The sequence below is a fragment of the Achromobacter xylosoxidans genome (genome assembly GCF_002192695.1).
GTDB classification, from domain to species: Bacteria; Pseudomonadota; Gammaproteobacteria; order Burkholderiales; family Burkholderiaceae_B; genus Achromobacter; species Achromobacter xylosoxidans_C.
The window spans coordinates 1-56196 of the sequence record NZ_MTLG01000073.1; the positions used below are offsets into that span (position 1 = coordinate 1).

General features: G+C 65.9%; 53 protein-coding genes and 1 pseudogene (1 of these 54 only partly in view). 19 read left to right on the forward strand and 35 right to left on the reverse strand.

The window, feature by feature from the left end; translation table 11 throughout:
- The 5 genes from BRO63_RS13260 to BRO63_RS13280 form a co-directional block, all read left to right on the forward strand.
- Positions 1–956 (forward strand): ABC transporter ATP-binding protein (locus tag BRO63_RS13260; protein ID WP_088140246.1); only part of this gene is annotated, 956 nt, incomplete at its 5' end.
- A gap of 28 nt (positions 957–984) precedes the next feature.
- The gene (locus BRO63_RS13265; RefSeq protein WP_088140247.1) at positions 985–2640 is read left to right on the forward strand and encodes an amidohydrolase; all 1656 of its coding nucleotides are present in this window, start codon (positions 985–987) and stop codon (positions 2638–2640) included.
- Between the two features lies 1 nt (position 2641).
- On the forward strand, positions 2642–3613 hold the full coding sequence (locus tag BRO63_RS13270; protein ID WP_088140248.1) for a CobW family GTP-binding protein: 972 nt from the start codon (positions 2642–2644) through the stop codon (positions 3611–3613).
- Positions 3614–3737: 124 nt separating this feature from the next.
- On the forward strand, positions 3738–4130 hold the full coding sequence (locus BRO63_RS13275) for a nuclear transport factor 2 family protein (RefSeq protein ID WP_088140249.1): 393 nt from the start codon (positions 3738–3740) through the stop codon (positions 4128–4130).
- 46 nt (positions 4131–4176) lie between these two features.
- Positions 4177–5580: an NAD(P)/FAD-dependent oxidoreductase gene (locus BRO63_RS13280; RefSeq protein WP_218824094.1), complete on the forward strand. Its 1404-nt coding sequence runs from the start codon at positions 4177–4179 to the stop codon at positions 5578–5580.
- Here BRO63_RS13280 and pdxR read toward each other — a convergent pair.
- From pdxR to BRO63_RS13315, 7 genes are all read right to left on the reverse strand, one after another.
- Entirely contained in the window at positions 5560–7140 is a 1581-nt protein-coding gene (gene pdxR, locus BRO63_RS13285) for a MocR-like pyridoxine biosynthesis transcription factor PdxR (protein ID WP_088140251.1), read from the reverse strand. The two genes, BRO63_RS13280 and pdxR, sit on opposite strands and share 21 nt — an antisense overlap.
- 107 nt (positions 7141–7247) lie before the next feature.
- Positions 7248–8075 carry an ABC transporter permease subunit gene (locus BRO63_RS13290; RefSeq protein ID WP_088140252.1) on the reverse strand — a complete coding sequence of 276 codons (828 nt, stop codon included), beginning with the start codon at positions 8073–8075 and terminating at the stop codon, positions 7248–7250.
- The gene (locus BRO63_RS13295) at positions 8068–8901 is read right to left on the reverse strand and encodes a taurine ABC transporter ATP-binding protein (RefSeq protein ID WP_088140253.1); all 834 of its coding nucleotides are present in this window, start codon (positions 8899–8901) and stop codon (positions 8068–8070) included. The genes BRO63_RS13290 and BRO63_RS13295 overlap by 8 nt, the downstream gene beginning before the upstream one ends.
- A gap of 92 nt (positions 8902–8993) precedes the next feature.
- Positions 8994–10022 carry a taurine ABC transporter substrate-binding protein gene (gene tauA, locus BRO63_RS13300; RefSeq protein ID WP_088140254.1) on the reverse strand — a complete coding sequence of 343 codons (1029 nt, stop codon included), beginning with the start codon at positions 10020–10022 and terminating at the stop codon, positions 8994–8996.
- A 225-nt stretch (positions 10023–10247) separates the two neighbouring features.
- Positions 10248–10793, reverse strand: coding sequence for a GTP cyclohydrolase I FolE (folE, locus tag BRO63_RS13305; protein ID WP_088140255.1), 546 nt, complete (start codon positions 10791–10793; stop codon positions 10248–10250).
- Positions 10794–10906: 113 nt separating this feature from the next.
- The gene (locus BRO63_RS13310) at positions 10907–11554 is read right to left on the reverse strand and encodes a response regulator (RefSeq protein WP_088140256.1); all 648 of its coding nucleotides are present in this window, start codon (positions 11552–11554) and stop codon (positions 10907–10909) included.
- Positions 11551–12969, reverse strand: a complete 1419-nt coding sequence (locus tag BRO63_RS13315; RefSeq protein ID WP_088140257.1) for a cache domain-containing protein — start codon at positions 12967–12969, stop codon at positions 11551–11553. Before BRO63_RS13315 ends, BRO63_RS13310 begins: the two co-directional genes overlap by 4 nt.
- A gap of 315 nt (positions 12970–13284) precedes the next feature.
- Here BRO63_RS13315 and BRO63_RS13320 point away from each other — a divergent pair, with 315 nt between their 5' ends.
- From BRO63_RS13320 to BRO63_RS13330, 3 genes are all read left to right on the forward strand, one after another.
- Positions 13285–15366, forward strand: coding sequence for a carbon starvation CstA family protein (locus BRO63_RS13320; protein WP_088140258.1), 2082 nt, complete (start codon positions 13285–13287; stop codon positions 15364–15366).
- Between the two features lie 20 nt (positions 15367–15386).
- Entirely contained in the window at positions 15387–15599 is a 213-nt protein-coding gene (locus BRO63_RS13325; protein WP_088140259.1) for a YbdD/YjiX family protein, read from the forward strand.
- A gap of 390 nt (positions 15600–15989) precedes the next feature.
- Positions 15990–16910, forward strand: a complete 921-nt coding sequence (locus BRO63_RS13330; RefSeq protein ID WP_088140260.1) for a LysR family transcriptional regulator — start codon at positions 15990–15992, stop codon at positions 16908–16910.
- Here BRO63_RS13330 and BRO63_RS13335 read toward each other — a convergent pair.
- The 5 genes from BRO63_RS13335 to BRO63_RS13355 are packed head-to-tail and all read right to left on the reverse strand — an operon-like array spanning position 16894 to position 20465.
- A complete protein-coding gene (locus BRO63_RS13335) occupies positions 16894–17265 on the reverse strand; it encodes a 4a-hydroxytetrahydrobiopterin dehydratase (RefSeq protein ID WP_088140261.1) in 372 nt (123 codons plus the stop codon). The two genes, BRO63_RS13330 and BRO63_RS13335, sit on opposite strands and share 17 nt — an antisense overlap.
- Complete coding sequence (locus BRO63_RS13340; protein ID WP_306425676.1) at positions 17262–18188, reverse strand: DMT family transporter; 927 nt, start codon at positions 18186–18188, stop codon at positions 17262–17264. Before BRO63_RS13340 ends, BRO63_RS13335 begins: the two co-directional genes overlap by 4 nt.
- Positions 18189–18193: 5 nt before the next feature.
- On the reverse strand, positions 18194–19138 hold the full coding sequence (locus tag BRO63_RS13345; RefSeq protein ID WP_088140263.1) for a diiron oxygenase: 945 nt from the start codon (positions 19136–19138) through the stop codon (positions 18194–18196).
- A complete protein-coding gene (locus tag BRO63_RS13350) occupies positions 19135–19866 on the reverse strand; it encodes a 2OG-Fe dioxygenase family protein (RefSeq protein WP_088140264.1) in 732 nt (243 codons plus the stop codon). Before BRO63_RS13350 ends, BRO63_RS13345 begins: the two co-directional genes overlap by 4 nt.
- Before the next feature lie 11 nt (positions 19867–19877).
- Positions 19878–20465, reverse strand: coding sequence for a hypothetical protein (locus BRO63_RS13355; protein ID WP_143219472.1), 588 nt, complete (start codon positions 20463–20465; stop codon positions 19878–19880).
- A 189-nt stretch (positions 20466–20654) separates the two neighbouring features.
- Between BRO63_RS13355 and BRO63_RS13360 the strand changes: the two genes are divergently transcribed.
- Positions 20655–21893, forward strand: a complete 1239-nt coding sequence (locus BRO63_RS13360) for a cystathionine gamma-synthase family protein (RefSeq protein WP_088140266.1) — start codon at positions 20655–20657, stop codon at positions 21891–21893.
- A gap of 72 nt (positions 21894–21965) precedes the next feature.
- Here BRO63_RS13360 and BRO63_RS13365 read toward each other — a convergent pair whose 3' ends face one another.
- Positions 21966–23141 carry an MFS transporter gene (locus tag BRO63_RS13365; RefSeq protein ID WP_088140267.1) on the reverse strand — a complete coding sequence of 392 codons (1176 nt, stop codon included), beginning with the start codon at positions 23139–23141 and terminating at the stop codon, positions 21966–21968.
- 187 nt (positions 23142–23328) lie between these two features.
- On the opposite strand from BRO63_RS13365, the gene BRO63_RS13370 reads away from it, so the two are divergent.
- Positions 23329–23880: a Dps family protein gene (locus BRO63_RS13370; protein WP_013393536.1), complete on the forward strand. Its 552-nt coding sequence runs from the start codon at positions 23329–23331 to the stop codon at positions 23878–23880.
- 52 nt (positions 23881–23932) lie between these two features.
- On the opposite strand, the gene BRO63_RS13375 is transcribed toward BRO63_RS13370, so the two are convergent.
- The gene (locus tag BRO63_RS13375; protein ID WP_373557775.1) at positions 23933–26104 is read right to left on the reverse strand and encodes a TonB-dependent siderophore receptor; all 2172 of its coding nucleotides are present in this window, start codon (positions 26102–26104) and stop codon (positions 23933–23935) included.
- Positions 26105–26436: 332 nt separating this feature from the next.
- Between BRO63_RS13375 and BRO63_RS13380 the strand changes: the two genes are divergently transcribed.
- Entirely contained in the window at positions 26437–27333 is an 897-nt protein-coding gene (locus BRO63_RS13380; RefSeq protein WP_256943298.1) for a helix-turn-helix domain-containing protein, read from the forward strand.
- A 27-nt stretch (positions 27334–27360) separates the two neighbouring features.
- On the opposite strand, the gene BRO63_RS13385 is transcribed toward BRO63_RS13380, so the two are convergent.
- Positions 27361–27861, reverse strand: coding sequence for a hypothetical protein (locus tag BRO63_RS13385; RefSeq protein WP_088140268.1), 501 nt, complete (start codon positions 27859–27861; stop codon positions 27361–27363).
- A gap of 252 nt (positions 27862–28113) precedes the next feature.
- Here BRO63_RS13385 and BRO63_RS34470 point away from each other — a divergent pair.
- Positions 28114–28269 (forward strand): annotated as a pseudogene (locus BRO63_RS34470) (nitrilase-related carbon-nitrogen hydrolase); the annotation flags it as partial.
- Between the two features lie 273 nt (positions 28270–28542).
- Complete coding sequence (locus BRO63_RS34190; RefSeq protein ID WP_179215091.1) at positions 28543–28713, forward strand: hypothetical protein; 171 nt, start codon at positions 28543–28545, stop codon at positions 28711–28713.
- A gap of 73 nt (positions 28714–28786) precedes the next feature.
- Here BRO63_RS34190 and msrA read toward each other — a convergent pair whose 3' ends face one another.
- Genes msrA through BRO63_RS13415 form a run of 5 tightly spaced genes read right to left on the reverse strand, consistent with a single transcriptional unit; the run spans position 28787 to position 31867 of the window.
- Entirely contained in the window at positions 28787–29479 is a 693-nt protein-coding gene (gene msrA / locus BRO63_RS13395; RefSeq protein WP_088140270.1) for a peptide-methionine (S)-S-oxide reductase MsrA, read from the reverse strand.
- 31 nt (positions 29480–29510) lie between these two features.
- The gene (gene msrB / locus BRO63_RS13400; protein ID WP_088140271.1) at positions 29511–30011 is read right to left on the reverse strand and encodes a peptide-methionine (R)-S-oxide reductase MsrB; all 501 of its coding nucleotides are present in this window, start codon (positions 30009–30011) and stop codon (positions 29511–29513) included.
- Positions 30012–30046: 35 nt separating this feature from the next.
- Entirely contained in the window at positions 30047–30391 is a 345-nt protein-coding gene (locus BRO63_RS13405) for a pentapeptide MXKDX repeat protein (protein WP_088140272.1), read from the reverse strand.
- Between the two features lie 41 nt (positions 30392–30432).
- Positions 30433–31224 carry a molybdopterin-binding protein gene (locus BRO63_RS13410; RefSeq protein ID WP_088140273.1) on the reverse strand — a complete coding sequence of 264 codons (792 nt, stop codon included), beginning with the start codon at positions 31222–31224 and terminating at the stop codon, positions 30433–30435.
- A 10-nt stretch (positions 31225–31234) separates the two neighbouring features.
- Complete coding sequence (locus BRO63_RS13415; RefSeq protein ID WP_088140274.1) at positions 31235–31867, reverse strand: cytochrome b/b6 domain-containing protein; 633 nt, start codon at positions 31865–31867, stop codon at positions 31235–31237.
- Positions 31868–32013: 146 nt separating this feature from the next.
- On the opposite strand from BRO63_RS13415, the gene BRO63_RS13420 reads away from it, so the two are divergent.
- Both BRO63_RS13420 and BRO63_RS13425 read left to right on the forward strand, forming a co-directional pair.
- Positions 32014–32742, forward strand: coding sequence for a response regulator transcription factor (locus BRO63_RS13420; protein ID WP_088140275.1), 729 nt, complete (start codon positions 32014–32016; stop codon positions 32740–32742).
- The gene (locus BRO63_RS13425) at positions 32739–34211 is read left to right on the forward strand and encodes a sensor histidine kinase (RefSeq protein ID WP_088140276.1); all 1473 of its coding nucleotides are present in this window, start codon (positions 32739–32741) and stop codon (positions 34209–34211) included. The genes BRO63_RS13420 and BRO63_RS13425 overlap by 4 nt, the downstream gene beginning before the upstream one ends.
- 7 nt (positions 34212–34218) lie before the next feature.
- Here BRO63_RS13425 and BRO63_RS13430 read toward each other — a convergent pair whose 3' ends face one another.
- The 8 genes from BRO63_RS13430 to BRO63_RS13465 form a co-directional block, all read right to left on the reverse strand.
- The gene (locus tag BRO63_RS13430; RefSeq protein WP_088140277.1) at positions 34219–36792 is read right to left on the reverse strand and encodes a PEP/pyruvate-binding domain-containing protein; all 2574 of its coding nucleotides are present in this window, start codon (positions 36790–36792) and stop codon (positions 34219–34221) included.
- Complete coding sequence (locus BRO63_RS13435; protein WP_088140278.1) at positions 36789–37439, reverse strand: TetR/AcrR family transcriptional regulator; 651 nt, start codon at positions 37437–37439, stop codon at positions 36789–36791. Before BRO63_RS13435 ends, BRO63_RS13430 begins: the two co-directional genes overlap by 4 nt.
- Before the next feature lie 82 nt (positions 37440–37521).
- Positions 37522–38679, reverse strand: a complete 1158-nt coding sequence (locus BRO63_RS13440) for an NAD(P)H-dependent flavin oxidoreductase (RefSeq protein WP_088140279.1) — start codon at positions 38677–38679, stop codon at positions 37522–37524.
- Positions 38680–38768: 89 nt separating this feature from the next.
- Positions 38769–39581 carry an anaerobic ribonucleoside-triphosphate reductase activating protein gene (locus BRO63_RS13445; protein ID WP_179215092.1) on the reverse strand — a complete coding sequence of 271 codons (813 nt, stop codon included), beginning with the start codon at positions 39579–39581 and terminating at the stop codon, positions 38769–38771.
- Positions 39547–39729 (reverse strand): anaerobic ribonucleoside-triphosphate reductase, encoded by a 183-nt coding sequence (nrdD, locus tag BRO63_RS13450; RefSeq protein WP_088140280.1) that lies wholly within the window; start codon positions 39727–39729, stop codon positions 39547–39549. Before nrdD ends, BRO63_RS13445 begins: the two co-directional genes overlap by 35 nt.
- A 70-nt stretch (positions 39730–39799) precedes the next feature.
- On the reverse strand, positions 39800–41794 hold the full coding sequence (locus BRO63_RS13455; RefSeq protein WP_088140299.1) for a ribonucleoside triphosphate reductase: 1995 nt from the start codon (positions 41792–41794) through the stop codon (positions 39800–39802).
- 111 nt (positions 41795–41905) lie between these two features.
- Positions 41906–42256 (reverse strand): DUF3325 domain-containing protein, encoded by a 351-nt coding sequence (locus BRO63_RS13460; RefSeq protein ID WP_088140281.1) that lies wholly within the window; start codon positions 42254–42256, stop codon positions 41906–41908.
- Complete coding sequence (locus BRO63_RS13465; RefSeq protein ID WP_088140282.1) at positions 42253–43860, reverse strand: PepSY-associated TM helix domain-containing protein; 1608 nt, start codon at positions 43858–43860, stop codon at positions 42253–42255. Before BRO63_RS13465 ends, BRO63_RS13460 begins: the two co-directional genes overlap by 4 nt.
- Before the next feature lie 283 nt (positions 43861–44143).
- Between BRO63_RS13465 and BRO63_RS13470 the strand changes: the two genes are divergently transcribed.
- The 3 genes from BRO63_RS13470 (at position 44144) to BRO63_RS13480 (ending at position 47864) form a co-directional block, all read left to right on the forward strand.
- Complete coding sequence (locus tag BRO63_RS13470; RefSeq protein WP_088140283.1) at positions 44144–44758, forward strand: ferritin-like domain-containing protein; 615 nt, start codon at positions 44144–44146, stop codon at positions 44756–44758.
- A gap of 9 nt (positions 44759–44767) precedes the next feature.
- On the forward strand, positions 44768–47161 hold the full coding sequence (locus tag BRO63_RS13475) for a catalase (protein WP_088140284.1): 2394 nt from the start codon (positions 44768–44770) through the stop codon (positions 47159–47161).
- Between the two features lie 187 nt (positions 47162–47348).
- Positions 47349–47864 (forward strand): lipid-binding SYLF domain-containing protein, encoded by a 516-nt coding sequence (locus BRO63_RS13480; RefSeq protein WP_306425677.1) that lies wholly within the window; start codon positions 47349–47351, stop codon positions 47862–47864.
- A gap of 23 nt (positions 47865–47887) precedes the next feature.
- Here BRO63_RS13480 and BRO63_RS13485 read toward each other — a convergent pair whose 3' ends face one another.
- Together BRO63_RS13485 and BRO63_RS13490 are read right to left on the reverse strand one after the other, a co-directional pair.
- On the reverse strand, positions 47888–48868 hold the full coding sequence (locus BRO63_RS13485; protein WP_088140286.1) for a Bug family tripartite tricarboxylate transporter substrate binding protein: 981 nt from the start codon (positions 48866–48868) through the stop codon (positions 47888–47890).
- Between the two features lie 14 nt (positions 48869–48882).
- Positions 48883–50304, reverse strand: coding sequence for a M20 family metallopeptidase (locus BRO63_RS13490; RefSeq protein ID WP_088140287.1), 1422 nt, complete (start codon positions 50302–50304; stop codon positions 48883–48885).
- Between the two features lie 114 nt (positions 50305–50418).
- Here BRO63_RS13490 and BRO63_RS13495 point away from each other — a divergent pair, with 114 nt between their 5' ends.
- Positions 50419–51330 (forward strand): LysR family transcriptional regulator, encoded by a 912-nt coding sequence (locus BRO63_RS13495; protein WP_088140288.1) that lies wholly within the window; start codon positions 50419–50421, stop codon positions 51328–51330.
- 34 nt (positions 51331–51364) lie between these two features.
- Here the strand turns inward: BRO63_RS13495 and BRO63_RS13500 are convergent, their stop codons facing one another.
- From BRO63_RS13500 to BRO63_RS13520, 5 genes are all read right to left on the reverse strand, one after another.
- Entirely contained in the window at positions 51365–52339 is a 975-nt protein-coding gene (locus BRO63_RS13500; protein WP_088140289.1) for a Bug family tripartite tricarboxylate transporter substrate binding protein, read from the reverse strand.
- A gap of 114 nt (positions 52340–52453) precedes the next feature.
- On the reverse strand, positions 52454–53602 hold the full coding sequence (locus tag BRO63_RS13505; RefSeq protein WP_088140290.1) for an FAD-dependent monooxygenase: 1149 nt from the start codon (positions 53600–53602) through the stop codon (positions 52454–52456).
- Positions 53599–54075 (reverse strand): acyl-CoA thioesterase, encoded by a 477-nt coding sequence (locus BRO63_RS13510; protein ID WP_088140291.1) that lies wholly within the window; start codon positions 54073–54075, stop codon positions 53599–53601. Before BRO63_RS13510 ends, BRO63_RS13505 begins: the two co-directional genes overlap by 4 nt.
- A complete protein-coding gene (locus BRO63_RS13515) occupies positions 54062–55750 on the reverse strand; it encodes an AMP-binding protein (RefSeq protein ID WP_088140292.1) in 1689 nt (562 codons plus the stop codon). The genes BRO63_RS13510 and BRO63_RS13515 overlap by 14 nt, the downstream gene beginning before the upstream one ends.
- 24 nt (positions 55751–55774) lie before the next feature.
- Positions 55775–56196, reverse strand: partial view of a VOC family protein gene (locus tag BRO63_RS13520; protein ID WP_088140293.1) — the end only. It continues 478 nt past the right edge of the window; 422 of the gene's 900 nt are visible here — the last part of the coding sequence; its start codon lies beyond the right edge, outside the window — the gene reads right to left on this strand; it ends in the stop codon at positions 55775–55777.

Below are 56196 nucleotides of genomic sequence, written 5' to 3' on the forward strand. Positions count from 1 at the left end.
GGCGCGGCCGCGACGGCAAGCCGGTGGTCGTGAAGGCCGTGGACGGCGTGTCCTTCGAGCTGCAGCGCGGCCGCACCCTGGCGATCGTGGGCGAGTCGGGTTCGGGCAAGACCACCACGGCCTTGTCCGTGCTGCGGCTGGCGGACCCGACCGCGGGCTCCATCCACTTCGACGGTACGGACATGACGGCGCTGAGCGGCTCGGCCCTGCGCCGCATGCGCCGCCGCGTGCAGTTGGTGTTCCAGGATCCGTATTCCTCGCTCAATCCGCGCCAGCGGGCGGGCGACATCGTGCGTGCGCCGCTGGACCTGATGGGCATCGATCCGCCCGGCGGACGCGAGGCGCGCGTGGCCCGCATGTTCGAGCTGGTGGGCCTGCGGCCGGAACAGCGGCAGCTGTTTCCGCACCAGTTTTCCGGCGGACAGCGGCAGCGGCTGAACGTGGCCCGGGCCCTGGCCAGCGCGCCGGACCTGATCGTCTGCGACGAGCCGGTGTCGGCCCTGGATATCGCGATCCGCGCGCAGATCCTGAACCTGCTGCGGCGCATCCAGCGCGAGCAGGGGCAGTCGTTCCTGTTCATTTCGCACGACATGGCGGTGGTCGAGCACATCTGCGACGACATCGCCGTCATGTACCTGGGAAAGATCATCGAACAGGCCTCGCGCAATGCCTTCTTCACGCGTCCGCTGCATCCCTACAGCGTCGCCCTGATGTCGGCGGTGCCGACCGTGAAGGGCGGGCGCGAGCTGGCCGCACGCCGCGTGCGGCTGGCGGGCGATCCGCCCAGTCCGGTCGATCCGCCGCCGGGCTGCCGTTTTGCCGGACGCTGCCCGGCCGCGCAGCCGCTCTGCGCCACGCGCGAGCCGGCCTTGCGCGAGGTCGCGCCAGGCCACCGTGTGGCCTGCCATTTCGTCGAGTCCCGCGACGGCGTCCTGGTGTCGCCGTTGCAGGGATGAATCCACTCTCCGATAGAAGGACAGACCGATGACCCAGACCCGCGCCCGAACCACGATCTATGCCGCGCGCAGCATCCTGACCATGAATCCGATGCAGCCCCGCGCCACGCATGTGGCGGTGCGCGAGGGCCGCATCCTGGGCGTGGGCAACCGCGACGAGCTGGCGGGCTGGGGCCCCGCCGATCTCGACGAGCGCTATGCCGACAAAGTGCTCATGCCGGGCCTGGTCGAAGGGCATTGCCATCTGCCGGAGGGCGGCATGTGGAAGTTCGTGTACGTGGGCTTCTATGACCGGCGCGGACCCGATGGCCGCTTGTGGGAAGGCTTGAAGAGCTTCGATGCAGTGGCCGCTCGGCTGCGCGAGGCCGAGCGCGTCCTGGCGCCCGGCGAGACGCTGATAGGCTGGGGCTTCGATCCGATTTTCTTCGACGGCGCGCGCATGCGCGTACAGGACCTGGACGCGGTATCCGCCGAGCGGCCCGTGGTGGTCATGCATGCCAGCATGCACCTGATGAACGTGAACACGCCCATGCTGGCGCGCGCCGGCATAGACCGCGACACCGACATCGAGGGCGTGACGCGCATGGAGGACGGGCGCCCCAGCGGCGAGCTCTGCGAGTTCGCGGCCATGTTCCCCGTCATGCGCCTGATCGGCAGCCCGTTCCGCACGGTGGGCGTATCGGAAGAAGGCCTGCGCATGTTCGGCAAGGTGGCGCAGTGGGCGGGCGTCACCACCGCCACCGACCTGGTCAACGAGCTGGGCGACGAGGGCCTGGCGACGCTGGCCCGCATCACCGCCGAGCCGGACTATCCGGTGCGCATCGTGCCGGCCGCCTCCGCTTTGACCTACGCCGGCGATCCCGCGCGCTGCCTGGCCAAGCTGGCCGAGGCCCGGCGCCTGAACAACGACAAGCTGCATCTGGGCATGGTCAAGCTGGTGGTGGACGGTTCGATCCAGGGCTTTACCGCCCGGCTGCGCTGGCCGGGCTATTACAACGGCGCGCCCAACGGCATCTGGGTGATTGCGCCGGCGGAGCTGGACGCGATGGTGCAGACCTACCACGACGCCGGGGTGCAGCTGCACATCCATACCAATGGCGACGAAGCCACCGAGCTCGCCATCGACGCGGTGGATCGCGCCTTGCGCCGCAGCCCGCGGCGCGATCACCGGCACACCTTGCAGCACTGCCAGATGGCCGACGCGGCGCAGTTCCGGCGCATGGCCAGCCTGGGCATGTGCGCCAATCTCTTCGCCAACCACATCTTCTACTGGGGCGATGCGCACCATGCCCTGACCATGGGGCCGGACCGGGCCAAGCGCATGGACGCCTGCGCATCCGCCGCGCGCGCCGGCGTGCCGTTCTCCATCCATTCGGACGCGCCCATCACGCCGCTGGCGCCGCTGTTCACGGCCTGGTGCGCCGTCAACCGCCAGACCTCGTCGGGCAAGGTGCTGGGGGAGTCCGAGCGCATCGGCGTGGAAGCGGCCTTGCATGCCGTCACGCTGGGCGCGGCCTACACCTTGCACCTGGATCACCTGGTCGGCTCCATCGAGATCGGCAAGCATGCGGATTTCTGTGTGCTGCAGGACGATCCGCTGGAGGTGGCGCCGGAACAGCTGAAGGACGTGCGCGTGCTGGGCACGGTCATCGGCGGCCGGCCCTTGCCGCTGCGGGAGGCCTGAGATGGCGCCGCAGGGCGCACCGCGCATCGCGCTGACCGTGGTGGGCGGGTTCTTGGGCGCCGGCAAGACCAGCCTGCTCAATCACGTGTTGTCCCGTAGCCGGCGCCGCGCGGCGGTCCTGGTCAATGACTTCGGTCCGATCGATATCGACGCCGGACTGATCGCGCAACGCAGCGACCAGGTGATCAGGCTGGCAAACGGCTGCGTCTGCTGTTCGATGGCGGGCGGCCTGGACGACGCCCTGGCGCGCGTGCTGGCGCTGGATCCCTTGCCCGAATGGATCGTGATCGAGGCCAGCGGCGTGTCGGATCCGGGGCGCATCGCGCAGGTCGGCATGTCCGATCCCCTGCTGCAGTTGGAGGGCGTGGTGGTGCTGGCCGATGCCGCGAATGTGCGCGCGCTGGCGGCGGACCCCTTGCTGGCCGATACCTTGGACCGCCAGTTCAAGGCGGCCGATCTGCTGGTGCTGAACAAGACCGATCTGGTTCCTGCCGAGGAACTGCCGTCGCTGCGCCTGTGGCTGCACGCGGCGACGCGCGGGGCCGCGATGATCGAGACGCGCGAAGGGCGCGTGGACCTGCGCCATCTGCTGGGCGAAGGCGGGTCTTGCAGCCTCGCGCATGAATGCGCCAGCGGCGCTTGCAGCCATGCGGGCCACGTCCACGCCGCGACGCCCGATGACCCCGATCATCCGTTCCAGAGCTGGCTGTGGCGCGCGCCCGCGCTGCTCGACGCCGACCAGCTCGCCAGCCGGCTGCGCGACGCGCCCAGGCAACTGCTGCGCGCCAAGGGCTGGGTGCGCACCGACCGGCATGGCCTGGTGCTGGTGCAACTGGCGGGCCGGCGCGTGCGCTACGACACGCAGGCCAGGCCGCCCGCGGATCTGGACGAGCCAGCGCTGGTGCTGATAGGCATGCGTGGCGCTGTCGATCCCGACTGCATGGACGCCTGGTTGGCGCCGGCCGCTGTTTGATGGTCGAGCAAGCTTCTGGTGCAAGCGATTTCCCGCTTCTGGTTCTAGACCCTGCCTGGGGGCTCACTTACCTTAGGTCCTGAATGCTGGCGCGCGTTGCGCTCGCGTCTACCGGAGGTATGCGATGCAGAAGACCGTCACCGCGGACATGCTGGCCGAATTCGCGGCGGCCTGGAACCGCCACGATATCGACGCCCTGATGTCCTTCATGAGCGACGACTGCGTGTTCGAGACCGTGGCCGGCCCCGAGCGGTGGGGCGCGCGGCACGAAGGCCGCGAGGCAGTGCGTGCCGCCTTCGCCGCGGCCTGGGCGAATTTTCCCGACGCGCAGTGGCAGAACGGCACGCATTGGGTCGCTGGCGACCGCGGCGTATCCGAATCGACCTTTACCGGCACCGCCGCCGACGGCTCCCGCGTGGAGGCGGACATGGTGGACGTCTTCACCTTCCAGGACGGCAAGATCCGCGTGAAGAACGCCTACCGCAAGCAGCGCCCGGCCTTGCCGGCCCGCGGTTGAGGACGCCTCCCGCCCCCTGCAACCGGAACGCCGCATGGATACTCAAATGTCCTTCCAACCTGTAGGTCCGGCCCCCGCTGGCCGGACGGCGATCAGCGCCTACAACCCGGCCTACGATCCGCTGGTGTCCCCGCCCGGCCGCGGGCAAGACTACGCGCCGACCTACTGGGTCGCGACCGCCGGCGAGCCGCCCGAGGACGACGGTCCCGTCAACGGCGACATCGACGCCGACGTGGTGATCGTGGGCTCGGGTTTTACCGGCCTGTCGGCCGCGCTGACGCTGGCGCGCGATTTCGGCGTGAAGGCCGTGGTGCTGGAAGCCAACCGCGCGGTGTGGGGCTGCACCAGCCGCAACGGCGGGCAAGGCCAGAACGCGTCCGGCCGCCTGTACCGCTCGCAATGGATAGCGCGCTGGGGCCTGGCGACGGCCAAGCGCCTGGACGCGGAAATCCGCGAAGGCTTCGAATATTGGAAGAGCCTGGTGGCCCAGGTCGATTGCGACGCGCAGCCGGGCGGCCACCTGTACACGGCGCACCGCCAGAAGAAGATGGCGTTCCTGGAAAACGAAGCCCGCGTGATGCGCGAGGTGTTCGGCTATGACGCCAGGATGCTGAGCCGGGAGGAACTGCGCGAGCGCTACGTGTACGACCGCGAGGCAGTCGGCGCGATGCACGAGCCGGACGGCGTGGGCGTGCATCCGCTGAAGCTTGCCTACGGCTATATGCGGCAGGCGCGGGCGCTCGGCGTGCGTATCCATCCAGGCAGCCCGGTGCTGGGCTGGCGCGCCGAGAACGGCGGCGTGCGGCTGCAGACGCCCAACGGCTACGTGCGCGCGCGGCGCGTGGCGTTCGCCACTGGCGGCTATACCGCGCAAGGCGTCAACCGCCTGCTGGACAACCGCATCATGCCCGTGCTGTCGAACTCGCTGGTGACGCGGGTGCTGACGCCGGCGGAACGCGACGCTGCGGGCCTCAAGAGCACGGTGTTCATCACCGACACGCGGACCCTGCGCTTCTACTACCGCCTGCTGCCCGACGGCCGCATGCAGATCGGCAGCCGCAGCGCCTTGCGCGGCGCAGACGCGCAGCATCCGCGCCACTTGGCGCTGCTGCGCGAAGGCCTGGCGCGCAAGTTCCCCACGCTGGCGGGTGTGGATGTGGATTATTCCTGGTGGGGTTGGGTGGACGTGAGCCACGACATGATGCCGCGCGTGACGCAACCCGACCCGGCGCAGCCGGTCTATTACGCCTTCGGCTACGGCGGCAATGGGGTGGCGTTCTCGGCCCACGCCGGCAAACGCCTGGCGCAGCGCATGATGGGCAAGGACGGCGTGTCCTGGGACCTGCCGATCTATGACTCGCCCTTGCCGGGGCATATGTTCGCGCCGTTCCGCAGGCTGGGCCAGGGCCTGCTGTACCGCTGGTACTACCTAAGAGACGAAGTGCTCTAGCGCGTGCAAGTCCGGGCCCTGCGGGGCCTGCTTGCCGTCGGCGGCGCGGTCGCGGTAGCGGTCGACCACCTTGGCCAGCCTGGCGATCCCCGGCTCGATGTGTTCTGGCCGGATCGAGGTGAAGCCGACCCGCAGGAAGTTGCGCGGCGCGTCGGCGCCGTTCATGAAGAAGACGTCGCCGGGCTCCACCACCACGCCTTCGGCCAGCGCCGCCTCGGATAGCTCGCAGGCGTTGAGCCAGGGCGGCCCTTGCAGCCAGCAGGACGAGGACCCGGTAATGGGGATGACCTTGAAATCGGGCAGATGCCGCGCCAGCGCGCGGGCCAGCTCGGTGCCGCGTTCCTGGTAGGCCTGGGATTGCCGGCGCAGCAGCGAATGGTGGTGGCCCAGCGAAATGAAGAGCGAAAACGCCCGCTGGATGTAGGCCGAAGGATGCCGCAGCATCAGGCGGCGCAGGGCGCGCAGTTCCGCGGTGAGTTCGCGCGGCGCCACGATGTAGCCGATGCGCAGGCCCGGGGCGAAGGACTTGGCCAGGCTGCCCACATAGATCACGCGGCCGTCGCGGTCCAGGCTCTTCAAGGCGGGAATCGCGCCTTCGCCCCAGCGGCTCTCGCTTTCGAAGTCGTCCTCGATGATCAGGCTGTCGGCCTGGCGCGCCAGCGTCAGCAGGTTCTGGCGGCGCTCCGGCGATAGTGTCACCGTGGTGGGGCACTGGTGCCCGGGCGTGACGAAGATGTAGTCGCAGCCCAGCAGATGGGTGCCGGTGCACAGCCCTTGTTCGTCCACCGGCAGGGGCAGCAGGTTGCGCGTATGGCTGGCGAAGATGTTGCGGGCGTCAGGGTAGCCGGGGTCTTCCATGCCGACCACGGTGTCCTCGTTGACCAGCAGGTCGGCCAGCAGGTAGAGCGCATGCTGCGCGCCCACGGTGATGACGATTTCCTCGGCGTCGGCCCAGACGCCGCGCCTGGGCAGGACCTGGGTGCGGATCTGCTCGATCAGCGCGGGGTCGTCGTGGGTGATGAGGTCGGGCGCCCAACTGCGGATGTCCAGCACGGACAGGGCCTTGATACAGCATTCGCGCCATTCCGCGGTGGGAAACAGGTCCTGGTCGAACTGCGCGTAGACAAAGGGGTAGGGCTGCTTCTGCCAGTCGCGCGGCTTGGTGATGTTGCGCTGCCGGGATGGGCGAAAGCGCAGGCGCTCTTCCCAGCGCACGCCGGGCGCGCCGCCGTCATCCGCCGGCTGCGCGTCGGCCGCCGGCCCGGAGTGGCCGCGCATCACGGTGTCGCTGACGAAGTGGCCGCTGCGTTCGCGCGACACCAGATAGCCCTCGCTCACCAGTTGCTGGTAGGCGAACACCACGGTATTGCGCGCGATGCGCAACTGGTCGGCCAGATGCCGGCTGGACGGCACCGGCGTGCCGGGCGGCAGGTGGCCGCTCAGGATGGCGGACACCAGCATCTGGCGCACGCATCCTTGCAGGCTCAGGTTGGGCGCGCTTTCGCGTTCGAACAGGCGCTCCCACAACACAGGCTTGAGCATCGAGGCCTGGCTGGACATGACGGCTCCTTGTCTAGGCCGCGCAGCCGATAGCCGCTGCGCAGGCGCCGTTCCTGAGGATAGAGGAGCCGGATGGGGGACGAAATGAGGGATTGCCCGGGCGCGTTTCAGACCCGTCCCTTCCAGGGGATGGCGAATTTCTCCAGATAACGGACCAGCAGGTCGAAGGCGAAGGCGAACACGCCGATCACGATGATGCCCATGATGACGGTGTCGCTGGCCAGGAACTGGGCGGCGTTGAGCACCATGAAGCCCAGGCCGCGGTCGGCGGCCACCATTTCGGCGGCCACCAGCGTGGTCCAGCCCACGCCGATGCCGATCCGCATGCCCGTGAAGATTTCCGGCATGGCGGCCTTCAGGATCACGTGCCAGACCACCTGCGCGGGCGTGCCGCCCATGGCGTAGGCGGCGTGGATCTGTTCGATCGACACCGAGCGCACGCCGGCGCGGGCCGCGATCGCCATGGGCGCGAAAATCGCCAGGTAGATCAGCAGGACCTTGGGGAATTCGCCGATGCCGAACCAGATGATGATGAGCGGCAGATAGGCCAGCGGCGGCAGCGGACGGTAGAACTCGATGGGCGGATCGAAGATGCCGCGCGCGTAGCGGTTCACGCCCATCAGGATGCCGACGGGAATGGCGGTCACGCAGGCCAGGAAAAAGGCGCCGAACACCCGCGACAGGCTGGCCAGCGCATGTTCGGTAAGCGTGGAGTTGGCCACGCCGTCGGTCATGGCCGAGACGAACTTGTCGTACACGGCCAGGGGCGAAGGCAGGAACAGCGGCCGCACCCAGCCGGCGCTGGTCACCAGGAACCACAGCCCCAGCAGCGCCAGGCTGGTGATCAGGCTGATGTGGCCGCTGTAGCCCGCGCCCGGCGCGCCGTAGACCTTGCCCGGCGCGGCGGGCTTGTGTCCCGGGCGGCTGCTAGCCATGGAAGCCTTGGGGGGAGGAGGCTCGTTCGTCGCCATAGATGATGCCAAGGACTTGTTCGCGCATGGCGATGAAGTCGGGACTGGATTTGATGCTGCGGCCATCGCGGGTCTCCAGGTAGCGCCGGTTGAAGTCCGGCGTGAAGGTATGCGTGATGCGGCCCGGGCGGGGCGACATGACGATCAGCCGCGAACCCAGAAACAGCGCTTCCTCCACGCTGTGCGTGATGAAGAAGAACATCTTGTTGGTCTGCCGCCAGATGTCCAGCAGCAGCTCCTGGATGGTCTCGCGGGTCAGCGCGTCCAGCGCCGCCATGGGCTCGTCCATCAGCAGCATGGCGGGGTTGCAGGTCAGCGCGCGGGCAATGCCCACGCGCTGCTGCATGCCGCCCGACAACTGGTAGATCATGTGGCGGTGGAAGTCCTGCAGGCCCACCAGTTCCAGATTGCGGCGGGCGCGGGCACGGCGGGTTTCCTTGTCCACGCCTTGCAGCTTCAGGCCGAACTCGGTGTTCTCCAGCACGTTCAGCCAGGGCAGCAGGGCGTGCTTCTGGAACACCACGCCGCGGTCGGCGCCGGGACCCACGATGGGCCGGCCGCCCAGCGTGATCTCGCCCTCGGTGGGCGACAGGAACCCGGCCAGCAGGCTGAGCAAGGTGGTCTTGCCGCAGCCCGAGGCGCCCAGCGCCACGACGAACTCGCCGGGCTGGATGGTCAGGTTGACGTTCTGCAGCGCGATGACCGGCCCGCTTTCGTGCAAGCCGGGGTAGGTGACGCTGACTTTCTCCGCGCACAGGCTTTGCGTGGCGGACGAGGACTGCATGGTCATGCCGGCTCCCCTAGGTTGCGACGGGCTGCGCGCAGCCCTGCGTGGCGCGAGGCAGGCGGCGCCGCACGGGCCGCCTTGGCCGCAAGCGCCCCTTACTTCTCGGCCGCCTTGGCGTACTTGTCCGTGACGTGCGGGCTGTAGTCGGCCAGAGCGCGGTCGATCTGCTTCTGGTCCTTCAGGAAGTTGGCGCTGGCCGCGAAGGCGCGCGCGGCGCCCGACTCCTTGCCGCCGCCCAACCAGACATTGGAGGCCTGTTCCTGCACGGTCGGGAAGACCAGCAGCTGCAGCGCCTCGACCATGTCCTCGGGCTTGCCGCCGATCAGCTTGACGATGCTCTTGACCTGCGGCGAGTCTGCCGTCCACTTGGCGCTGTTGGCGCGGTAGTCCGCATAGGACTTGGCCAATACGCTGGTGAAGGCGGCCATGAACTTGGGATTCTTGGCGGCCCAGGCGCGGTCGACCACGATACCGTCGAAGGTCGGCACGCTGGCCTTACCGATCTGTTCCGAGTCGGCGATGATCTTGCCGGTCTTGGCGATCTCGGTTAGCGCGGGCGGCCAGACGTAGGCGGCGTCGATGTCGCCGCGCTGCCAGGCGGCCACGATCTGCGGCGGCTGCATGTTCAGGATACGCACGTCGCGCGGGCTGATCTTCCAGACCTGTTCCAGCCCGACCAGCAGGTGGAAGTGGGAGGTGGAGACGAAGGGCGTGGCGACCCGCTTGCCCTTCAGGTCGGCCGTGCTGTTGATGCCGGAGCCGTTGCGCGCCACCAGCGCCTCGGATTTGCCGATGTTGTCCAGGATCCAGAACAGCTCCATGTCGACGCCGCGGGTGGCGGCCGCGGTGATGCCGGTGGAGCCCAGCACGCCGACCGGCACGTTGCCGGAAGCCAGCGCGGTGGAAATGTCGCCGCCAGAGGTGAACTGGCGCCAGTCCACCTGGTAGCCGGCGTCCTTCAATGCCTTGTCGAAACTGCCGTCGGCGATCGCTGTCAGGAATGGCCCCACGATCAACTGGTAGCCGACCACCAGCTTGGTCTGGGCATAGGCGGGAGCGGCCAACAGCGCGGCGGCCAGGCCGGCCAGGGTGCAGCGGCGGATGAGGCGGAATATCGCGTTCATGGAGATCTCCGGGAGGGAACGGCCACGCTCCGGCGCGGCCGGCTGAAGCCAGTTTGCCCGGATGGAGCCAGAACGCTAGAGCCAGATGTCCTAATCAGTAGGAGCCAAAAACGGACCGGGCCCCCCCGCCGTGCCGGCGACGCCAGGACTGGCGCGGCCGGCGCGGCGGGGTGCGGCCGGCGAGGCGGCCCGCGACATGCGCCAAAAGAGGGAAGGGGGATCCGGCTAGCGGATGAGGCTGAGGAATTCGGCCCGGGTCGACGGGTTGTCGTGGAATTCGCCCAGCATGACCGAGGTGACCATGGACGAGTTCTGCTTTTCCACGCCGCGCATCATCATGCACATGTGCTGGGCTTCGATGACCACGGCCACGCCGGCGGCGCCGGTCACGGACTGCACGGCCTCGGCCACCTGGCGGCTGAGGTTTTCCTGTATCTGCAGGCGGCGCGCGTACATCTCGACGATGCGCGCGACCTTGGACAGGCCCAGCACCTTGCCGTTGGGCAGGTAGGCCACGTGCGCCTTGCCGATGAAGGGCAGCATGTGGTGCTCACAGAGCGAGTAGAGCTCGATGTTCTTGACCAACACGATCTCGCGCGTGTCGGAGGTGAACAGCGCGCCGTTGACGATTTCGTCCAGGTTCTGGTCGTAGCCGCGGCACAGGTGGCGCATGGCCTTGGCCGCGCGCGCCGGCGTGTCGGCCAGCCCTTCGCGGGACGGATCTTCCCCTAGTTGTTCGAGAATGGCGGTGTAGTGCTTTTCCAATGACATCGGGGACTCCTGGGAGCGGCGCTGGTTGCGGCGCTTTACTGTGTGTAGCGTAGTGCTGCAAGTCTACCGCAGCGCGGGAAAACGATCAGGCCGGGCTCAGGTCCAGGCCCGGGTCAGACCCCACGGTTTTCGACGGCGTACTTGATCAGCTCCGCCTGGCCGTCTATGCCCAGCTTGCGCTTGATGTTCAGGCGATGGGTCTCCACCGTGCGCACCGATAGCCCCAGCGCCTGCGCGATCTGCTTGTTGGCCTCGCCGCTGGCGATATGGCGCAGCACGTCGCGTTCGCGCTGCGTCAGCATGGTGGCCGGCGCCGTGGCCTGCGACAGGCGCACCGCCACCGCCGCGCTGAAATAGCTGCGGCCCGCCATGACCGCGCCGATGGCGGTGACGATTTCCTGCGCCGGCTCGTCCTTCAGCAGGTAGCCGCGCGCGCCGGCCTTGACGGCTTGCACCATGTATTCGGGGTTGTCGTGCATGGACAGCACCAGCACCGCGATTTGCGGGTAGCGCTCGTGCAGCAGGGCGGTCAGCTCCAGCCCGCCCACGCCCGGCATGTTCAGGTCCATCAGCGCCAGGTGCGGCAGGGTGCCGCCCTGCGGGTCCTCGGCCAGGCAGGCGGCCAGGAAGGCCTGGGCGGCGGCGGCGTTGCCGGCTTCGCCCACCACCTGCAGCTGCGGCACGGTTTCCAGGCGCAGCCGCAGCCCGTCCCGCACCAGGGGGTGGTCGTCGATCAGCAGCAAGCGGATGGCGTCGTTCATGCTTCGGGACTCGCGGGAAGGGGGGCGGCAGGCAGCGGCAGCCAGGCTTGCAGGACCGTGCCCTGGGTGGTGGAGCGGAAAGTCAGCGTGCCGGACAGCGCGTTCATGCGTTCGCGCATATTGCGCAGGCCGATGCCGCGGCGCGGATCCTGCTGCACCTCGGCATAGTCGAAGCCGCGGCCGTCGTCGGCGATGGTCAGGCGCAGGTCGCGCGGGGAATAGGCCAGCGTCAGGTCGGCGCGGGTGGCGCCGGCGTGGCGGATGACGTTGGTCAGCGCTTCCTGGGTGACGCGGAACAGGGCGGTGGCGTAGGCCTCGGGCAGCTTCACCGGCTGCCCGGCGGTATGCAGGCGCACGGCCAGCGGCGCAGCGCCATCCTGGCTGGGAATGGCGAACTCGCGCCCCAGATGTTCGAGTGCCGCCGGCAGCCCCAGGTCATCCAGCAGCGTGGGCCGCAGATTGTGCGAAATGCGCCGGACTTCGCCCACGGCGGTGTTCAACCGGTCCAGCGCGCCGCCCAGCGGGGTGTCGATGTGGGCCAGCGCGCGCGGCTCGGCCGGCAAGGTCTGCCGCAGCCGTTCCCGCGCCGCTTCCAGCGACAGCTTGATCGACACCAGCACCTGGCTGATGCCGTCATGTAGTTCGCGCGAGAGCCGGGCGCGCTCGTCTTCCTGCGAACGCACCAGTTGCCTTGCCATCAGCCGCAGCTTGGCGTCGGACTGCCGGTGGTCGCTGATGTTCAAGGCCAACCCGCAGGCGGCCACGCCCAGGATGGACACGGCGGCGATGCCGGCCACCCAGGCGAACATGTCGCGGATATTGGCCTGGGCGGCGGCGTCGATGCGCTCTAGCGCCTGCTGCACGTCGTCCAGGTAGATGCCGGTGCCCAGCATCCAGCCCCAGCGCTCCAGCACCACCACATAACCGAGCTTTTCCTCGGTCTGGTGGGTGGAAGGTTTTTCCCACAGGTAGTGCACCGCTTCGCCGTCCTGGCCGCCGCGCCGGGCGGCGGTCAGCAGGTTCTGGATGACGGCCTGGCCCTTGGTGTCGCGCAGCTCCCAGAGGTCCTGTCCAACCAGTTCCGGCTGGCGCGGGTGCATCAGGTTCTTGCCTTTCAGGTCGTAGACGAAAAAGTAGCCGTCGTGGCCGAATTCCATCTGCGCCAGCAGGTCCAGCGCGCGCTGGCGGGTGGCGTCATCGTCGGCCGCGGCCTGCAGGGGCGCGATGGCGCTGTAGGCCAGGTTCACGTAGTGGCGCAGCTCGCCTTCCTTGCTGGCCAGCCAGGCGTTTTCCACCACCTGCTTTTCGCGCTGCGCCAGCTGCAGGCCCTGCACGTAGACGGCCACCGTGATGGCGGCGACGGCCACCAGCAGGGGCACTGCGGCAAGCAGCAGGATTTTGAGGCGCAGCTTCATAAAGGATTTGTATCAGCGCGGGTGCGAATATTGCAACGCAGCATTTGGCGTGCCGCTATCAGGGTCGGGAGAATTCAGCCGTGATTTTACGGTTTCCGCTAAATCATGCTGCGGCGCATTGCGTAGTAACACGTAGCGGAATTGCGTAGTTTCGCGCTTGTTGCTGCGTGGTCAAAACGAAATACTAGCGTCCGCGTCGACACGGCGCTGCGTGGACGCGCGCGCGTCCGCCACCCCACAACAATGAGTCTGCCTTCCGCGGGACGATAAAAGCGTTTCACGCCAAAAGCATGGCGGGAGGCTAGAGGAGCACTTATGCAAACCAGCAGTAAGGGACTGGGTCAGCACCTGGTCTGGCTGGCGGTTGCGGTACTGGGCGCGTTCGCGCTGGGCACCGTGGCGCTGGCCAGAGGGGAGACCATCAATGCGCTATGGGTGGTGATCGCCGCCGTATGCGTGTACTTGATCGCATACCGTTACTACAGCCGCTTCATCGCCAAGAACGTCTTCCAGCTGGATCCGACGCGCATGACGCCGGCATGGAAGCACAACGACGGCCTGGACTACGTGCCCACCAACAAGCACGTGCTGTTCGGCCACCACTTCGCAGCCATCGCCGGCGCCGGTCCGCTGGTGGGCCCGGTGCTGGCCGCGCAGATGGGCTATCTGCCGGGCATGCTGTGGATCCTGGCCGGCGTGGTGTTCGCCGGCGCCGTGCAGGACTTCACCATCCTCTTCATCTCGACCCGCCGCGACGGCCGTTCGCTGGGTGACCTGGTCAAGTCCGAACTGGGCAAGATCCCGGGCGTGATCGCGCTGTTCGGCGCCTTCATGATCATGGTCATCATCCTGGCCGTGCTGGCGCTGATTGTGGTCAAGGCGCTGACGCACTCGCCCTGGGGCACCTTCACGGTGGCCGCGACCATTCCCATCGCGCTGTTCATGGGCGTGTACCTGCGCTACATCCGTCCGGGCAAGATCGGCGAAGTGTCCATCATCGGCTTCGTCGGCCTGATGGCCGCCATCACCTTCGGCCAGGACGTGGCCGCGCACCCGGTGATCGGCCCCATGTTCGACTTCGACGGCAAGGGCCTGACCTGGATCCTGATCGTCTACGGCTTCATCGCTTCGGTGCTGCCGGTGTGGCTGCTGCTGGCCCCGCGCGACTACCTGTCGACCTTCCTGAAGATCGGCACCATCGTCGGCCTGGCCATCGGCATCGTGGTGGTCGCGCCCGAGCTGAAGATGCCCGCGCTGACCCAGTTCGTCGACGGTTCCGGTCCGGTGTGGTCGGGCAACCTGTTCCCGTTCCTCTTCATCACCATCGCCTGCGGCGCGGTGTCGGGCTTCCACGCCTTGATCTCCTCGGGCACCACGCCCAAGCTGATCGAGAACGAAACCCAGGCCCGCTACATCGGTTACGGCGGCATGCTGATGGAATCCTTCGTGGCCATCATGGCGCTGGTCGCGGCTTGCGTGATCGAGCCGGGCATCTACTACGCCATGAACAGTCCGGCGGCCGTGATCGGCACCACGCCCGACCAGGTCGCCCAAGTGGTCTCGAGCTGGGGCTTCGTGGTGACGCCCGCGGACCTGATCCAGACCGCCAAGGACGTGGGCGAAAGCACCATCATCTCGCGCGCCGGCGGCGCTCCGACGCTGGCCGTGGGCATGGCGCACATCCTGCACCAGGCCATCGGCGGCCCGGGCATGATGGCCTTCTGGTACCACTTCGCCATCCTGTTCGAAGCGCTCTTCATCCTGACCGCTGTCGACGCCGGCACCCGCGCGGGCCGCTTCATGCTGCAAGACCTGCTGGGCACCTTCGCCCCGTCGCTCAAGCGCACCGACTCGCTGCCCGCCAACCTGATCGCCACTGGCTTGTGCGTGGCGGCCTGGGGCTACTTCCTGTATCAGGGCGTGGTCGATCCGCTGGGCGGCATCAACACGCTGTGGCCGCTGTTCGGCATCGCCAACCAGATGCTGGCCGCGATCGCGCTGACGCTGGGCACCGTGGTGCTGTTCAAGATGAAGCGTGACCGCTACGCCTGGGTCACGGTGCTGCCGACGCTGTGGCTCTTGGCATGCACGCTGACCGCCGGCTGGCAGAAGCTGTTCCACGCCGACCCGCGCGTCAGCTTTCTGGCGCACGCCGACAAGTACAACGCGGCCATCGCCGAAGGCAAGGTCCTGGCTCCGGCCAAGTCCCTGGGCGAAATGTCGCGCGTGGTGTTGAACGACTACATCAACGCCGGCCTGTGCGCGATCTTCATCTTCGTGGTGGTGAGCATCGTGGTGTTCGGCCTGCGCTCGGTGCAGCGCGCGCGCGACGAGAACAAGCCGACCGCCCGCGAAATGCCTTACGAAACGCTGCCGGCCGCCGCCGGCGCGGACTGAGCGCAACAGGGAGACGACGCATGCTGTTCAGCAACATGAGTTCCGCGGCCGGCGCCGCCGGCCGCTACCTGGGGCAGACGCTCCGGCTGATGGTCGGCGTGCCGGACTACGAAACGTATGTGGCCCACATGCGCCGCACGCATCCTGACCAGGAGCCGATGAGCTACGAGGAGTTCTTCCGCGAGCGCCAGGATGCGCGCTATGGCGGGAAGAAGCGGATCGGCTGCTGCTGACGATCAACGGCCTCGTTCGCGAGAGCTTGGATTGATGATGAACCCTCCCGTAAAACGGAGGGTTTTTTCGTGGGCGGGCACCGTGATCTGTTCCAACTTGCAACTAATGAAAATATCCGTTATCGACGGTCGGACTGCGATCACTCGTTATTTGTTCTATGTCGGATTCGCTTTTTTATTGGGTACAAGAAAAACGTACAAGGTATAGAAAAAAATAGACTTTTACTGTGCATGATATTGGTGCTGTTTTGTGCGAGCGTTAGGCTAAAGTCGGGAAGTTGGTAGGGATCGTCGAGTGTTTCGGATGGGTTTTCGAATTTAAAGAATATGAGTGTTCGGAAAGGCGAAAATTCCTGAGAATAAAAGATTTCAAAGAGAGGTTTTCTATAAATGGAGAAAATCAAGCTAAGTCAAATCGAGCTGCTTGTGGCAGCGGTCGAGATGGGTAGCTTTAGCGCGGCCAGTGCTGAGCTTGGCTGTACGCAATCTCGCATCAGCCATTCAATCGCCGAACTCGAACGGAGTCTGGGTGTGCGGCTCCTTGAAAGGACACACGCAGGCTGCACCCCCACACAGGCTGGTCATCGTGTCTTGGCGAGGGCCCGGGAGATTCTGCATTTGACGCGAGAGATCGAGCAGGAGTCGCACGACCATCTAGATCTCAAAGGAACTGTGCGCGTTGCCTGCATACGAAGTGCGGCAACACACCTCTTGCCGTACGCTATAGAGACCTTGGAGCGCGAATGCCCCGGTGTGCATCTGGAAGTGCTGGACGGCTGTCATAGTTATGACTCAGTAATGGAGATGCTGGAACAGGGGAGCGCGGACATTGGAATTACGCGTGAGTTAAAGGAGACCGCGTTCAGAATGAAGTCGCTAGTGTCTGATCAATACGTAGTTGTCGCCCCAACTTCACGAAAATTGAACTCTCCGGTGCATTGGGAGGAGCTAGTGGAGATTCCGTTCATACATATCCAACAGCCCGGTTCAGAATGGATCGTTGAACAGTGCCTTGAATCCGGAATGCCCCGCCAACGTGTTCGCGAGCAAGTAAGCGAAAGCGGTATCGCCGCCATGGTCGGGCGCGGACTAGGGTACGCCGTGCTTCCACGATTGACGGTCTTTCCGGACGTGCAGGGGACGCAGATCCTTGTCCTTCCGTTTCGCGCGATGCGAAAATTGGTGATGTATCGAACGTCCCGCCGATCTCGTGATAGTGTGGTCGATACTGTTATTCGATACATTCGAAACAAGTCACTCGTCATGAAAACCGAGGTTTGGCAACGTGGGATTATCACTCTTGATTTTTAGCTGCGGGGCAGCTTAATTCGGATTTCTGGGCTGAATGGATCTTAAATATGATATCGGCCTCGATCGCGAAATTGATATCTGCAATAGTCAAACTACCCGCGTCGTGTGTAGTCAGTGTGATGTCGATTCGGTTGTAGATGTTTGTCCATTCAGGATGGTGAGCACGCTTTTCCGCGATTAGGGCAAGCTGCGCCATGAACGAAAAAGCCCAAGCGAAGTCCACAAACTCATATCGACGCGAGATCGCTCCGCCTCGGGCGTCGACATATCTCCAATCGGGACAGCGAGTCAATGCGGTGTCAAGCTGCGCCCCAATGAGGCGAACGGCGGCGCTGTTGGCGGAGTATGCAATCATGGAGCAGGGGGGCGTGGTGCAGAGTTGGCAATGGTTGCCGATTTGCGTGTTGGTCGAAGTATCAAAAACAGGGCACTCAGAATTAGTACACCTGCAGGCAGGTATGACCAGGTCAGATTCTCGTGCAAAAAGAATACGCCCCACAGCACGCCAAAGGGCGGGATGAGGAACGTTACGGTGAGCACCCGGATCGGTCCAACATTGTCGACAAGGCGGAAAAAGAGAATGTATCCCCATGCAGTGCACCCGACTCCGAGTGCCAGCAAGGCTAGCAGCACATGGGGTGAGTTGAGCGTGGTCATGAGCAGCGCTGGTGAGTTAACAAGCGATGCGGAGAAGAAGGGCAGCAGCAGCAGATTTGCTCCCATTTGACTGCCAAATGCCACGAGCTTGGGATCCAAGCCACCCCGCTCAGTGATCCAACGCCGGGTCAAGAGGTCACTTACGCCGTAGCAAGCGGTCGCGACAAGACAAGCCGCGATACCCAACGCGACGCTAGGCGTCACTACAATCGGACCCTCGGTCATCAAGACAGCGACGCCTACAAGACCAACAACGACACCGAAGATCTTGCTTGCATCGACGCGCTCTGCAAAGAACGCGGCGCCGATAATGGTGCCCATGAGCGGAGTTGTTGCGTTCAAGATCGCCGAATAACCCGCTGGCAAGACGCGCGCGGCCAGTGCATACATCAGCACCGGAATTCCTGAGTTAACAATGCCGAGCAACAGCGTTGCGCGCAAATGCTTGCCGAACGATAGACGCACCCCTAATAGAGGCAGAAGGACGGCCAAACTGGCTGCGCCGATGAGCACGCGGAGCGCCGCAGTCAGCGTGCCTCCAAGTACCGGTGCAGTGATCCTCATGAACAGGAAACTCGAACTCCATAAGCCCGCCAAGAGCAGCAGCCGGGCATGATCCATAAATCTCATGGTGTCATGAGCCCGTTTGCTATAAGTTCTTTACGCACCAATGCATGCTCGCTTACTTTGGTGAGTCGAAGAAATTCGAGACTGTTTTGAAGTCGCGGCGCTTCGGAAAGTGCGGGCCGCTGGCGTGCGATGTCATTGAGCATCTTGTCTGCCATCGACGAATCTATGCCTGCGGCCAGCAGTACGGCACGGTCATGAGTTCTGTCGTCAAAGTCGTCGAAGTATGTGGCAATTATGGCTGGTAGCAACGTCGCGGCCATTTCGCGCTCACTTTCGTCAAGACGAGGCCAAACCCAAGCCAACGCGCGACGAAAGTACCCATAGTGACGACCTTCGTCCGCCAAATGGTATTCCATGAGTCGGCGGAATCCAGGGTCGTACCCATCGAGTCGGCTGGCGACAAGAATCTCCTTGGTGAAAGTGCTCTCGGATAGACAGCAGCATAAAAACCTCGACAACGCCGCACTGGAGTCATCCAGGTCATGCGCTATATCCTCGTAGGCATTGATAAGAGCGTTTCGCGCCGGCATGGGGATAGGAGCAATGCCGGTTGCCAGGCTTACCTTGTTTGAGAATAGGCGCGCCATGTACGAATGAAATGCTTCGTCCACAAGGATTGCCAGCGCTTCGGTTGCGGTTTCTGCTTCAAAGACACGAATCGATCGGCCATAGGCGATATCCACGGCGACCCGATTCACAACATCGGTTTCCGTCAGGCAGACATCGTGCAGGTACTTGTGAAAGGCCTGAACATGAATGAATCGCTGTGTACTCTGTGGCTGAGCGAGCATGGCGGGATGGCCAAGCAAGGGCTTCATCTCTACCGGAAAGCGCCAGTCGAACGCTGTATCCTCATCAAATATTCCCGTGCATGGCTGATGCACGGTTGCCTTGGTGAACCAAGCCAGGTCGATGTGGGCCGCGGAATACGCCATCGTCATTTCTGTGCCTCGCGTTCTCGTTGAACGCAGAATTCGACGCCAAGAATATCTCGCGTGCCTGTCGAGACGCCGTCAAGCGACGAGACCGGGGTTACTGAATGGTAGATATCGGGGTCGCGGAAACAATAGAAGTCCAGCGGTTCTAGCATTGTCGTGGCGACCAGCGCTTGTTTTTCATTGTCATAGATGATGCTCTCGCCACCGGTGAGATTTTTTCGCCCGAATAAAATCTGGCAACTGAAGTCGACACCGTCCTTGTGTATGCCTTCCGGGGTTGGCAGGCCAGTAATGCCGGGCTCGCCAAGGATGCGAACCTGATGGAGAAATAACTCGAGACGCCTTGCGCCGAGCGCTGTCGAAAATCGACGGCTGAAGTGTTTGAGGATGCGTTGCAGTAACGGCGATAGTAGCAAGCCGTCGTCAATCAGCATAAACGTGCGCGTTCCTCCATTGACTTGGTTGTAGGCGGTAGACTGATAGAACGAAGTCCTCTTCAAATCGGTCAGTTCGTCCAGTGTCGCGTCATAGACGAGTTCCGCATAACGTCGCTTGCGATAGCGACCGTTGTCCTTCAGGTAGGAATCTGTCTCTAAGTCGTTCCAGGTCGCAGCAGCGAGGGCAACAGCTTGGAAATCACAGCTGCCGGAAAACACTTCATCGTCGCAGTTTCCTACCCAAACACTCTTTCCAATGATGGCCTCGGATGTGATTTTCTTTATGACGGGCATGTTGATCAGCCTTAAGCCAGTTGGTAGTAGGAAGGAATGCGCTTGCTTGCATGCGTGGGCGTAATAATTTGTTCGACGGTGTATAGATGCTGCAGCAAGGAAACGTCGATATTCAGTTCTTTACGTAATTCATCTAGTCGTCGATCAAGCATGCATTCCAACGGAACATCAAATATTTCAACTTTGTTTGATTGGCCTGCGGAAAAGCCAAGATCATAAATGCCGAGGTCACTTTTTTTGAAGCGGTACTTGGCAGGGTAGAGTCGATGGGCACACCACTTGAAGAGTTCTTTCTCGAAACCGCCGATCCGCTTGGACGTTCCCATGGTGTACCCGATCACAAACGACTCGTCTTGGACGAACAGGCCACGCCCAAGAAGAACGTGAATCAAGTCATGGCGTAGCAGCGTACAGTTTCCCTTCAACGCCACCGGGCTTTTGGGGTTTTCGAGCAGTAGCACAATCCATGGGTAGGAGTCGAATTCATAGGTGGGCAGCGTTGAATAAACCTCGCCTAGCGTCAGATTTCCATTGTTCAAACCCGGATTCCAATTCGCCCATTCAGTGGGTTTGGTTTTTTTCGCTTTCTCGTGTGTCATGCCTTTCTCACTTTTCAAGCGGTGGTGTGCGGATAATTGTGTTCGAGGTAATTTTGAGCGGAGATAAACCTATCCGCCATCGCAATGAGAGATATGTCATGTTTGTTGTATGAGAAATTTAGATGGTCTGGCTTCTGCTTCTTATCGTGTATAAATTCCGGAAGTGGAAAGGAAACTGATCGAGTGGAAATGCACAAAATGCAATTGATGACTAGCATCATTCATGCAGACCGTCTTGGTGGTGTCGAACATGGGGGGCTCCACCAGGCAATTTATCCGTCTGTGCAGTACGGGTTTGAGCGTGTTGAAGATCTCATCAGCGTATTTCAGGGCGCCGCCAAAGGCGCGTTCAACTATGCGCGTCAAGGTACGCCTACGACGGCAGCGCTGGAAAAGAAGCTCACTCTCATGGAGCAAGGAAGGGGCACTGTTTGCTTTGCTACAGGCATGGGTGCGCTTGCAGCAGTCTTTCTCTCGTTGCTGAGGGCTGGGGATCAACTGGTTGCAAGCCGCTATGTATTCGGTAATACCAATAGCTTGTTTTGCACGCTGCGCAATCTGGGTATTGAGGTTGCGTTGGTCGACGCATGTTTGGCGTCCGAGGTGGCCTCGGCGTTGCGCCCCAATAGTCGGATGGTGTTCGTTGAGACAGTCGCCAACCCTGGGACCCAGATCCCGGATCTGGCGGGTATTGGAGTGCTGTGCAAAGGGGCCGGAATTCCATATGTCGTGGACAACACCGTTACATCACCAGCGCTGTTTGTTCCCCGTTTGGTCGGCGCTAGCTTAGTAGTGAATTCATTGAGCAAGACGCTTGCTGGTCATGGGGCTGCGCTCGGAGGTGCCGTGACCGATACCGGTGAATTCGATTGGGAAAACTATCCGAATATTTTTGAAAACTATCGACGGGGCGACCCAACGATGTGGGGGTTGCAGCAGATTCGCAAGAAAGCGTTGCGCGATATGGGCGCGTCCCTGTCGCCGGAGCAGGCGCATAAGATCTCTATAGGTATGGAGACATTGGCACTGCGTGTACAGCGCAGTAGCGCGTCTGCTCTGGAGCTTGCCCGTTTTTTGCGGACACATCCCGCCGTCGGCGCCGTTCACTACCCAGGCTTGGAGGAACATCCCCAATTTGAGCGCGCAGCTACCTTGTTTGGCGCGGGTTCCTGGCTCTTGTCATTCGACCTAAGGGATGTCGCCGCCTTGCCACGTGTGCTCAATGCGTTGCGCATCCCGGTCAAAGCTACCGGACTTGGTGACAGCCGTACCTTGATTATTCCTGTTGCTCCTACCATTTTCTGGGAGGCGGGCCCCACGGTGCGGAAAGAAATGGGTATTGGTGATGGAATGGTCCGGGTTTCAGTCGGACTGGAAGACCCCTCTGATTTGGTCCGGGATTTTGGGCACGCGTTGAGCTTGTCATGAATTGAATTCCCGCCCTGGGACCAGGAGTTCCGAGGCACGGCTCGTTGCTGCGCACGAGTTTTGGCCCGTAGCCTAGCCTGCCTTTCTACGCAGCCTCTCAGCGTAAACCACCAAGGGCACCGCCCCGATCGCGCACAGCGACATCACCAGGAATCCCCCCGGCGCATAACTGCGATACAACGCGCCTCCCAGCTGGATGCTGGCGAACATGAAAACCCCGCCCGACAGCAGCGCGTAAAGCGCGATGGCCGAGGTCTTGATCGCGGCAGGCACGTGGCGCGTGATGTACCACATGATGGCGGCGTTATTGCCCGCCAGCGTGAAGCACTGCAGCAGTTGCAGCGCCGCGATCAGCGCGGGATCGGTGGTGGCGGAGAGCCCGGCCCAGCGGATCGCGGTCATGATGGCGGACGCCAGGATCAGCCACTGGGCGCCCGTGCGCGCCAGGATGCGCGGTGCCAGGAAGAAGAACAGGACCTCGCTGGCCACGCCCACCACCCACAGCATGGATATCAGCGAAGTCGACAGGCCGCTGGCGGTCCAGTACAGCGTGGAATAGGAATAGAGAAAGCCGTTGCTGGCCTGGACCAGCGAGGCTGCCGCGATGCACATCAGCAGCGGGCGGTCGCGCAGGACTTCGAGCATGGGCAGGCGCCCGCTTGGCGCGGGCGTCTCGCCGGGGGCGGGGCGCGCCGCCCGGGGCAGCAGGCGCACGCAAGCCAGGCAGGCGATGATGAGCAGGATGGACAGCCACATCACCCAGTTCGCGTCGAAAGTCTTGATCAGGTAGCCGCCGATCACGGTGACCACGGCAAAGCCCAGCGAGCCGCAGGCGCGCATGACGGTGTAGGAACTGCCCTGGCCCCGGCCGCTGGCGATGGCCATGCGGTCCATCAGCGGCAGCACTGCCGGGAAGACGGCATTGAGCAGCAGGGTAATGGCCAGCAGCCAGGCGGGTGTGCTGCTGAACGGATAGCAGACGAACAGCGCCAGCGACGCCGCCAGCGCGGCCGCGATCAGCGCGTGCGCGCGGCCGGTCTGGTCGGCCACGTGGGCGACCACGGGCGTGGACAGGATCTTGGGCAGGAACGACGTGGCGACGATCAGGCCGATGACGGCGGGATCCAGGCCGCGGCTGGCAAACCACAGGGGCAAAAAGGGAATGCTGACTCCCTGCAGGCCGTAATACAGGAAGTAAAACCCGTGCAGGGCGATGGAGCCTTGCCTGGGGTCGGGGTTGCCGCGCATAGCGATGTGGGGATCCGGCTGAATTGACGCGCCGTAGCATACTCCTAGCCGGTCCGGATTTCAGGAGGGGCGGCGCATTGATCCAGGACATTGGCAAAAACTCGTTGGCGGATTTACGCTAAGGTAGTCGCGGCGCCTGCATGCGCCGCGCGTGTGTTTTCACCATCATTCCTAGGAGTTGCGACCCATGGCCAAGAAACTGGATGAGAAGACCACCAAAGCCCTGAAAGAGCGGCGCAAGCGCCCGCTGGCAACGCCGACCGACCTGGCGTCGGCGGCCACCAGGGATATTTCCGCGGCGCTGAACCAGATACTCGCCGACGTGTTCGCGCTGTATCTGAAGACCAAGAACTTCCATTGGCATGTCAGCGGCCCCCATTTCCGCGACTACCATCTGCTGCTGGACGAGCAGGGCGACCAGCTGTTCGCCATGACGGACCCGATCGCCGAGCGCATCCGCAAGATCGGCGGCACGACGCTACGGTCCATCGGCCACATCGCGCGCTCGCAGCGCATCTCGGACAACGACGCGGACTATGTGCAGCCGCTGGACATGCTGGCCGAGCTGCGCGAGGACAACAAGGTCCTGGCCGCGGCGCTGCGCGAAGCGCACAACATCACCGACGAGCATCGCGACATCGCCAGCTCCAGCCTGATCGAGAACTGGATCGACGAGACCGAACGGCGCACCTGGTTCCTGTTCGAAGCCAGCCGGGAAGGGGATTCGACGGGCCATTGAGGCCGCAAGCCGGCCGGGCGCGATGGGCCTCTGCCCGGCCGGCTTGTCCGTCTCAGAATGACGCCGTGACCGTCGCGTAGTAGGCTCGGCCCGGTTCGTTGTAGGTGGCAGCGCCGGCTTCGCCCGCATTGCCTTCGCGGTAGAGCTTCTTGTCCAGCAGGTTGCTGACGCCGATACGGAATCGCAGGTTCTTGTTGACCTCGTAGCCCGTGCTCAATCCGATCAGGGCGTAGGGGCTGACGCTTTGCAGTCCCTGGCCCGTGATGGTTTCGCCGCGGCGCGGGTTCAGGGTGGGGGCTTCCTGCTTGCCGTAGTAGGTCAGGTTAGCCTGGAACGACAGCTTTTCGGTGGCGAACCAGTCCAGCGTGGAATTGATCGTGTACTTCGGGATGATGCTCAGCGGCTGGCCGTTGTCCTTGCTTTCGCTCTGGATCATGTAGGTGAAGTTGGTGTTCCAGTCGAGGCTGGGCGCAAGCGGAATGAAGAGATTGCCTTCCAGCCCCTCGACCACGGCCTTGCCCGAGTTGCTCCATTGCAGCACGCGCGCGCCATTGGCCAGACGGTAGGCGATATCGGTGCCGGCCACGATCTTGTTCTTGTAGTCGTTGCGGAAGTAGGCCGCGCTCATGCGCCAGCTTCCAGGATCGTATTCGAAGCCGATTTCCTTGTTGACGCTGGTTTCGGGCGACAGGTTCTCGTTGCCCACCAGATAGCAGCCGTTCTGGTTGGCCTGCGACGCCAGGCAGCCGAAGCCGCGGCTGTACATCAGGTAGTTCGGATTCGACTGATACAGATTCGGCGCCTTGTACGCACGCGCGATGCCGCCCTTGAGCTTGAAGGCCTCGGTGACCTTGTAGGCGGCGTTCAGGCTGGGGCTCCAGTTGTTGCCGAACTTCTCGTTGTGGTCCAGGCGCATGCCCGGCGTCAGGGTGGTGCGCTCTCCGGCCTCGATGTTGTCCTCGACGAACAGCGCGTAGCTGTTCTGGGTGGTCTTGGAGTCGCGATTGCCGGGGGCCACGCCGCCGATGACCCCGCCCGTGTAGGTCTGGCGCAGGCTGGCGGGATCGTCCAGGGATTCGCGCAGCCACTCCACACCGACGGTCGCGACCTGCTCGAAACCGAGCTTGAATGGGACGTTGACCTCGCCCGCCGCGCGCAGGTTCTTCAAGCGCGAGGTGGACCAGCCCAGGTCCATTGGGCTGCCTTCGCCGCTGCCGGCCAAGCCTTCGTTTTGGCGCGCGTTGCGGGTGTAGTCATAGCCCATGGAGGCGCGCGACGTGCCCCAATCCCAGGTGCCGCGATGGGTCAGGCTGAGGCTCTCGCGGTAGAGCACATTGGTTTCCTTGCCGTACAGGCTGTCGGTGAACTTGCTTGTGGAGTTCAGCATCGTGTCGCCGGCATAGAGGTTGCCCTGACGGCTGAAGGCGGCTTCCAGGTCCAGCGTGTTACGGTTGTCGGGACGCCAGGAGAAAACCGTGTTCAGATCCTGATTGATCACGCCTTCGCGGCCGGCCGATTCCGCCAGGCCGTCGCCGTTGAGCAGCGAGCGGCCGGCGTTGATGTTGCGGGCGTCGGGGTTGGTCTTGTTGTAGTTGCCGTAGAGGCGGAAGCTGAGGGTGTCGCTGATGGGACCGCTCAAGCGGATGCCGACCCTGTTGGTATTGCCTTCGTCGCTGTTCTCGGGCTGGTTCAGATAGTAGGTCAGCGAACCGCTGAGTTTGTCCGTGGGACGTTTGGTGATGATGTTCACCACGCCGCCCATCGCACCCGAGCCATAGCGCGCGGCGGCGGGGCCGCGCAGCACTTCGATGCGCTCGACTTCCTCGGCGGGCACCCAATTGGTGTCGCCGCGCGTGTCACGGTCTCCGCTCCATCCATAGCGGATGGCGTTGCGGGAGGTGGCGGGTTTGCCGTCGATCAGGATCAAGGTGTTTTCCGGTCCCATGCCGCGGATGTCGACCTGGCGGCTGTTGCCGCGCGAGCCGCTGGCGCTGTTGCCGGTCAGGTTGACCCCGGGTTCGCGCCGGATGATGTCTGAGAGGTCGTTGGTGGGAGGCCGGCGGGCGATTTCCTCGGCGGTGATCACCGACACGCCCAGCGCTTCCTTGACTTCCTCTTCGGCGGTGCCGAGCACTTGCACGGTGGGGAACTGCTGGATGTGGGAATCATCCTGCGTCGAGGAGGTCTGCGCGGCGGCGCCGGCGGTATGAAGCGCGCAGAACAGCGCCGCCGCAGCGTAGTTCAGGCGTTGGTAGGACAGGGACGGCACGAAGTTCTACTCCACGGGGGGCGCAGCATGCGGACCGTGCGGGCAGGGTGGGGTTTTCACAACGCCCGACGCCGATCCGCGACCCAAATCCGGATGTGCATGATTTAATTGAGAACGATTTCTATTTAAGTGCGTTCAGAATTATGTCAGTGGGACTGCACGCCGGGTTTTGCGCCGGCACCACGAAGCTTTGCGGCATCGCCAATCGTTTGGAATCGGCCGAGGGCGGCGGCGCGAACAGCCCCGGAGCCGTGGCGCCATCGCTACACAGGATCCCCCATTACGGATTGGCGGCTCCCTCGCGCGCGCGCGCCGTCATGGAAGGCTGGTCGGATCTGGCTGAGTTGGCTCCGGGCATGGCGCTGTGGCGGCTGGACGCGCGCGATCTGCAGGGCGCGAGCATGCGGGCCACGGTGCGGCCTGGCCTGCACCTGGCCCTGGTCGTTGGCGGCCGCGTGAACGTGACGTTTGGGGAGCACCGGCTCAGCCTGGGGCCTGGCGCCGACGGCGTCGTGCAGGGGATGATGCTGTCCGTGTTGGAGCAGCACGCCTTCCTGCGCGAATCCTGCCGCGGCCATATCGAGCGCACGGTGATGCTGACTTTGCAGCCGCAGTGGCTGGACCGGCATCTCCCTGGCGAAGAGGGACAGGCGCTGCGAGCCTTCGCGCAGCGCCATCTGGCCCTGCAGACGTGGCAGGCATCGAATCAGGCGGTTGTTGCCGCGCAGCAGATGCTGCGTCCGCCCGCGCTACCGCCGCCCCTGTGGCGTCTGTATCAGAAGTCGCGTGCGTTGGACATCGTGGTGGAGGCGCTGACGCACGTGCATGGCGTGGCGGCCGAAGAGGCCGCACCGCTCAGTACGCGCGACCGCCGCCGCATGGCCGCGTTACGGGAATGGATAGACCAGGGCGGCGCCGACGCGCTATCGCTGGCGGAGATCGCCGCCCGCGCCTGCATGAGCATCAACACGCTGCAACGCCACTTCCGCGCCATGTGGGGCACTACGGTGGCTCAATACCTGCGCGACGGCAGGCTGTCGCGCGCGCGGCTGGCGCTGGAGCGCGACGGCATCAGCGTCGCGCAGGCAGCTGGCATCGCCGGCTACGGCAGTGCGGCCAACTTCGCCACCGCATTCCGGCGCCGCTTCGGCGTGCCGCCGGGGCAAGTCCGTGCTCGGCGCTAAGACGCGGCGGGGGGCTCGCGTTTCAGGTCAGCCGTGTTTGCCGAAGCCGCCGCTGGCCCATTCCGAGGCGCGTTGCACGCTGAGCTTGTACGTCGGCGCGACCTGGGTCTGGGCCAGTTGTTCGCCGGATTCGTCGTAGGCGCTCAGCACGGCATAGGGCTCGTCTTCGTCGGGAACGATATCCAGCTTGACGGTCAGACGGCCGGCGGCGGCGTCGATCTTTACGCTCTTGTGCAGGGTCGCGTGCAATTGCTGCTCGTGGCGGCGCAGGACTTCCCGGGCGGTCTTGACCAGGGTGATGAAGGCCGGGGAGTCGAGCGGCTTGGGGTTTTTCTTGTCGCGGCCCATGGTCCATGGGCCGACCAGGGCAGGCTCGGCCTCGCCGTCCATGGTCATTTCCACGGCCCAGCCGTCGTCTTCCTCGTTCTTGATGATCCGGGCGGTCCAGCCGTCGTCGCGCCACAGCGTGGGCAGCTGTTCTTTGCGGTCTTCGGGGGCTTCCGTTTCCGGTATGCGGGTATCGTTCACTGCTGTACTTCTCCTGGACTCGTTTGCCGGCAGAGCCGCGATTGGGGCGCGTTGCAGCTCCCGGCTGCCGCCGGAAACCGTTGCCGCAGCGCGAGCTCCATCGCGATGGCTGCAATTGCGCCTGCTGACAATAGGGTGCCGGCAACGCCGGTCTTGGCCAGCATGATACCGCCCAGCGTCGCGCCGCAGCCGATGGCGCAGGATGCAGCATTGCTTTTCCGTTTTCATCATTCACGCAATGCACCGGAACCTAAGCAACGCAAATTGATGCCGACCGTCGTGGAACGGTTGATCTGGGGCTATGGCGACGGCTCCACCATGCCCGTATTCGATACACCCCGCGGAAAACTGGGTACCGTGATCTGCTGGGAAGACTACATGCCGCTACTGCCCATGGCGATGTACGGGACAGGCATGAGCCGCCGTGGCTGAACTGATACGGTCGCAGGCACGTAGCAGTTTCCGGTGCAGCAAGTTGCATGAAGTTCGACGGTAAACTCCGATTGTTTGCAGGGCATATCGCGCTCGCTCTGACCATTTCCAACCTCTTTTTGCGTTGCTATTTTTAAGCAACCGTCAGAGGAAGGCATGGGGAAAAATCTCCGGTTCCTATATGCGGTCCTGCTGATAGCGCTCGGCGGCGCTGAGTTCGTTTGTCTTTGCCTGGCCCGCGAGTCGTAAATGAAGCTGCTGAAGCAGCGTTTTGAGGAAATGATGAATTTTTGGGTCCCTGTAGTCTTCGGTACGTTCAAGCTCCTGGTGTTGGGAACGGGCATGTTTCTCGCCATCAAGTCCCATTACGATGGAGAAAAAAAGGAAAAAGAGGAAAAGAAGGAGACGAAGGCTCCGTAAGGAGACTTCGTTGCTACGCGAGGTTTAGAGCGCGGCCGACTTTATTCAGCGCGGCCGGCTCCATTTATCGTCTTCAGTTCACCAGCACAGGCTTGTCCCGATACTGCTGCGGAAACGTCTTGGCCAGGTTTTCGACCTTGGGCACGTCGTTCACCATGATGTACATGCTGTACGGATGGCGCACGAGATAGTCCTGGTGGTAGTCCTCGGCAGGATAGAAGGCTTTCAGCGGTTCTATCGTCGTGGCAAGCGCCTTGGGATAGACGCCGGCCTGGTTGAGCTGCGCGATGTACGCTTCGGCGACCTTGCGCTGGCCGTCGTCCGCCGGAAAGACCGTTGAACGGTATTGGGTGCCGCTGTCCGGACCCTGGCGGTTGAGCTGGGTGGGATCGTGGGCCACCGAGAAATAGATCTGCAGCAGCTGGCCGTAGCTGACCTGGGCGGGGTCGTAGGTGATCTCGACCGCTTCGGCGTGGCCGCTGCGCCCGCCGCTGACGGCGTCGTAATTGGCGGTGGACGCCTGGCCGCCGGCGTAGCCCGAGACGGCGGAACTTACCCCCTTGACGTGCTGGAACACGGCTTGTACGCCCCAGAAGCAGCCGCCGGCGATGACGGCTTTTTGCGGCGCGGCGGCGGCGGGCTGGTCCATGGCCGGGGACGGAATGATGAAGGCGGTTTCCGCGGCGCTGGCCGAGGCGGCGCCCAGCAGGCCGCAGGCGGCGGCCAAGGCGGCGCAGAGTTTGCGGGGCAGGTGGGTGGCGGACATGGTGTCTCCTGATGGGTGGGGCGGCCGGGATTCAGGCCTGCGGGGTGAACGCCAGGGCCAGGCCATTCATGCAATAGCGTAGACCTGTCGGGCGCGGGCCGTCGTCGAACACATGGCCCAGATGGCCGCCGCAATTGGCGCAATGCACGGCGACGCGCGTCATGCCGAAGCTGCGGTCCTTGGTCTCGCCGACGGCGCCGTCCAGCGGCTGCCAGAAGCTGGGCCAGCCGGTGCCGCTGTCGAACTTGGTGGACGACGAGAACAGCGGGTGGGCGCAGCCGGCGCAGGCGTAGGCGCCTTTGCGATACTCCTTGTCCAGCGGGCTGGAGTAGGGGCGCTCGGTGCCTTCGCGGCGCAGCACTTCGTATTGTTCGCGCGTGAGCCGTTCGCGCCATTGCGCGTCGCTCAGCGTGTAGGGGAAGGCCTGGGCGGCGGCGGCCGGGCCGCCGCGCGCCGCCAGGACCGGGGCCAGGCCGGCGGCGATGGCCGCCGCGCTGCCCAGGCCCAGGAAATGCCTGCGGTCTAGTTTCATGACATGCTCCGGATCAGGGGCGGGCCGGGTGGGCGCTATTGCTTCATGCCATCCTTGGACATGCCGCCTTTCGACATGCCGTCCTTGGACATCGAATCCTTGGACATGCCGTCCTTCGACATGCCATCCTTGGACATCGAGTCCTTCGACATGCTGTTCTTGGACATCGAATCCTTGGACATGCCTTCCTTCGACATGCCGTCCTTGGACATCCCGCTCTTGGCCATTCCATCCTTGGCCATTCCATCCTTGGCCATTCCATCCTTGGACATCGAGCCGCCGCCCATCGCGTCCTTGCTCATGTTGTCGGCGGCGTGGACTGCCGCGGCGCCGAAGGCCATGCACAGCGACAGTGCGGCGGTGGTAGCGATTTTCTTCATGATGCGTTCCTTTATGGAGTGGGGTTGGGTATAGATTCCACCTAGCTGCCGCCGAACCAGTTGTAGCCCTGGTCCTCCCAGTAACCGCCCGGGTAGGTGTTGGTCACGAAAATTGCCTGTATGTGCTTGGGGTTCTTGTAGCCAAGCTTGGTGGGCATGCGCAGCTTCATGGGGAAGCCGTACTCTGGAGGCAGCGTCTGGCCGTCATAGGTCAGCGCCAGGATGGTCTGGGGGTGCAGCGCCGTGGGCATGTCGATGCTGGTGTAGTAGTCGTCGGCGCACTTGAAGCCCACGTACTTGGCGTCGAGGTCCGCGCCCACGCGCTTGAGGAAGGCGGAAAACGGCACGCCGCCCCATTTGCCGATGGCGCTCCAGCCTTCCACGCAGATGTGCCGCGTCACCTGGTCGATCTGCGCCATGGCGCGCAGTTCCTCCAGCCGCCAGCGGCGCTTGTCGGCGACCAGGCCGCTGACTTCCAGGCGGAACGATTCCTCGTCCACGTGCCGCACCTCATCGATGCCGTAATAGGCGTTGAAGGGGAAGGGCCGCGTGATCATGGATTCGGGATAGGTGGGCGCCAGCTTGTTCGGATCGAAGATCCAGCCCTGCACCCGGTCGTTGAAGCGCGAGACGGTGGTCAGAGCCTTTTCCACGCTTTCATCGTCGGACAGCGAGCAGCCCGACAGCATGGCCAGCCCGCCCAGGGTCAGGCTGCTGCGCAGGAACGCGCGGCGCGAGGGCTGTTCGACCCGTTTTTCCAGGATCCTGCCGGCTTCCTTGAGGATGGCGGACGCGTCCAGGCCGGGCAGGGAGGGGCGCTTGTGCTTGTTCACGGAGGGCTCCTTATTTGCCGCGGATCATGGCGATCAGGCTGCGGGGCACCAGCGCCACCATCAGCAGGTGGACCACCACGAACGCCGTCAGCAAGGCCATGGCAATGAAGTGCACGCGGCGAGCGGCCTCGTAGCCGCCCATCAGTTCGCGCAGCAGCTCGAATTGCACCGATTTCCACAGCACCAGTCCGGACAGCACCAGCACCGCGATGTCGAGCATCACGAACAGGTAGGCCAGGCGCTGCACCTGGTTGTAGCGGCGCGGGTCGGCATGGGCGAGCTTGCCGCGCAGCGCCGCGCCCAGGTCGGCGGCCACGCCGCGGGCGCTCAAGGGGAAGAACTTGCGCCAGAGGCGGCCCGTGGCCAGATTCATCGCCAGATAGAGGACGCCATTGAAGAACAGCAGCCACATGCCGGCGAAATGCCATTGCAGGGCGCCGCCCAGCCAACCGCCCAGCGTGATTTCCCGGGGAAACACGAAGTCGAACAAGGGCGAGGCGTTGTAGATGCGCCAGCCGCTCATCACCATGACCACCACGGCCAGGGCGTTGAGCCAGTGCATGGCGCGCAGCCAGCCGGGATGGACGGGGGCATTGGCCGGCGGGACGGGCGGCGCGTCGTGGCTTGCGGGGGTGGCCAGCATGGCGGGCTCCGGGGGCTTGTTGTCGTTGGAGCCATTCTTCCCCGGGGCCGATACCGAAGTCCTCACGCAAACTTAAATTAATTGTGATAACTCGGCGGCGCGGATTGGCGACAATAGGCGCATAACCCCTTTAGAGTTTCCCGCCCATGGACACGCCCCGACGCGTACTCATCGTCGAAGACGACGCCCACATCGCCGAACTGCTGCGCCTGCATTTGCGGGACGAAGGCTATGCGGTCGAGCATGCCGCCGACGGCAACGAAGGCATGCGCAGGCTGGAGGAAGGCAGCTGGGACGCCCTGGTGCTGGACCTGATGCTGCCTGGCATCGACGGCCTTGAAATCTGCAAGCGCGCCCGCGCCATGGCGCGCTACACGCCCATCATCATCACCAGCGCGCGCTCCAGCGAAGTGCATCGCATCCTGGGGCTGGAGCTGGGCGCCGACGACTACCTGGCCAAGCCGTTCTCCATGCTGGAGCTGGTGGCGCGGGTGCGGGCGCTCCTGCGCCGCAGCGACGCCCTGGAGCGCAACGCGCGCATCGACGCCGGCAGCTTGGCCCTGCACGGCGTGGCCATCGATCCGGTGGCGCGCACGGCCGAGGTCGACGGCCGCCGGCTGGACCTCACCCCGCGCGAGTTCGACCTGCTGCATTTCTTCGCGCGGCACCCAGACAAGGTTTTTTCGCGCATGGATCTGCTGAACCAGGTGTGGGGCTACCAGCATGAAGGCTATGAGCACACGGTCAATACCCACATCAACCGGCTGCGCACCAAGATCGAGGCGGACCCGTCGGATCCGCGCCGCATTCTGACGGTCTGGGGCAAGGGCTATAAATTCGCCGCAGGGCCGGCCGGCGTGGGAGGCGCATCATGAAGCGGTTCACGCTCACCCAACGGCTGTCCGCCGTGTTCGCGTTGCTGTTGCTCGCCAGCTGCGGCGCCTCGGCTTGGCTGCAGATCGCCGCCAATTCCCGCTACGAGCAGGAGGTGGTCCAGCGCCTGTCCAGCGGGCTGGCGCAGCATATCGCCGGCGCCAACGAATTGATGGACACCAACGGCTGGAAGCCCGCCGCGGTGCGCTCGCTGTTCGACATGCTGATGGCCGTGAACCCGGCGGTCGAGGTCTACCTGCTGTCCAACGACGGCCGCATCGTGGGCGATGCCGCGCCCGCCGGCCAGATCAAGCGCGACCGCGTCGACCTGGAGCCCGTCAAGCGCCTGCTGGCGGGCGGCATGCTGCCCATCACGGGCGACGACCCGCGCAGCCCGGACGCGCAGAAGGTCTTCAGCGCCGCGCCGGTGCGCGTGGGCGGGCAGGACAAGGGCTATGTCTACGTGGTGCTGCAAGGCCAGGCGCACGATGCGCTGGCGATGGCGGTGTCGCGCAGTTCCGTGCTGCGCACGACCCTGTGGTCGATAGCGCTGGTCGCGCTGCTGGGCCTGGTGGCCGGGCTGGCGGCATTCGCGCTGATCACGCGCCCGCTGCGCGGCCTGACGCGCGCCGTGCGCGCCTTCGACGGCGATGACGGGCAGGCCCTGGCCGCGCTGGAGCGGCCGGGCGACGCCTCGGAGCGCAATGGCGACGAGATCGCGGTGCTGCGGCGCAGCTTCGTGCAGATGGGCAAGCGCATATCCGACCAGTGGCGCGAACTTACGCGGCAGGATCAGCAGCGGCGCGACCTGGTCGCCAACATCTCGCACGATCTGCGCACGCCGCTGACCTCGCTGCACGGCTATCTGGAAACCCTGAGGCTGAAGGACCAGACGCTGGACCCGGACGAGCGTCGCCGCTACCTGGACATTGCGCTGGCGCAAAGCCGCAAGGTCGGCCGCCTGGCGCAGGAACTCTTCGAGCTGGCGCGCCTGGAATCCGGGCTGGTGCGGCTGGAACCGGAAACCTTTTCGCTGCCGGAGCTGGTGCAGGACGTGATGCAGAAGTTCGAACTGGCGGCCGAGGCCCGCCAGCAGCGGCTGACCACGGACATCCCGCGCGAGCTGCCGCCGGTGCGTGCGGATCTGGGCCTGATCGAACGCGTGCTGACCAATCTGCTGGACAACGCCATCCGCCACAGCCCGCCCGGCGGCCTCATCGAACTGCGGCTGGGCAGCGCGCACAACCTGGTGCAGGTGCAGGTCAGCGACACCGGCGAGGGCATACCGCAGGCGCTGCGCGCCGGCCTTTTCACGCGGGCCAGCGCCTTGAATCGCGGTCCGGGCGACGGCGGCGGGCTGGGGCTGGTGATCGTGCAGCGCATCCTGCAGCTGCACCACAGCGAGATCCGGCTGGTGGACCGCGCCGGTGCGGGCGCGGTGTTTCAGTTCGACCTGGCCGCGGCGCGCTAGCGGCCTTCTACGGGCCGGATGCGCCCAGGCTGGAAGCGGATGCCAGCCGCCGCACCGTGCCGCGCGACGCGTCCACGTCCAGCATGTCGCCAGTGGCGACGTGCCGCATGATGCCCTGCACATTGACGATTGCCGGTATGCCGAACTCGCGCGCCACGATGGCGCCATGCGACAGGTAGCCGCCTGCCTCCATGACCAGAGCGCCCGCCCGCAGGAACAGCGGCGTCCAGGCCGGGTCGGTGGACGCCGCCACCAGGATGCCGCCTGCGGGCATGGCCAGGCCCTCGGATGGCGTGCGGGCCACGAAGGCGCTGGCCTGCGCGCGGCCGCCGGCTGCGGGCGTGCCGCGCCAGGAACCGGTGGCGCCAGCATCGTCAGACGCGAGGGGCGATAGCGTTGTGGCAGCGCCCTCGGCGTATTCGGCGATGACGTCCTGATCCGGCGTAGCCGCCCAGGACGCCAGCTGAGCCCGGCGCAGGGTGGCGCGGCGGCCCGCCGCGGCGGGCGCCAGCGTGCCTTCGGCCAAGGCAACGAGTTCGGCGGCGGTCAGATGGAAGATGTCGTCCGCGGCGGCCAGGGCGTCGGGACGGAGGTAGCGACGGCCCAGCGCCAACGCGTTCCTGCGAGCGACCGCAAGGTAGGCGACGAGGACGCTGCGTGCGGCCTCGCGCTGCCTGCCTTCGATGCGGGCCGCGGCCAGCAGCCGGGCGATCAGCGGCCGCTGCCAGAAAGGCAATGCCGCGCGCAGGCGCTGCCGGGCCTGGCTTGCCGCGCTGTCCTGCCGGGCGCGCAGCGCTGCAGGGTCGGCGTCGGTCAGTTGCAGTACGCTGTCCAGCAGATAGGCGGGATCCTCGCGCCAGCGCGGGTTGCGCAGATAGGTTTCATAAACGGCGCGGTGGCCATACTGGCGCAGGAAGTCCGCGAAGGCCGGCTTGAAGGGGGCCCCATCCGGCAAGGCGCTCTGCCAGCCGGTGCTGTCGCGCTGAGGATCGCGCAGCCAGTCCATCACCCGTGCGTCGCCAGCAGCCAGCTTGGCCAGCGCCATGAGGGAGTAGCTTTGCGCCGCGGTCACGCTGGGTTCGCCGCCAGCCATCAACGCGGCCGTGAGCGCATGGCCTTCGCCTGGGCAGGCTTTCTCCACCAGTTCCAGCAGCTTGTGCAGCGCGCCGCCGCCCGATCCTTGCAGGAAGAACAACTGATCCGCCGCGAGCACGGTGAGGAACTGGTCCCACAGGCGGGCGCCCAACGCGGCGTTGGACGCGGGCGCGGGTTCGTCCAGCCAGGCCTGGGCGCGGGCGAACAGGCGCGGCAGGTCCCGTTCCGCCTGCTTGCGCAAGGGGGCCGCGCGGCGCAGGTAGCGCAGGATGCGCGCGCCATGGCGCAGGCGTTGGCCCAGCGTCAGAGGCGCTACCTCGATCTCGGGCTGGGGGCCGCCCAGGAGGGCGTTCATGGCTTTAGGCGGCACGCCCAGCGCATCATGGCCCACCCATTGGATAAGGGAGGCGTCCAGATACACCCGGCCCTGGAACAGCGCCGCGAGCCGCAAGCCCGGCAGAGGGGTATACCCGCTCAATTCAAAGCCCGTGATCAGCATGCGTTGCGCCATGACGCGCCCCGTGTCCCATTCCAGCGCCGACATGGCCAGCGGCAGGACCTCGCGGGTGTTGCCGCGCGACCAGTAGGCAGGCTGCGCGCGCAGCGCCGGATAGGTGTGGCGCGCCGCCGCGGTGACGGGGCGGGCCTGCACGATCCAGAACTGCCGCCCATCCCAGACCCATTCGATGTCGTAGCCGCCGCCGGCATAGTCCAGCGCGCGCGCCGCGTCGCGCACGATGTCGCCCAGGGCTTCGGCCTGCGCGTCGCTCAGCACGGCCTGGCCCGCGCACGCGGCAGGCGTGGCGGCAAGCAAGGTGCCCGCGCCTTCCGCGGCCTGGCTGGCGTGGCGTTTGGCGCCGATGCGACGGCCGGCCAGCGGCCAAGCCTGACGCAGATAGTCTTCGCGCAGGCGGTATTCGTCGCCTTGCGCCGCGCCGTCGACCAGCGACTCGCCCAGGCCCCAGTTGGCGTGGATGACCATCTCGTCATGCCGCCCCGACACGGGGTCGATGGTGAAGGCGATGCCCGAGGCGACCGCGTCGATCAGCGGCATGACGACCACGGCCATGCCGGCAGGGTCCAGCCCCAGCTTGTGCCGGTAGGCGCGCGCCTGCGGCGTCCATTGCGAATCCCAGACCTGCCGGACCGCGTCGATCGCCGCATCCGCGCCGCGCACGTTCAGGCAGGAAAGATGGATGCCCGCGAACGAGGCGTTCGCGGAATCTTCTTGCGGCGCGGACGAGCGCAAGGCCAGCGGCCGCTCGAGCCAGCCGCGTGCGGCCAGTTCATCGCGCAGCGCCTGGGCGACGGCGGGCGGCAGCGCCTGGCCCGGTTCGCGGTCGAGGCTAAGCGCGGCCGACAGCACGAAGCCCTCGGGCACGGGCACGCCCAGTTGCGCCATGCGGCCCAGCTGCCAACCCTTGCCGCCGGCGGCTTGCGGGCCGGCCAGTTCGGCGGCGGCCCAGTCCAGGGCGGCGGCAGTCATGCCGCGGCCTCGGGCTGCACGCCGCGCACGAAGAGGCTGATGGCGGCATCGAACTCTGCCTTCAGGCTGCTGCGGGGCTGGTCCAGCCAGCGCAGCATCGCGCCCAGGTACAGGAATTGCAGCTGATGGGCCAGTTGCCCGGCGGCAAGGTCGGTCCTAGCCTGGCCCGCGGCCTGCGCCTCTTCGATCAGCGCGGTGTATAGGGCCTGCATGCCGCTGCGCGGATAGCGGTCGTCGTCGCGCACGCCGGGCTGCAGCGTGGACAGCCGGTAGCGCAGGTACGGCTCCAGATAGGTCCGATGCGATTCGGACCAATGGGCCGACGCATGCAGTATCCGCGTCAGACGCTGTGCTAGGGTGGGCAGGGCGCGCAGCGCGGGTTGGAGGTCCTGGACGCTGGCCGCCAGTTCGCCATGGAAGCGGTGCGCCAGCAGGGCTTCCTTGACGGGGAAATGGTTGTACAGCGTGCCCTTGGAGACGTCCGCCTGCGCGGCGATCTGTTCCATGGTGACCACGTCATAGCCCAGGGTTTCGAACAGGCGCCAGGCGGTCTGCGCCAGGTGGTCCAGGGTTTGCAGGCGCTTGCGTTCGCGGCGTCCGGTTTCGGGCGTGGCGGATTCGGATGAAGGCAGGGCAGAGGAATTCATGATGCAAAAATAATTGAACGACGAATAATATTATACGTCGTTCAATTATTTTAGGAAGCCCCCGCGCCTGGGTCGGCTGGGTTCAGGCGGCGGCGGGCATCTCGCCGTGCAGCAGATAGTCCATCAATTCACGCACCGAACGCACGGCGTTGCCGAAGGGCAGCTTGGACGCGCCGCGGAAGAACAAGCCGCGGCTGACTTCGCCGCGCATGGCGGCCGCCAGCTTCAGGTCGATGCAGAATTGCCCGAAGCGCGCCAGGCCGTCGCGCAGCCCGCATTGCGTCAGGCAGTCCATGCGCTGGCTGCAGCGGCGCGCATCGCAGCGGGTGTTGGCCTGCAAGGTCTTTTCCTGGCGCAGATAGCGCGTGAGCCAGGGCGTTTCCACGGCGCGGGCGGGCAGGCCCGCCACGCTGGTGAATTCGGCCAGCTTGTCCGGATCGGCATCGATCAGCACGCGTTTGAAGTTCTCGTGCGCGTCGCCCTCGTGGGTCACGGCAAAGGCCGTGCCGACCTGCACGCCGTCGGCGCCGTTGGCCAGCCAATGGCGAACCTGCTCGTGGCTGCCCACGCCGCCCGCCACGATCAGGCGGGGAGCGTCGGAGCCCAGCGCCAGTTCCTGGAACAGCTTGTGGCAATCGGCCAGCACATGCTGGAAGTCGAAGCGCTCGCTGTGGATGTCGTCCAGCCGGGCCGCGCCCAGATGGCCGCCGGCGTAGCCGGGGTGTTCGATCACCACGGCGTCGGCCATGCGGCCCTTCTTCATCCATTTCTTCAGCACCACGGCCACGCCGCGCGCCTCGGACAGGATGGGCACCAGCGCCACCTTGGGGTAGTCGGCGGTCATCTCGGGCAGGTCCAACGGCAGGCCCGCGCCCATGACGATGGCCTGGGCGCCGCTTTCGCAGGCCTGCCGCACCAGGGCGGGATGGTCGCGCACCGCCTTCATGACGTTCACGGCCACCAGGCCGCGGCCCTGCGCGGTGTCCAGCGCGGCGCGCACCTCGCGGTCCAGCGCGACCTGGTTGGCGCTGTCGATGACGTCGCGGTCATGGCAGCGCTCGGTTTTTTCCATCAGATCGGGATGGTGGTGGCGCAAATCCACACTGGCGATGGTGCCCACGGCGTTCTGGCTGGCGACCGCGCCGGCCAGGCGATGGGCGGATACGCCGACGCCCATGCCGCCCTGGACGATGGGCAGCAATTCGCGTCCGGCGAGGGTGAGTGATTTGAACCACGTCATGATGAGTCTTTCCTCTTTTCAAGTGGACAGAGGCTAGAGCAAGGGGCATCGGGTCGCCTTGCGCAGAATCAAGTGCGGCAGCACCTGGCTCAACGATAGGCAAACTCCTCGAACCATTGCATCAGCAGCGCCAGCGCCGGCGCGCTTAGCGCGCGCACCGGCGGCGAATCAGGCGAGCGGCGCGCGCCCTGTACGGCAAAGCGGCGCACGCCGCGGCGCGCCAGCTCGCGCGCCAGGGCCAGCAGCCGCGTTTCATCCAGCCAGTCCGGATGCCAGGTAATGCGGCATTCGAAATCGAGGTCGGCCGAAAGCAGCTGCGCCAGGCATGCCTGCGCGGGACGCTGCGAATCGCGCCGGCCGGTGATCTCGTCATAGCCCTGGGCGTCGGCCTTGATGTCCAGGCCGACCCAGTCCAGATGCCGCAGCACGTCGGCCAGGCGCAGGGGATAGATGCCGGCGGTATGCAGCCCTACGCGGTAGCCCATGCGCCGGACGTCGCGGATCATCTGCGGCAGGCGCGGCTCGCTCAGGGGCTCGCCGCCGGAGAACACGATGGCGTCGAGCAGGCCCTTGCGCGTTTCCAGGAAGGCGCGGGTCTCGCGCCAATCGTAGCGGGCGGCGCGGGTCTGCAGCTCGACGTTGTGGCAGTAGTGGCAACGCCAGGGGCAGCCCGCGATGAATACGACCGCCGCCAGTTGCCCGGGCCAGTCCACGGTGGAAAAAGGCACCAGCCCGCCGACCGCGTGCGAATGCCGCGGCAGGGGCTGGGCCACCGGTTGCGGCGCGGCCGGGTAGGCCGGCCGCGCCGCCAGCCGCCGCGTGCCGGGGCCGCAGCCCGTGGTGGACGCGGCGGCTTGCGTGGCGCCTTCAGGCGCGGCGTTCGACGAAGAAGCGGCGTTCATTGAATTCGCCTTGTTTGCCGGTGTTGAAGGAAGCGACGGGACGGTGGTAGCCCATGACGCGGGTCCAGATCTCGCAGCGCACGCGCTGGCTGTCGTCCAGCTGCGCGGCGGGAGCGGTGGTGACTTCGGGAGCGATCAAGGTTTGCATGGCGGTTCCTCAAGGAGTGGATGCCGGGCGGCTGCCCGGCGGTCCGGTCCGGGCCTGTCGGTGACGGGGCCTAGGCCGGGGTGCAGCATGCCGCCTGCTTGGCCAGCAGTTCGGCATCGCATTTCGGGCAGAACTCGTGGTGCCCCGCCAGATAGCCATGGTTGGGGCAGATGGAGAAAGTCGGCGTGACCGTGATGTAGGGCAGCCGGAAGTTCGACAGCGCGCGGCGCACCAGCTGCTTGCATGCCGCGGCGGAAGAAACGGCCTCGTTCATGTACAGATGCAGCACGGTGCCGCCGGTGTACTTGCCCTGCAGCGTTTCCTGCAGTTCCAGCGCATGGAAGGGATCGTCGGTGTGGCCCACCGGCAGTTGGCTGGAGTTGGTGTAGTAGGGCTGCGTCTCGCTGCCGGCCTGCAGGATGGCGGGATAGCGTTTCCTGTCCTCGCGCGCGAAGCGGTAGGTGGTGCCTTCGGCGGGCGTGGCTTCCAGGTTGTACAGGTGGCCGGTCTCTTCCTGGAACTCGGTCATGCGGGCGCGCACGCGGTCCAGCAAGCGCACGGCCAGGGTGTGGCCCGCCGCGGTGGTGACGTCCTCGGCGTCGTCCGTGAAGTTGCGGATCATCTCGTTGATGCCGTTCACGCCCAGCGTGCTGAAGTGATTGCGCAGGGTGCCCAGGTAGCGGCGCGTATAGGGGTAGAGCCCCTGGTCGATGTAGCGCTGCACTACCTTGCGCTTGGTTTCCAGCACGTCGCGGCCCAGTTCCAGAAGATGGTCCAGCCGCTGCATCAGCCGCGCCTCGTCGCCGCGGCAGGTATAGCCCAGACGCGCGCAATTGACCGTCACCACGCCGACCGAACCAGTCTGCTCGGCCGATCCGAACAGGCCGTTGCCGCGCTTGAGCAGTTCGCGCAGGTCCAGCTGCAGGCGGCAGCACATCGAGCGCACCATGTGCGGCTCCAGGTCCGAGTTCAGGAAGTTCTGGAAATAGGGCAGGCCATAGCGCGCCGTCATCTCGAACAGGCGTTCGGTGTTGGGGTGATCCCAGTCGAAGTCGGGCGTGATGTTGTAGGTCGGGATGGGGAAGGTGAACACGCGGCCCTTGGCATCGCCGGCCATCATGACCTCGATGTAGGCGCGGTTGATCATGTCCATCTCGGTCTGCAGCTCGCCATAGGAGAACGGCATTTCCTCGCCGCCGATGTACGGGATCTGGTCCTTCAGGTCCGGCGGGCAGGTCCAGTCGAACGTGAGGTTGGTGAAGGGCGTCTGCGTGCCCCAGCGGCTGGGCACGTTCAGGTTGTAGATCAGCTCCTGCATGGACTGCTTCACTTCCGCGTACGTCATGGCGTCGCGGCGGATGAAGGGCGCCATGTAGGTGTCGAAGGAGCTGAAGGCCTGGGCGCCGGCCCATTCGTTTTGCAGCGTGCCCAGGAAGTTGACGATCTGGCCGATGGCCGCCGACATATGGCGCGGCGGCGTGGCCTCGACCTTGCCCGGAATGCCGTTGAAGCCTTCGGTCAGCAGCTGGCGCAGCGACCAGCCGGCGCAATAGCCGCTCAGCATGTCCAGGTCGTGGATGTGGATGTCGCCTTCGCGGTGGGCGCGGCCCGCTTCGGGCGCGAACACGTTGGACAGCCAGTAGTTGGCGGTGACCTTGCCGGCCACGTTGAGGATCAGGCCGCCCAGGCTGTAGCCCTGGTTGGCGTTGGCGTTGACGCGCCAGTCGCGCTGGTCCAGGTATTCCTCCATCGCGCTTTCCACGTCCACCAGCGTGTGGCGCAGCGCGCGCAGCCGGGCGTGCTGTTCGCGGTGCACGATGTAAGCGCGCGCCGTGCGCCAGTGGCCGGCCTGCACCAGGGCTTCTTCCACGCGGTTCTGGATGGTTTCGACGCCGGGGCAGGGGTTGCCTTCCAGCGCGGCGATGACGGTATCGGTCAGGGCTTGCGCGCCCGCCAGGTCCAGTTCTCCCGTGCTGCCGCCGGCCGCCGCCATGGCCTGGGCGATCTTGTCGCGGTCGAACTCGGCGACCCGGCCGTCGCGCTTGAGGATGTGCTGGATATGCATGACTGACACCATATGTAGTAGGGTGTGAAAACTCTACCACCACATATGGTGCGAGAATCGCCCCGCAGCGCCTGGATATCAGTCTTGCTTGATGCGCGTCAAACGCGCCGTTCAGAAGCCGATGCCGACGCCGGCCAGGGATATCGCCACGGCCAGCGCGGCGGTGCCGGCCGCCGGGCGCGGCGCCCACGACAGCATGCCGACCCAGAGCAGGGCGCCGGCGGAGAGCCAACCCAGCCATGCCACCACGCCCACGGTATTGCCCCACAGCCCGACGCAGGGCAGCAGCGCCAGCGCCAGCAGCAGCACGCCGGCGCCGCGCAGCACGCGGGTATGGTTGGCGGAGGGATCGCGGCCCCAGATCTGGTCGTAGTGGCGCGGCATGGCCAGGCTCAGGCAAGCCATGCCCGAATAGGTCAGCAGCAGCGCCATGGAAATCGCGTACAGGTCGTTGGTGTTCATGCGGCCGCCTCTGCGTCACTGCGGGGATTGCGCCGGGCGGGCGCGGTTGCCGGCCGCCGCCACAGCAGCAGGGCCGCCCAGCCCGATAGTACGCCGAATGCGACGGACGTCAGTTCAACGCCGGCGCTTTCCCAGTCGCCGCGCGCGATCTGTGCCAGCGGATGGTCGCCCAGCGTGGCGAGCGACAGCGCCGGCAGCAGCAGGCACAGCGCCGACAGCAGGGCCAACTGCGAGATCCAGGCGCGGCGCGGGCTGCACAGCCAGGCATGCGCCAGCGTCAGCGCCCACACCAGGAAAAAGCAGCGCAATTCCCACAGCGCGCGATTTTCCAGCGCCACCGGCAGCAGGCGGTTGGCCCAGAAGTAGCTGATGCAGGCGATGGCCAGTCCGGCCAGCGCGGCCACGTTCAATCCTTCTATCAGCCGGTACATGCGCGCCGTGGCGCTGCCGAATTCGCCGCCATGCTTGGCGCGGCGCTTGACCATGAACAGCAGCGCGCCCGTGCCCATCATGGCCGCGCCCGCCAGGCCGCAGATGAAGTACAGCCAGCTGACGGCCAGTCCGCCAAACTTGGACATGTGCAGATCGCTCATCACCTGGAACGCCAGCGCGGGGGCGCCGCCATGCACGCCGCCCGCCGGCCGCAGGCGCAGCAGCTCGCCGCTGGCGGAGAACTCGGCCATGCCCGTGGTGGCGCTGATGTTGCGGAAAGTGTTCGCGTCTTCGTTCCAGCCATAGACGCCGATGCGCATGGAGCTGTCTTCGGGATTGTTGATGACGATGGCGCGCGCCGTCTGCCCGATCAGCTGTTCGCCGCGCGCCACGATGGGTTCGAGCGCCGGCATGGCCAGCGCCACGCCGGTGCGCGCGGGCCGTTCTTCGCCCGTCAGCTCGGCCAGGTACAGGCGGCTGGCCTGCGGGCCCGCGCCATAGGTCGCCGTGACGGGGGCGGGCATGAGCTGGGCGCTGGAAATCACGATGCCGGTGTAGGCGATCATGAACTGGAAGGGCAGGGTCAGCACCGCCACCGCGTTGTGCGCGTCCAGCCAGGACCGTTGGCCCTTCTTGGCGCGGAAGGTGAAGAAGTCCTTGAAGATGCGCTTGTGCGTGACCACGCCGGAAATCAGCGCGACCAGCATCGCCATGCTGGCGAAGGCGACGATCCACAGCCCCAGGCCGGCGTCGTGCAGCGTGTAGTGGAAGTCCACGAAATGCGTGCCGCCCATCGTCGCGCGGCCTTCGGCGTCGTGGTGGTCGGTCAGTTCGGCGCCTGTTTCGGGGTCGAGTTCGGCATCCGCATACTGGCCGTTCTGGTCGAACCAATAGGCCGTCAGTCCGTTTTCGTGAAAGCGGTCGACCGGCCAGATTTCCCACATGCCAGCGCCGGCATGGTTGCGCGCCATGTAATCCACCGCCAGTTCCAGCCGGCGGGCGCGGTCCACCGGGACGCTCTCCCTTTGCGCAGCCTGGGCTTCCGCCTCCTGGTGCTCGGGCGTCATCCAGTGCGTGATGGGTTCGGAGAAGACGGCCAGCGATCCCGTCAGGAAGACGGCGAACAGCAGCCATGAGAACCACAGGCCGACCCAGGTGTGGAGCCAGGCCATGGATAGGCGGAAACCGGATTTCAGGACGAGCCTCTTTCTTGTTGGCGCCGCCGCGAGCCGGGCGGTCTGATTTTATTGAGAATGGTTCCAATTCTAGTCTAAATGGGGACGAAGTTGCCCCTGCTGTCGGTCTTGTATTTTTTGCCGCGGACGCGGCATCCGCTCCGAGCAGCCGCAGGCGATTGCCATCGCGCGGGCCGGGCATGGCGATTGCTGGGTAGGCGCGCCATCCGCATATCCGCCGCAGGCATGCGCGGATGCCCATCCTAAAGAGGAGCGCCCAATGAAACGCAAAGCCGGAAATGCCTCGCAAATCGAGGAACTGCTGTACCAGGCCCTGGAGACCGAGATAGGCGGCCTGGCCGTGTACGAAACCGCCGTGTCCTGCGCAGTGAACGAGGACCTGAAAAAGGAATGGCTCGGCTACCTGGAAGAAACCCGCACCCATCGCCGCGTGCTCTTGACGGTATTCGAGCAGCTGGGCCTGGACCCGCAGGCGCAGCCGCCGGGCCGGCACGTCGTGCGCCATATCGGCGAGGCGTTGGTCAAGGCCATGAAGATGGCGATCAGCGCCGGCGATCCGGCTGCGGCCCAACTGGTCGCCACCGAATGCGTGGTGCTGGCCGAAACCAAGGACCACGCGAACTGGTCCCTGATCGGTGTGATCGCCGAACAGCACAGCGGCGACGCGGCCAAGGTGTTGAAGCAGGCGTACGACGCCGTGGCCACCGACGAGGACCACCACCTCTATCACACACAGGGCTGGTCGCGCGAGCTGTGGATCCAGTCGCTGGGATTCCCCGCGGTGCTGCCGCCTCCCGAAGAGGTCAAGCAGGTCGAGACCGCCATCGGCGCATCGCGGGCCGAGCAGGCGCGCGGCAAGATGCTGAGCCACTAGGAGATTGCGATGCCAGCCAAGAAAGCAGCAGGCAAGCGCGGCGCGGGGGCGGCGGTGGACACGGCCTACCTGAACACGGACAGCGGTCCCGCGTCCGGACCCGCGGGCAAGCCCAGCCACCCGGCGCTCAAGCGCGCCGCGGTCGTGGGCGCGACGGCCGCCGCGATTCCCCACAATGCCGGCAAGGCGGCGGAGTACGGCGAAGAAGGGGCGCGCTGCCCCTATGCCGGCGCGCACGTCGCGGCAGCGGACGCTTCCGCGACGGCCAGTTCGCTGTCCGAAGCCGAGACCTCGGCCAAGACCGGGGGCGTGGCGGCGGCCGGCGTCAACGCGGCCGACGGACGGCTGGAACGCGTGCGCGCGGATTCAAGCGGGCAGATGCTGACCACCAACCAGGGCGTGCGCGTCAGCGATAACCAGCACTCGCTGAAGGCGGGCCTGCGCGGGCCGGCGTTGCTCAAGGACTTCATCCTGCGCGAGAAGATCACGCATTTCGACCACGAGCGGATTCCCGAACGCATCGTGCATGCGCGCGGTTCGGCGGCGCACGGCTACTTCGAATGCTACAAGCCGCTGACCGACCTGACCGCCGCGTCCCTGTTCGCCGAAGCCGGCAAGCGCACACCGGTGTTCGTGCGCTTTTCGACGGTGGCGGGCGAGCGCGGCTCCAAGGACACGGCGCGGGACGTGCGCGGTTTCGCCGTGAAGTTCTATACCGACGAGGGCAACTGGGACCTGGTCGGCAACAACATGCCAGTCTTCTTCATCCAGGACGCGATGAAGTTCCCGGACCTGGTGCATGCCGTCAAGCCGGAGCCGCATCATGGCATGCCCCAGGCCGCATCGGCGCACGACACGTTCTGGGATTTCGTGTCGCTGATGCCGGAATCCACCCACATGCTGATGTGGCTGATGTCGGACCGCGCCATCCCGCGCAGCTACCGGATGATGCAGGGCTTTGGCGTGCACACCTTTCGGTTCGTCAACGCCGCGGGCGAGTCGCGGCTGGTGAAGTTCCATTGGAATCCGCTGCTCGGCACGCATTCGCAGGTGTGGAATGAAGCCGTCAAGGTGTCCGGCGCGGACCCCGATTTCCACCGCCGCGATCTGTGGGAAGCGATCGACGCCGGCAATGGCCCGCAGTGGGAGCTGGGCGTGCAGGTGTTCACCGAGGAACAGGCGGCAGGTTTCAGCTTCGACGTGCTGGACGCCACCAAGATCGTGCCCGAGGAACTGGTGCCCGTGGTGCCGGTGGGGCGAATGGTGCTGAACCGCAATCCCGACAATTTCTTCGCCGAGACCGAGCAGGTTGCCTTCTGTGCCGCCCACATCGTGCCCGGACTGGACTTCACCAACGACCCGCTGCTGGCGGGGCGCATCCATTCCTACGTGGATACGCAGATATCGCGCCTGGGCGGCCCCAACTTCCATGAGATCCCGATCAATGCGCCGCTGGCGCCCGTGCACAACAACCAGCGCGACGGCATGCATCGCCAGGCCATCCATCGCGGCCGCGTGGCTTACGAGCCCAACTCGCTGGCCGGCGGCTGTCCGTTCCAGGCCGGCATGGATGGGTTCGTGTCGTTTCCGGAACCGGAAACGGGCGACGAACTGCGCGGTCATCCCGAAAAATTCGCCGAGCATTACAACCAGGCGACGCTGTTCTATGAAAGCCAGGCGGACTGGGAAAAGCGCCACATCGTCGATGCCTACGCCTTTGAGCTGAGCAAGGTCACGGTGCCGGCGGTGCGCCAGCGCATGGTCGCGTCGCTGCGCAATGTGTCGGATGCGCTGGCGCGAGGCGTCGCCGAGCAGTTGGGCATGGCCTTGCCCGAGCCTTTGCCGCGCGCGGTCGAGAACCCGTCCAAACCGGAAATCGAGGTCTCGCCGGCCTTGTCGCTGACCGCTCGCCCAGGCGAGGCCGGCATCGCGACCCGCAAGGTCGCGATCCTGGTGGCCGAAGGCGCGGATGGCAAAGCCGTGGCCGCCGTGGCTCAAGGACTGATTGCGGCGGGCGCCGTGGTGCGCCTGGTGGGACAGCGCATCGGTCCCGTCCCGACGGATGAGGGTGGTGCCGTGGACGCCGACGCCTCCCTCGATAATCATCCTTCCGCGCTATTCGATGGGGCGGTGGTGGCGGGCGGGGAGGCCGCGGTGGCGCGCCTGCGCGAGGACGGGCGTGCACTGGAGTTCCTGCGCGATGCGTTTCGCCACGGGAAGACCCTGATGGGCGTGGGCCAAGGCGCGCAACTGTTCGCCGCGGCGGGCATTGCAGCGGTCCACACCGACCCGGGCCTGCTGGCCGTGGACGCGGCGGCGCCGGGCAAGAGCGTATCCGCCTTTATCGATGCCCTGGCCAGGCACCGCCATCCCGAGCGGGAGACGTCGCCGCCCATGGTGTGAAAATGCCCAGGCGTCGGCACGGGTGCTGGCGCCTCTTGACAACATACATGCGCCTGCCAATACTGCACTGGCAAGTCGGGGCGAGCGCGCTTGGCGCTTGCCGTCCTTCAGACAAGGGGGCTGTATGCGTCGCGCGTCCGTTTTGCCTATGTACCGTTGGGGTTGGCTGTGGGCCGGCCTTTTTTTGTTGGCCGCCTGTTTCTCACTGGCGCCGCAGGCCAGGGCGGAGTCCGCCGCCGAGCTCAGCCGGGAGGCGCAGGGGGCGCTGGATCGCCTATACCAGCAGGAACCCAAGACGCGTGAACTGGGCAAGAAGGCGGTGGGTGTGCTGGTGTTCCCCCGCATCCTGAAGGGCGGCCTGCTGGTTGGCGCGGAAACCGGTGACGGCGCGCTTATCCGGGCCGGCAAGGTCCAGGGTTACTACAACATATCGGCCGTTTCGTTCGGCCTTCAGGCCGGCGCGCAGGAGTTCAGCTATGCGCTGTTCTTCATGAACGAGCCGGCGATGCGGTACCTGGACCAGAGCGACGGCTGGTCGCTCGGCGCCGGCCCCAGCCTGGTCGTGGTGGACGACAGCTATGCCGCCAGCATTACCACCACCACCCTGAGCCAGGATGTATACGCCGTGCCATTCGGCGGACAGGGACTGATGGCGGGCATGGGCCTGGAAGGGTCCAAGATCACCCGCACCCAGCCGGACTGAGGCCAGGCGCCCGCCCGCCGCGGCTAGTCCAGGGTGATGCCGGCGCGGGCCGCTACTTCGGAAAAGGTGCGTAGTTCCTTCGTGATTTGCGCCTTGAATGCCGGCCCGGGCAAATAGACGGGATCCAGCGCCAGGTCCGCGACCGATTTGCGCACCTGCGGATCCTCCATGATTTCCGCCACGGCGCGGCTCAGGGTGTCCACCACCGGGGCCGGCGTGCGCGCCGGCGCCACCAGCGCGTACCAGCCCACGAAGGAAACGTCCGCCATGCCGGCTTCGGCAAAGGTCGGCACGTCGGGCAGTTGCGGCATGCGGCGTTCGCCCGTCACGGCCAGCGCGCGGATCTTGCCGGCCCGGACCTGCGGCGCGGCCGAAGACACGGTGTCCACGCCCAGGTCGACTTCGCCGCCTATCATGGCCGTGACCAGTTGCGCGCTGCCCTTGTAGGGCACCGGCAACATCTTGGCGCCCGCCGCCTCGGCGTACATTTCGCCGGCCAGGTGCGGCGCGGATCCAGGACCGAAGGTGCCGTACATCAGGCCGCCCTTGGCGCTTTGCTGCCGGGCCAGCGCGGCCGCTTCCTGGGCGGTGCCGGCCGCCAGCCCGTTCTTGGCCAGCAGCACCACCGGCGCCATGGCGACGATGGCGATGTGTTCATAGCTCTTCTGCGGATCGTAGGGCAGGCCGGGCTTGAGCGCCGGCAGCACGGTATAGGTGGTGCTGCCCGACAGCATCAGGGTGTAGCCGTCAGGCTGGGCGCGCGCCGCCGCTTCCGCGCCGATCACGGTGGATGCGCCGGGACGGTTCTCGACGATGACCGGCTGGCCGAACTTGCCGGACAGCTTGTTGGCCAGCAGCCGCGCCACGGCGTCGGTCGCGCCGCCCGGGGTGAAGGGCACGACGATCTTGATCGCCTGTTCGGGATAGGCGGCTTGGACGCCGCCCGCATGCGCGGCGGCGGCGAGGCTTGCGGCCGCCAGGGCGGCGCGGAGTTTGACGGTCATGGCGGAGATTCCGGTCAGTTGGCGTTGGAAGACGGGCTAGCAGCCGCCTGGCGCAGGGCGTCGCCCTGGTCGCCCAGGTCCCAGTACAGGCCGGCCATGATGGCCAGCCCCTCGCGGGCCACGCTGCCCAGCAGGTGTTCGTTGGGCGCGTGCTGGGCGCAAGCGGGATAGGAATGCGGCACCCACAAGGTGGGCAGTCCCAGTTGATCGGCGAAGATGTCGTTGGGCAGCGAACCGCCCAGATTGGGCAGCAGCGCCGGCCGCTTGCCGGTGCTGCGTTCCAGCGAGGCCGCGGCCCAGCGCACCCAGGGATTGTCGGGCGATAGGCGGGTGGCGCCGGCCTGCATGCCGATGCGTACCTGCACGTCCTCGAAGCCTGCCGCGCGCAGATGTTCCTGCACGTGCGTTTCCAGCGCCCGCCAGTCCGTGCCCACCACGAAGCGCAATTGGCACCAGGCCACGGCCTCGGGCGGGATGGCGTTGACCGGCTTGGCCGGATCGCCAGCGCCAAAGGTCAGGACGTCCAGGCTGTTCCAGCCGAACACTTTTTCGGGCGCGCTCAGCCCGGGCTCGCCCCACCAGGCGTTGATGTCGGGGTCGTCCTCGCCGCCGCCGACTTCCAGGTCGGCCAGCGCCTCGGCCACCGCGTCCGGGATAGGGGGCGGACGCAGGCCGGGCACCGTGATGCGGCCGCGCGCGTCCACCAGCGTGGCGATGGCATGCGCCAGCACGATGGCGGGGTTGGCCAGCAGGCCGCCCCAATTGCCCGAGTGGTAACCGCGTTCACGCGCGCGCAGCTTCAATTCGAAATTGACCGCGCCGCGTGAGCCCATGAACAGCGTGGGACGCCGGGCGCTCAGGCGCGGGCCGTCGCTGGCGATGAAGACGTCCGCCGCCAGCGCCTCGCGCTGGGCCTCGCAGAAGGCGGCCAGTCCGGGCGAACCCGCTTCCTCGCCGGTTTCGATCAGCCAGGTCGTGTTGAAACCGAGCCTGCCGCCGCGCGCGGCGATGACCTGGCGCAGGGCTTCCAGATTGATGCTGTGCTGGCCCTTGTTGTCGGCGGTGCCGCGCCCGTACCAGCGGTCGCCCTCGACCTGCAGGCGCCACGGGTCGCGGCCGGCTTCCCACTTGGCGGCGTTGCCGCGCACCACGTCGCCGTGGCCGTACATCAGCACTGTGGGCAGACCGGCCCGCTCGATGCGACGCGCCACCAGGATGGGCAGGTCGGCGCCCGAGGGGTTGGGATGCACCTCACAGGCGAAGCCCAGTTGCTGCAGCAGCGGAACCAGTTCTTCGTTCAGGTAGGCATGCTGGGCCGGCGCCTGGTCCGGTACTTCGCTTTCCGTCGCGTAGGCGACGCGGCGGGCCAGCGCGGCATGCAGGTCGCCGTTGTCGTAGGCTTGAACGGCTTGGTGCAGGGCTTGTTCGCGTGTCACTTCGGTGTCTGGGATGCTGAGGGAGGCACAAAGTTATTACGCTTCACCACATGCCACAATTAGATAATTAGCATTCTTTCATTGCCATAAAGGCATGGTTAAGAGGGGGCCGTCATGATTTCGCTGGGCTTGAGGTATTTCCTGGAGGTCGCGCGCTGCGGTTCCATCGCGGGCGCGGCGGCGGCGCAGCACGTCGCGGCCTCGGCCGTCAGCCGGCAGATCGCCAAGCTGGAGGACGGACTGGGCATCGCGCTGTTCGAGCGGCAGGCGCGCGGCATGGAACTGAGCGAGGCCGGCCGCCAATTGGCGGCCTACGCCAATGCCGCCGCGCTGGAAGCCGAGCGCGTCACCACCGAGATCCGCCAGCGCAGCCACCTGGGCGACGTGACCATACGCCTGGCCTGTACCGAGGGTTTCGCCCACCGTTTCCTGCCCATGTGCATGGCCGAGTTCAAGCGGGTACGGCCCGAGGCCCGGTTCCATCTGCACGTGGAGCGCCCCGAAGAGGTCAGCCGCCAGGTCCTGGAAGGCCTGTCGCAGCTGGCGCTGCGCTACACCACCGCGCAGGACGACCGCCTCAAGACCGAGCTGCTGGTGCGCGCGCCGGTCTACGCGGTCATGTGCCGCAACCATGCGCTGGCCAGCCGCCGCAGCCTGAGCATGCGCGACCTGACCCGCGTGCCGCTGTCGCTGGGCGACCACGGCACCACGGTGCGGCAGCTGTTCGACGCGGCCTGCGCCAATGCCGGGCTGCATATCGAGCCGGCCTATGTGTCCAACCATTCCGCGGCCTTCCTGCCCATGCTGCCGGGCAGCGACATCGTGGCGCTGTCGGGCTACCTGACGATGCTGGGACAGCGCGATGGCGAGGGCTTGGCCGCGGTGCCGTTCAGCAATCCGGAAATGCGGCAGCGGAGCATCCAGGTCCTGACCTTGCAGGGCAGGACCCTGCCGGCGCTGGCGCGCGAGTTCCTGGAGTTCATGGCGCAGCGGCTGACGGCCACGCCCAAGGCGCCGGAGGGGTAGAAGGGGCCGCCGCAAGCGGCCCCGGGATTGCGCTTCAGTCCAACGAGATATTGGCCTCTTTGACCACGGCCGCGAAGCGCGCCGAGTCCGCGTCGCGGGCCTGGGCCAGCGCGGCGGCGTCCTGCGGCCAGGCGTCGAAGCCATAGGTTTCGAAGCGCTTGCGCACGGCGGGCGTGACCACGGCCTGGGCGATGGCGGCGTTGATGCGCTTGACCACGGCATCCGGCGTGCCCTTGGGCGCGAAGGCCGCGACCCAGGTCTTCAACTCGAAGTCCTTGGGGCCGCCGGCCTCGCTGACCGTGGGCACGTCGGCGTAGGAGCCCAGGCGGGATGGCGCCGCCAGCGCCAGCAGCTTGACCCGCTTGGCCTGGTACAGGTTCTGCACCGTGGCGGCCGTGCCGAAGGCCCAGTCGACCTCGCCATTGGCCACCGCCGTGTAGAGCTGGGCCAGGTCCTTGAAGGGCACGTGCGTCATGCTGGTCTGCGTGGCGGTCTGGAACATGGAGGTGCCCACGTGCGCCACGCTGCCCATGCCCCAGGTGCCGTAGGTCAGCTTGCCGGGCTGGGCCTTGGCCGCCGCGATCAGGTCGGTGACGTTGTTCCAGGGGGACGAGGCCGACACCACCATGAAGAAATGCGTGGTGTAGATCGGCGCCACTGGGACGAAATCCTTGACCGGATCGAAGGGCAGGCTGCGGTAGAGCTGCGGCTGCAGCGTCATGTGGGTATTGTCCACCACGGCCAATGAGTAGCCGTCGGGCGCGGCCCGCTTGACCTCGCCGATCGCCAGCCAGCCGTTGGCGCCGGGCTTGTTCTCGACGATGAGCGGCTGTTTCCAGGCCGCGGTGAGCTGTTCGCCCAGCATGCGGGCGACGGCGTCGGGGCCGCTGCCCACCGAATACGGCAGCACGATGCGCACCGGCCGTTCGGGGTACTTGTCGGATTGGGCCTGCGCCGAGGCGCAGGCCAGGGCGCCCGTCAGCGCCATGCACCAGAGAGTATTTTTCATGTCTCCTCCACTTTCCATGGATGGTTTTTGCGGCGCTTCCCCGCGCCGCTTATCGTTGAGGCCGCAAGCGCGGATGCGTCGCGGCCGGGAACTCACAACAAAGCGGTGCTCGGCTCAGGACGCGGCTGCCGCTTCGGGGTACAGCGTCTCGTAGGCGGCGGCAAAGCCCGGGTCGCGCTGGCGCAGGTCGTCGTGGCTGACCTGGCCCGTGCGGCGCATGTAGTCGTAGGCGAAGGACAGCGGGTCCAGGTGCATCTTGTCGGCCACGTTCTCGTACCAGTCCAGGCTGCGCGCGGCGGCGGTCTGGAAGTTGGCCGATGCCGGACGGCGCTGCGCTTCGAAGTGCGCGAAGGCGGCCTGCGTGTCGTCGGGATGCTGCGTGAGCCCCTGGTGCAGCGCGATCGCGTCCTGCATCGCCATGCGGGTGCCGGAACCGAGCGAGAAATGCACGGTGCGCAGCGCGTCGCCGAGCAGCACGATGTTGCGGTGCGACCAGCGCTCGTTGCGCACGATGTTGGCTTCGAACCAGAGGGAGCGGTTGCTCAGCAGTTCGTTGGCGCCCAGGTCGGGGCGGAACACGTCGGCGCAATAGCGGCGGCTTTCGTCCTCGCTGGCCGTGTCCAGGCCGGCGCGCTGCCAGGTGTCCGGGTCCACCTCCACCAGGAAGGTGCTGAGGTCCTTGCTGTACTGGTAGCTGTGCGCAATGAAGATGCCGTGCTCCGTTTCGCGGAAGATCAGCGACACCGGATGAAAGCGCTGGCGCGTGCCGTACCAGGCGAACTTGTTGCGGCGGCGTTCGAAGCTCGGCCGGAAGTGTTCGGCGTACTGCTTGCGCACCGCGCTGTTGCTGCCGTCGGCGGCCACCACCATGTCCACTTCCGAGGCCAGCCGCTCCACGTCATCGATCTGCTGTTCGTGCAGGATCTTGACGCCGGCCTCCAGGCAGGCTTTTTCCAGGACTTCCAGCATGTCGATGCGGGCCGTGCGCGAGAAATGGTTGCCCTGGACCTGCACGCGGGCGCCCTGGTGGATGATCTCCATGTAGTCGCAGCGTTCGTGGTGCGCGACGAAGGCCTTGAAGAATTCCGGGTCGGCTTCGCGCAGGAACGACAGGCCGATGTCCGAGAACACCACGCCCCAGCCGTAGGTGGCGCCGCGCGGGTTCCGTTCGTACACGGTGATTTCGTGCTGCGGCGCATGCTTCTTGGCGAGCAGCGAAAAGTACAGGCCGGCGGGGCCGGCTCCGATGACGGCGATCTTCATTTGGCTTCACTCCTGTTTGCTTCGGCCTGCGCGCAGGCTTCCTGATATGACTGCAGCGCGCCGCGCAGGGCGGCGGGCACTTCGATGGCGCGCCGTTCGCCGCGCGCCACGCAGATCGGGGTCAGCCTGGCGTCGAACGCGGGTTGGCCCCGGACGCTGCCAGCCACGTGCAGGGTGTAGGTGCGGGTGCGGATTTCCTCGACCCTGACGCACATGTCGAATTCCTCGTCCGGCCACAGCGAGGCCTGGAAGTCGAAGGACAACGCGCGCGTCGGCGTGCCGAAGCCGTGCTCGTCCTTGATGCGCTGCGGCGTGCCGTTGAACAGGTGGCCGTAGAACAGTTCAGCGGCCGACAGCACGTATTCGCCGAAGGTGACGGTGTAGACCACGCCGGCGGGATCGCAGTCGCCCCATTTGACGCGGCGCCGCACGATGAAGGGCGTTTCGCTCAAGACGTATTCAGTGCTGGTCATTGCCGTTCTCCCTGGCCTTGGCGGCTTCCTGGTTGAGCATTTCCGCGACGCTATGGCGCAGGGCGGCCTTATCGAGCTTGCCGACCTTGGTGACGGGGAAGGCTTCGATCTGCTCGATGCGTTCCGGGCACTTGTATTTGGCGAGTCCCTGGCCGGTGAGGAAGTCCGCCAGTTCCGTCAGGCTGGGCGCCGTGTGGCCGGGCCGGACGATGACGAAAATGCAGCCTTTCTCGCCGTAGAAGGGGTCCGGCATGGCCACCAGGCGCGCTTCCGAAATCGCGGGATGCGCGCCGACCAGCGCCTCGACTTCCTCGCAGCCGATCTTCTCGCCGCCGCGGTTGATGTTGTCGCGCAGGCGGCCTTCGAAGGCGTAGCAGGTTGCGCCATCGATCACCCGCGCCGTCATCATGTCGCCGGTGCGGTAATAGCCGTCCGAGGTGTAGGCCGAGGCGTTCGCCGCCGGAGCATCGAAGAATCCGGGCAGCGTGGCGGGGCCGCGGAAGCAGAGTTCGCCCATCTGGCCTTCGGCCACCGGTTCCTCGGTGCCGGGTGCGAGCAGGCGGATGTCGTCCTCGGGGCAGCCCGAGCGGCCTTGCGTATGGTGCCGCTCGTACTCGGACGCGTCGGCGGGCGAGCCCAGCAGCAGTCCTTCCGTGATGCCGAACAGGTTGGAGCAGGGCACGTTCAGGTGCGCTTCGAGGCGGTCCGCGGCGCTCATGGTGATGAACAGGCGCAGGGACGACAGGTCATAGTTCGCCAGGTCGGGAAAGGCCATGATCTGCGGCGCTATCGGCCCGATGGACATGGCGCGGGTGACGCGGTGGCGTTCGATCAGTTCCAGCATGCGCGGCACGTCGACCCGCGGCATCAGCACCGCGGACACGCCCATGGCGATGACGGGGATCAGCACGTAGACCTGGGCCGCGTTATGCAGCAGGGGCAGCGCCCAGATGATGCGCTCGTCGTCCTGCATCTTGTAGCGCCGCGCGCAGGCCAGCGAATGGCCCAGGTACTCGGCATGGAAGCGCGGGATGATCTTGGGCATGCCAGTCGTGCCGCCCGATAGCTGGAAGCTCAGCACGTCTTCGCAGCCGGGTCCCTGGTCCGCCAGGATGAGGCGGGCCTCGGCCAGCGGCATCGCATCCAGCAGCGCATGCAGGGACACGCCATGCGGCGAGTCGCCGCGCGCCACGACCAGGTGCTCCAGCGTGTCGCTGGCGGCCAGCATGCCGGCGGCAAAGGCCGGCAGGTCGAACTTGCCGAAGTCGGCCTGCACGAAATAGCCGCGGGCGCGGGTCTGGCGCGAGAGCTGGCCGATCTCCAGTTCGCGGTGCTGCGGCAGCGAACAGACGGGGACGATCCCCGCCTTGTAGCAGGCCAGCAGGGCCAGCGCCGTTTCCAGCGTGGTGCCCATCTGGAAGATGGCGCGGTCCGCGGGCGCCAGGCCCAGCTTCAGCAAGGCGGCGGCCAGCCGGTCGGTCTGTTCGTCCAGCTCGCGGAAGCTCAGGCTGCCTTCGTCGATGATCAGCGCGGTGCGCTCGGGGCAGCGCTGGGCGGTGGCGTGCAACGCCGCACCCACGGTCGAGCGTTCCCAGGCGCCGCTGGCAAAGTACTGGCGGGCACGTTCGGGGTGGTGGTAGATCACGCCCTCTATGGGGTGGCGTATATCTCGCATGATGGTCTCCTCCTGGCCCGTGTCTCAGTGCCGCGCGGCCGAGATCCGCACGCGGTCCCGGTCCAGCACGTCGATCGTGCCGCTGACGCCGCCGGTGAACAAGCCATACCAGACGGCGGGCTTGAGCCCCAGGGCCTTGCGCTGGAATTCGACCGGGCCGTCGGAAACGATGCAGTCGAAATGCTCGCCCGGCACCACGGTGCAATTTTCGCGCCCCGATGCGTCCTCAACCAGCGAGGAAAATTCCTCGACGCGCGGCACGAAGATCCGCACGGGAGGCTCGGCGCCGCCATCCGCCAGCTCCAGCCGGTCTTGCAGCAGCGCAGCCTTGCGCGCCCAGACGTCGTCGATGTGCTGGATGCGCCCGCCGGCCGATTCCGCATCGGCTTCGGCCTGCATGGCCGCCTGCAGCGTCAAGGCGGCGTCGATCGAGTCGACTTCGCCCA

Coding starts and splice junctions, on each gene's coding strand:
- BRO63_RS13500 (WP_088140289.1), bottom strand. CDS start 52,339: ATGAAAAATACTCTCTGGTGCATGGCGCTGACGGGCGCCCTGGCCTGC.
- BRO63_RS13270 (WP_088140248.1), top strand. CDS start 2,642: ATGGCGCCGCAGGGCGCACCGCGCATCGCGCTGACCGTGGTGGGCGGG.
- BRO63_RS13455 (WP_088140299.1), bottom strand. CDS start 41,794: ATGCATATCCAGCACATCCTCAAGCGCGACGGCCGGGTCGCCGAGTTC.
- tauA (WP_088140254.1), bottom strand. CDS start 10,022: ATGAACGCGATATTCCGCCTCATCCGCCGCTGCACCCTGGCCGGCCTG.
- folE (WP_088140255.1), bottom strand. CDS start 10,793: ATGTCATTGGAAAAGCACTACACCGCCATTCTCGAACAACTAGGGGAA.
- BRO63_RS13370 (WP_013393536.1), top strand. CDS start 23,329: ATGGCCAAGAAACTGGATGAGAAGACCACCAAAGCCCTGAAAGAGCGG.
- BRO63_RS13310 (WP_088140256.1), bottom strand. CDS start 11,554: ATGAACGACGCCATCCGCTTGCTGCTGATCGACGACCACCCCCTGGTG.
- BRO63_RS13355 (WP_143219472.1), bottom strand. CDS start 20,465: ATGACACACGAGAAAGCGAAAAAAACCAAACCCACTGAATGGGCGAAT.
- BRO63_RS13340 (WP_306425676.1), bottom strand. CDS start 18,188: ATGGATCATGCCCGGCTGCTGCTCTTGGCGGGCTTATGGAGTTCGAGT.
- BRO63_RS13425 (WP_088140276.1), top strand. CDS start 32,739: ATGAAGCGGTTCACGCTCACCCAACGGCTGTCCGCCGTGTTCGCGTTG.
- BRO63_RS13275 (WP_088140249.1), top strand. CDS start 3,738: ATGCAGAAGACCGTCACCGCGGACATGCTGGCCGAATTCGCGGCGGCC.
- BRO63_RS13470 (WP_088140283.1), top strand. CDS start 44,144: ATGAAACGCAAAGCCGGAAATGCCTCGCAAATCGAGGAACTGCTGTAC.
- msrA (WP_088140270.1), bottom strand. CDS start 29,479: ATGTCCGCCACCCACCTGCCCCGCAAACTCTGCGCCGCCTTGGCCGCC.
- msrB (WP_088140271.1), bottom strand. CDS start 30,011: ATGAAACTAGACCGCAGGCATTTCCTGGGCCTGGGCAGCGCGGCGGCC.
- BRO63_RS13485 (WP_088140286.1), bottom strand. CDS start 48,868: ATGACCGTCAAACTCCGCGCCGCCCTGGCGGCCGCAAGCCTCGCCGCC.
- BRO63_RS13350 (WP_088140264.1), bottom strand. CDS start 19,866: ATGCCCGTCATAAAGAAAATCACATCCGAGGCCATCATTGGAAAGAGT.
- BRO63_RS13475 (WP_088140284.1), top strand. CDS start 44,768: ATGCCAGCCAAGAAAGCAGCAGGCAAGCGCGGCGCGGGGGCGGCGGTG.
- BRO63_RS13360 (WP_088140266.1), top strand. CDS start 20,655: ATGCACAAAATGCAATTGATGACTAGCATCATTCATGCAGACCGTCTT.
- BRO63_RS13345 (WP_088140263.1), bottom strand. CDS start 19,138: ATGACGATGGCGTATTCCGCGGCCCACATCGACCTGGCTTGGTTCACC.
- BRO63_RS13510 (WP_088140291.1), bottom strand. CDS start 54,075: ATGACCAGCACTGAATACGTCTTGAGCGAAACGCCCTTCATCGTGCGG.
- BRO63_RS13320 (WP_088140258.1), top strand. CDS start 13,285: ATGCAAACCAGCAGTAAGGGACTGGGTCAGCACCTGGTCTGGCTGGCG.
- BRO63_RS13295 (WP_088140253.1), bottom strand. CDS start 8,901: ATGACCATGCAGTCCTCGTCCGCCACGCAAAGCCTGTGCGCGGAGAAA.
- BRO63_RS13515 (WP_088140292.1), bottom strand. CDS start 55,750: ATGCGAGATATACGCCACCCCATAGAGGGCGTGATCTACCACCACCCC.
- BRO63_RS34190 (WP_179215091.1), top strand. CDS start 28,543: ATGAAGCTGCTGAAGCAGCGTTTTGAGGAAATGATGAATTTTTGGGTC.
- BRO63_RS13465 (WP_088140282.1), bottom strand. CDS start 43,860: ATGGCCTGGCTCCACACCTGGGTCGGCCTGTGGTTCTCATGGCTGCTG.
- BRO63_RS13290 (WP_088140252.1), bottom strand. CDS start 8,075: ATGGCTAGCAGCCGCCCGGGACACAAGCCCGCCGCGCCGGGCAAGGTC.
- BRO63_RS13460 (WP_088140281.1), bottom strand. CDS start 42,256: ATGAACACCAACGACCTGTACGCGATTTCCATGGCGCTGCTGCTGACC.
- BRO63_RS13325 (WP_088140259.1), top strand. CDS start 15,387: ATGCTGTTCAGCAACATGAGTTCCGCGGCCGGCGCCGCCGGCCGCTAC.
- nrdD (WP_088140280.1), bottom strand. CDS start 39,729: ATGCAAACCTTGATCGCTCCCGAAGTCACCACCGCTCCCGCCGCGCAG.
- BRO63_RS13505 (WP_088140290.1), bottom strand. CDS start 53,602: ATGAAGATCGCCGTCATCGGAGCCGGCCCCGCCGGCCTGTACTTTTCG.
- BRO63_RS13435 (WP_088140278.1), bottom strand. CDS start 37,439: ATGAATTCCTCTGCCCTGCCTTCATCCGAATCCGCCACGCCCGAAACC.
- BRO63_RS13315 (WP_088140257.1), bottom strand. CDS start 12,969: ATGAAGCTGCGCCTCAAAATCCTGCTGCTTGCCGCAGTGCCCCTGCTG.
- BRO63_RS13330 (WP_088140260.1), top strand. CDS start 15,990: ATGGAGAAAATCAAGCTAAGTCAAATCGAGCTGCTTGTGGCAGCGGTC.
- BRO63_RS13445 (WP_179215092.1), bottom strand. CDS start 39,581: ATGAACGCCGCTTCTTCGTCGAACGCCGCGCCTGAAGGCGCCACGCAA.
- BRO63_RS13440 (WP_088140279.1), bottom strand. CDS start 38,679: ATGACGTGGTTCAAATCACTCACCCTCGCCGGACGCGAATTGCTGCCC.
- BRO63_RS13420 (WP_088140275.1), top strand. CDS start 32,014: ATGGACACGCCCCGACGCGTACTCATCGTCGAAGACGACGCCCACATC.
- BRO63_RS13405 (WP_088140272.1), bottom strand. CDS start 30,391: ATGAAGAAAATCGCTACCACCGCCGCACTGTCGCTGTGCATGGCCTTC.
- BRO63_RS13265 (WP_088140247.1), top strand. CDS start 985: ATGACCCAGACCCGCGCCCGAACCACGATCTATGCCGCGCGCAGCATC.
- BRO63_RS13495 (WP_088140288.1), top strand. CDS start 50,419: ATGATTTCGCTGGGCTTGAGGTATTTCCTGGAGGTCGCGCGCTGCGGT.
- BRO63_RS13335 (WP_088140261.1), bottom strand. CDS start 17,265: ATGATTGCATACTCCGCCAACAGCGCCGCCGTTCGCCTCATTGGGGCG.
- BRO63_RS13415 (WP_088140274.1), bottom strand. CDS start 31,867: ATGCTGGCCACCCCCGCAAGCCACGACGCGCCGCCCGTCCCGCCGGCC.
- pdxR (WP_088140251.1), bottom strand. CDS start 7,140: ATGTCCAGCCAGGCCTCGATGCTCAAGCCTGTGTTGTGGGAGCGCCTG.
- BRO63_RS13430 (WP_088140277.1), bottom strand. CDS start 36,792: ATGACTGCCGCCGCCCTGGACTGGGCCGCCGCCGAACTGGCCGGCCCG.
- BRO63_RS13280 (WP_218824094.1), top strand. CDS start 4,177: ATGTCCTTCCAACCTGTAGGTCCGGCCCCCGCTGGCCGGACGGCGATC.
- BRO63_RS13365 (WP_088140267.1), bottom strand. CDS start 23,141: ATGCGCGGCAACCCCGACCCCAGGCAAGGCTCCATCGCCCTGCACGGG.